The following is a 57671-nucleotide window of genomic DNA, read 5'->3' as shown; positions in this document are numbered from 1 at the left end:
AAACAGTTCTTTTTCAGAGTGGAAGATTAATTCAGGCGAAATTAAAAGTGGTAATAACAAGGGGAAGCCGAATAAGCCAATCCGCTTGCACCAAAATAGCGCTGTCCTGTTAACAGCAATAGATTCCGTCATGCCTGAAAAAGACAGACGTATATTAGGTGTCTATATGGTGAATGAAGAATTTATCGGTAAGCTTTGTGAGGATGGAAATGTACCTGCTCATTCAAAGTATAGAATCCAGCTTACAGAACAGGAATCGGATCAGTTACTTTTTTGGAAATATTACGTAAATGAAAAATCACCCCAAAATGTAACTTGGAATACAGGTAAATACCGTTATTTTGATAATACATGGATGGCCCAAATTTTGCTTGATATCGTTTCATTGAAAAGTGACCCACAGGAACGAGAGCTAGCACAACAATTTTTTAAACATTTTTGTAAAATGAATCAGATAACAGCTCAAGAATTACCAAAGCCTAATGGCGCATTAATGCGTATTTAGACGGTAGCTCGAAAATTACAAGGATGACAAGGGACTAATACAGCTTTTTTCCTTTAAACTTGTATAAATAAGTGGTTTGTGCAGTTATATTTCTTAGGATTTTGGGTGTATGTATAAACCAAGGGTATATTTTATAGCCCCTAACAACATCTACTTTAATTTTGGTAACAACAGCTATTTTCTTTTTAACAGTATGTTTGATTGGGGTTAGTTAATTGTAACTGATAGGATTGTTCATGTCATAGCAAATCCAGTTTGGAATAAAAATAATAATTGAAACCCTTGAAAATGGCTTATTATAGGCATTTTCAAGGGTTGTTTTTATTTTTAAAAATAGAAAATAAGTGAAATTTCCAATGGACCAAATTCACTAATATGATTCTACCTTAAGTCTCTCCATTACTGTTGAAATTCTAAGAAACCACCCAAAGAAACCGACACTAAACCCGATTAAATAGTGGCATTAAGAGCATTGTTAAATTATCTCCTTTAATAAGTATATACATCCATAAATTAACACGACGATTTCCAATTTAATGTATACTATATGTATCCTGTTTAACAAATAGGAAAGTATTTTTTCTAGGAGATTTACGATGAAATTAGATTGCTTAATTGTTGATGATGAAATTGCTTTAGCTGAAACAACTTGTGAATATTTTAATCTATTTGAAGTCAAAACGGCATTTGTGACAAGTGCGGAGGAGTGCGAACGTTACTTGGAGAAAAATGAACCATCATTGATTCTTCTCGACATCAATCTCGGGGATGATTCAGGGTTTGATTTGTGTAAAAAATTACGTAAAATAACGCAAATTCCGATTTTATTTATAAGTGCTCGTTCCAGCGACGACGATGTTTTAATTGCGCTTAACATAGGTGGCGATGATTACATACAAAAGCCCTATACATTAAGTATTTTATTAGCAAAAGTAAAGGCGGTACTTAAAAGGTATAGCGGTGGTTCTAGCAACCAACAAGAAATTTTAGGGTTTGGACAGATCCAAATTGATACGCAGCTTCATCGTATTCGAGTAAATGGTACTGATATTCAACTAAAAACGATGGAATTTAAACTTCTGCATTATTTGGTAAAAAATAAAAATCGTATCATTACAAAAGATGAATTATTTCAAAATGTATGGAAAGATAACTTTGTAGGGGATGGGACCCTTAATGTACATATTCGGCATTTACGTGAAAAAATTGAACGTAATCCAAAGGACCCGCAATTTATAAAAACAGTGTGGGGAACAGGGTATGTTTTAGAGGATACCAACCAATGAGAATAAAACTGGTAATTGTCTTGATCTTGGCTGTTTTTACTGCAGGAATTACTTTCTCAATACTCATTATTAACAATAAAAATATTTCAGAAGTGGATCTAGTAGCCATAAATGATGTCGTTAAAACGGTCGAGAAAAATTGGGGACAAGTAAGTGAAGAAACTTTTCACAACAGCGACATAAAACAATCATTTTCTATTATAGATCACTTGGGAAACGTAATTTACGAAACACCAGGTAATCATATTAACAATATATACGATGGTATAAAAAATAGAGATACTTTTATAGACCTGAAGCATAATAACATGCTTGTAGGAAAAATAATTATCCGTAATAACGAACAAGAAATAGTGGAACAAATGAAAAGCGAACTGGTCACATTCATAAGTTTGACTTTTGGGCTATTAATGATTATTAGTACTCTTTATATAATCTATATTTACAGAACGTTATTGAAGCCATTTCAGCAACTTCAAAATTTTGCAGTGAATGTGGCAAGAGGCAATCTAGATGTACCGTTAAATATGGACAAGAATAATTACTTTGGTGCATTCACGGAAAGTTTTGATATATTACGTGAAGAACTGAATGCTGCTCGTCAAAGAGAGTATGAAACCAACCGCAGTAAGAAAGAGCTCGTAGCTACATTAAGTCATGATATTAAGACGCCCGTCGCTTCAATCAAAGCGGTTAGTGAGTTGATGCTTATGCAAACAAAGGATGAAAAAGTTATGAAGCAAGTAAATATAATCTATTCGAAAGCAGAGCAAATTAACTTACTTGTGACAGATATGTTTCACGCCACTTTAGAAGAACTGCAACAGTTAAAGTTAATAGTAACCGAAAATTCGAGCGAAATACTTGCTGATATGATTGAAAATGTTAATTATGATCATCAAATTGTCTATGAATCAATTCCACAATGTATTATTTTAACGGACCCCGTACGTATGCAACAGGTAATAGACAATATTATTAGTAATTCCTATAAATATGCAGGAACAAAGATTACGATTAAGTCTCAAATCAATCAAGGTTATCTGGAACTCCACATTATAGACTTCGGATGTGGAATTAGTGAGGACGAATTACCGCTACTGTTCAATAAATATTATCGCGGAAAAAATGTCGGCGGCAAGAATGGCTCAGGTCTTGGTCTATTCATATCGAAGTACTTTATGGAAAATATGAGTGGCCAAATTAGCTGTTACATCCGAAATGATGGTTTTACAATCGTCTTGAAAATAAAGCTTGCATAATATTTAAGAATTAGTTAAGAATTGCACAAAGATTTAATAAGAATTCATTTTGTATGATAAGACTGTAATCTTCATTACGGTCTTTTTTCTTTGGGATGAAAATACAAACATGAGCTTTATAAAGGGAGAGTGCTGAAAAACATGACAAAGACAATTATTAAAACGGAGAAGCTATGTAAAACTTTTTCGAGCGGTGGAGTTCAACAGCATGTTTTAAAAAATTTAGATATTAGTTTTGTAGAAGGGGAATTTACAGTCATAATGGGCAGTTCAGGATCTGGGAAGTCCACGCTACTTTATGCCATTAGTGGAATGGATAAACCAACACTAGGTGAAATCGATTTTGCTGGGGAAAATTTAGCTAAATTAAACAACGATCAACTAGCGATATTTAGAAGACATAATTGCGGCTTTGTTTTTCAACAAATTTATTTGTTAGACAATATGAGTGTACTTGATAATGTACTGGCGAGTGGTCTTTTAGTAAATAAAAATAAGCGTGAACTCGTACAAAAAGCGAAAGAAATATTAATACAAGTAGGGATCAATGAAAGCGCATGGTCTAAATTTCCGACACAACTTTCTGGTGGTGAGGCGCAACGAGTTGGGATTGTTCGTGCATTGATTAACAGTCCGAGAATCCTTTTTGCAGATGAGCCAACTGGTGCACTAAACTCTGCATCAAGTGATAGTGTATTAGATATTTTAACAAATGAAAATCGAAACGGGCAAAGTATTGTTATGGTTACTCATGATATGAAAACAGCATTGCGCGGAAATCGAATTTTATATTTGCGAGATGGCGTAATTTACGGTGACCTGCAGTTAGGCTCTTACAGTGAGAAAGAGAACTCCCTGCGTCATGCAAAGCTTGGGGATTTCCTTGCAGAAATGGGGTGGTAAGATGAAAATCATGAATTTAGCCCTAGCGAATATTAGAAAAAGTAAATCGGCAACGGGTTCTTTATTTATATTTATTTTAGTTGCTGCGCTACTTCTGAATATAGGTTTAATGGTTATTACTCAAATAAATGTTTTTTTTGATAGTAAAGCTGAACAATTAAAAGATCCTCATGCAGTATTCATGATGGATTCTGTAAGTTATAATCCAAATTATGGGGAATTCATAACGAACTATTCTGGGGTAACAGAGACAGAAACTGAAGAGATTATCATTATGGAGAGTGCTAAATTTAATTTTGGCAATAGTGAATTAACTAGTTTTACCGCTATTTTTAATGCAGATGATCAGCGTAATATTGGGACTTTAAAGTTGGTTGAAAAGCTAAATACTTCAAGTGCCAATGATATTTTTATTCCTTACATTTTTAAAACAAATGGTAAATATGAATTAGGTGGTGACTTTACTTTTCACTATCAAAACAAGGACTATAACTATCGAATTGCTGGATTTTTCGAAACAACAATGATGGGTACGACCAACATTGGAAATATGAAATTCTTGTTACCAGAAGCTTCTTATCAAACATTAGCAGATGATTTAGATAAACGAACAGAGGGACTGATCATATCTGCAGTAATGGAAGATAAAGCACAATCTACAAAGTTACTAAATGATTTTACTAAGGAGTTTCCTCAATCCACAGTAAGTGAAACGACTTCATATATTTGGGCATTAGACATTGAAATGGTGAAAAATGTGAGCACGTTGACCATTAATATCATTGCTATGATTTTAGTTGCTTTTGCAGCCATTATCGTGCTTGTTTCACTAATTGTCATTAAGTTTCGTGTATCAAATAGCATTGAAGACGGGATGACGAATATAGGAGTACTGAAAGCAATTGGTCATACAAGTAAGCAAATTTTATCGTCAATTATTTTACAGTTTGTTTTAATTGCTCTTAGTTCAAGTGTGGTAGGGGTTGCATTGTCATATTGTCTTATGCCTTTCATAGGAAGCATTATCTCATCTTTATCTGGACTAATATGGTATCAAAAATTCGATATGTTTATTAATTTAGCAAACATTTTCATTGTTGTTTTTTGTGTTGTAATTGTTACTTTTATTTCAGCCTTCCGTGTTCGAAAAATACTACCTATTATGGCGCTTCGTGGCGGTATTCAAACGCACAGTTTTAGAAAAAATTATTTTCCATTGGAGAATACAAGAGGCGGGCTTCATTTTTTACTTGCTATTAAATCGATGCTGTCAAATGTAAAACAGAACATTATGATCCTGTTAATTATTATCTCATTAACATTCGCCTCTGTTTTTTCAGTGGTACTTTATTATAATGTTGCTTCAGACAAAACTGCATTCGTTAACTTATTTGGCGCAGAACCGGCAAATGTGATGATATTTGTTAAGCCGGATACAGATACAAAAGAACTTTTGAGTCACATTAATCAAATGGACCAAGTAAGGAAGGTGAATATATTCGATCTTATTACAACAAAAATTGATGATCAAACCGTATATACGAATGTTACCGATAATTATGACCAATTAGAAAATAATATTGTCTACGAAGGTCGTCAGCCAAAATATGAAAATGAAATAGCCATCTCCTGGGTTGTATCAAATCAAATTAATAAAGGAGTTGGGGATACGGTTGAAGTAGAATATGGGACTGAAGCCGTTAGTTATCTAGTAACAGGGCTCAGCCAATCAATTGGTAATTTAGGACAAATCGCCGCATTAACGATGGATGGAATTCAGCAATTAAGTTCAGATTATAAAGGCACGACCCTTTATGTATATTTAGATGAACTATCAAACAAAGGCTTTATCGAAAATGTCCAAGAACAGTACGGAGATTATATAGTAGAAACATTAGATATAGATGAAAACATCGAGAGCCAAACAGGTATGTATACAACGGCAGTGTTTGCAGTTATGGTGATGGTTCTGACAATTACCGTTCTAGTTGTTGTAATGATTCTATATTTGATTATTAAAACGATGATTATTAAGCGTAAAAAAGAGTTTGGTGTAATGAAAGCAATAGGCTACTCAACAATTCAACTGATGCATCAAATTTCCATCAGCTTTTTACCGGTAATTATTACAGGAGTGACCATTGGTGGAGTTCTGGGGTATTTTTATACAAATCCTATGCTTTCCATATTACTTTCAAGTGCAGGGGTTAAAAGTTTGGATTTTACCGTTCATTTCCCGACTATTCTAATACTTTGCGTAGGTATTTTTATATTAGCCTACATTGTCTCGATGTTTGTATCTATAAAAATCAAGAAAATTTCTGCTTACAGTTTAATTACAGAATAATCATGTGTAGTTTCCACTTTAACAAGGAACGTACGTATTCTATTTTAAGTGGGATTTTTAACGTATGCCTAATTAGGGTATATCTTTGGAATAACTAATTTAATATTCGGTAAAACATAAAAAGCAGACGGTTTAGATGAGTATCCACTTCTAAACTGTCTGCTTTTACTGTAAATAATCTATGATTGTTAAGGTTAATTCTGTGACCGATTTTTAGTGTGTGAATAAGTTCACCGAAATTTTCAATAGCATTAATTCCTCGTGGTTTAACGTTTTCAGTTTTTTGGTAATTGTTAAATTAGAGGGATTAGATTCGTAACGAGTGTCCTTCTTTTGCATCTTGACCGATTTTGGAATACGGATTGGATATTTAATAGCAAATTGAACTTATTAAACCTTTTTTCATAGTAAAGTTAAATTATATAAATAAGAATAAAGGATTATCTAAACGATTAGTTATTAAGATAAAAAACCTATAAATTTTTCGTATATTATAAATTTTCCGTAAAATCTGTCGATATTTGTATTGTACACATCAATTCAATTTGGAGGTTATGAAATGGATATTGAAAAATTAGGAAAACAATTTATAGGTGGGGAATGGAGAGAAGGACAAAGTAGTAGTTTTTTACATGACATAAATCCCTATAATAATGAAGTAATAACAGAATTTAAATTAGCAAATGTTTCTGATATTGATCATGCATATCAAGCTGCCTGGCAAGCAAAGCAAGAATGGGACAAAGTAAATCCTTATAAAAAACGAGATATTCTTGAGAATGCAGTGAAATATATTGAAGAAAACGAAGAGGCCATTACATCGATTATTATAGATGAATTAGGTGGAACAAGATTAAAGGCTGCTTTTGAAATTGGTCTTGTTAAAAATATTATTAGAGAGGCTGCAACATTTCCAATTCGTATGGAAGGGAAGATTTTACCTTCAACAATCGATGATGTAGAAAACCGACTGTATCGTATTCCAGCAGGCGTTGTGGGTGTGATCAGTCCATTTAACTTCCCATTCTTTTTATCAATGAAATCTGTAGCACCTGCATTAGGCGCTGGAAATGGTGTTGTGTTAAAGCCGCATGAAGATACACCTATTACAGGCGGAACATTAATTGGTAAGATTTTTGAAGAAGCTGGTGTACCAAAAGGATTAATGAATGTTGTTGTAACGGATATTAAAGAAATCGGTGATGCATTTGTTGAACATCCGATTCCAAGAATTATTTCCTTCACAGGTTCAACAAAGGTAGGAAGTTACATTGGTCAAGTAGCGATTAAAAACTTCAAAAAACCATTATTAGAGTTAGGTGGCAATAGTGCCTTTATCGTATTAGAGGATGCAGATATGGATTATGCTGTTGATGCTGCGACATTTAGTCGATTCGCACACCAAGGGCAAATTTGTATGTCAGCAAACCGCATTTTAGTGCAAAAATCGATTTATAACGAGTTCCTTGATAAGTTTGTTGCGAAAGTTGCTTCACTTAAAGTGGGTGATCCAAGAGATCCTGAAACAATCATTGGTCCAGTAATTAATGACCGCCAAGCAGCTAACCTAGAAGCTATGATTGAAAATGGTATTGCGGAAGGTGCTAAAGCCGTTATTAAAGGTAATATTAAAGGCAGAATGGTAGAGCCAACTATTTTAGTAGATGTAACAACAGACATGAGTGTGGCACAAGAAGAGCTATTTGGCCCAGTTGTTTGTATTATTCCATTCGAAACGGAAGAAGAAGCCATTCAAATCGCAAATGATACTCGTTTTGGATTAAGTGGTGCAATTCATACTGCCAACCTTGAACGTGGTGTAGAAATGGCGAAGAAAGTACATACAGGTATGATTCATGTAAATGATTTAACAATCAATGATGAACCAACTGTTGCATTTGGTGGTGAAAAGCAATCAGGTATTGGTCGCTTAAATGGTGCATGGAGTCTTGAAGAGTTTACAACGATAAAATGGATTTCTGTAAACTATAGTAAAAGAAATTTACCTTATTAAAGATATAGGAGTGGGGAAATGCAAGAAACAGATGTAATTAGCGCGTTTATTAAAGTAGCTCCTTTGTTAAATGGGCTTATTCAAGACGATATTACGTTGGGTATTTACGATACTGAGAAATTAATCATTAATATTCCAGCGAAGACATTCGCTTTAAACGTTAAGCCAGGGGACCCACTTGTTGAAGGCGATGTAATCACAAATGCGATTAAAGCGAATAAATCTTTATCAGCAGTTGTACCGAAAGAATTATTCGGCTTCCCACTTATTGCAAGAGCTATCCCGCTTCATGATAGTACTGGGAAAGTAATTGGTGGGGTTGGCATCGGAACAAGCTTGGAAAAAGCGCATAAATTATTTGAAATGGCTGAAAGTTTCTCTGCGATTGTAGAGCAAACGGCTGCTTCTATTGAAGAAATTAGTGGCTCAGTGGGCAATTTATCCGACCGCGTGAAAAATATGACATCTTCAATGAAAGATGTGAGTTCAAGTGCGGAGGAAATTGGTCAAATATCTTCTGTAGTAAAAGGAATTTCAGATCAAAGTAATTTATTAGGTTTAAATGCTGCAATTGAGGCTGCACGTGCAGGCGAACATGGTAAAGGATTTGCGGTCGTTGCTGGTGAAGTTCGTAAGCTTGCTACAAATTCGAAGCAAAATGCAGATCAAATTAATAATATTACGTTAAATATTCAACAGCTTTTAAAAACGTTAAATCAATCATTCGCCGAAGTCAACACATTAACAGATACACAATCTGGTTCAATCCATGAGTTTTCTACAACGATTCAGGAAATAAGCTTAAAAGCTCAACAATTAGCACAATTTGCTGAAGAGATTTTATACGACAAGGGAAAAAAATAGTGAAAAATTTTTAAAGATTAAAGACGAGCTCAACGTAATAGAGCTCGTCTTTAATCTTTTTTTCATAATCCTAGATGATGCTACTCTTTTTGTTGATATACACAGTATTTGAAAAATTAAATTAATGACTTTTAGTATGCATGAGAGAATATTTGTATTATCCTAGTTAGAATATACTAGGAAAAAAGAGGTTGGTTATGAAAGTTGAATTTGAAAATAAAACAATAGATTTTAACGTTCAGTATGGAAATAGAGAGAAGTTATCGATTCATATAGATTCTTTTGGTTATATTACTGTTAAAGCGCCCAAAAGTACGAGTAAAGAAGCGATTATGAGTGCAATAGAAAGTAATGGGACATGGATACTAGAGAAAATTCATGAAATTGAAGTAGCTCGGGAAATTCCTAAAGCAAGAGGATTCCATGTAGAAGGGAAGTTTTTACATCTTGGTAAAGAGTGTTTCCTACATGAATTAATAGACACAAGTGAATTGGATGAAGAGACACTTAAAAAAAATCTCAAAAGGTTCTATATTAATAGTTGCAAGAAAACTGTAGGAGAACGAATAAAAATATATCAACAACAACTAAAAGTAAAACCTAAAGTTATTGAAATTGTAGAGTCTAAAACAAAGTGGGGTAGCTGTAGCTCAGAGAGAAAGCTTACGTTTAATTATCGATTAGCTATGGCCCCAATCGAAGTCATTGATTATGTGGTAATCCATGAACTATGTCATTTAAGTCATATGAATCATGATCGTTCATTTTGGAGACGTGTTGGAAGTATAATGCCAGATTATAAAGAAAAAGAAGCATATTTAGCAAGGCACGGGCGTTCCATGTCATTTTAAATAAAACGGCTACATTTTAAGGGAAATGTAGCCGTTTTTTCAAGCATTTATTGGTGTTACCAGAAGAAAAAGAGGTCCCTAGAGGAGAGATTGGAGAATTATTAGTAAAAGGACCAAATATGATGCTAGGCTACAACTAGTTGCAGCGTTGATTACTTACGTGATTCTAAGATGGTTATACACACAAGGTAAGAAACAACCTAACTGTAAACAGCTATCTTTTGCGAGATTTTTAAGCGTGCTTCTTTGTAATACCCTGCAAATTGAATGGAAACGAGCCCTCCAGGAAATTACGTGGAATAGGCTGATTATCTATGAAATAGTCGGATGAATTTGGTTAATCAACCCGTTTGACAATATATAACTCACTACAAAAAATCCACGCAAGATATTTTGATAAACAAGAAGTCGCACTCCAAGGTGTAGGCTTCTTATTTTGTGAGTACATTTTCCTGTTTCACCATATAAATAACACACCCCCACAAAAAAACTATTCCAATTTTCCGACTATTTGGTATTATTAAAGAAAAACAAAAACAAACAAAGGAGAAACAAGAATGCTCAAACATATTCCAAAATGTCTTTCGCCAGATTTATTAAAAATTTTAATGGAAATGGGGCATGGGGACGAAATTGTCATCGCTGATGGAAACTTTCCAGCCGCATCGCATGCACAAAACTTAATCCGGCTAGATGGCTTAAACATACCAGAAATACTAGAGGCAATACTCACACTAATGCCGCTTGATCCATACGCAGACGAGGCTATATTTTACATGATGCATGGCCCAGAAGTAGCCACACCACCAATTTGGTCCGAATACGAAACCATTCTCACAAAAACAGAAAACAGCAGCTTCACACCAACCAAACTTGAACGATTCCAATTTTACGATCTGGCGAAACAAGCATATGCAATAATCGCCACAAGTGATCAAGCGTTATACGCAAACGTCATTCTAAAAAAAGGTGTCATCATTTAAAGAAAGGGGCAATCCAACATGTTAGTTCCAGAACGACATAAAAAAATCATCAGCATCGTCAATGCCAATAAAACAGCACGCGTTTCCGAACTGAGCAAAAACCTGAAAGTGACAGAGGAAACAATTCGACGAGATCTAGAAAAACTTGAAACTGAAGGCAAGCTTGCGCGTACGCATGGTGGTGCGGTTTCGACAGAAGAAGAAGAGGGAGATATCCCATATTTTCAACGTGAAGTGATGAATAAAGAAGAGAAATTAGCGGTCGCAAAAGAAGCCGTCAAACTTATACAAGAGGATGATATTATTTTCCTAGATGCAAGTACAACTGCGCTATACCTTGCCCGCCTAATGCCAAATCAAAGAATGACGGTACTTACGAACTCAATCCGCGTCGGAGTTGAGCTTGCGAACCATTCGAACATACAAGTGGTCGTTGTTGGTGGCAATCTGTCCCCGTCATCTCTTTCGTTAGTTGGTCCGCTAACTGTAAGCGCGCTCGAACGTTACCATGTTAATAAAGTCTTTTTTTCCTGCAAAGGTTTGCATAAACAATGGGGGATTAGTGATTCCAATGAACAACAAGCAATCATCAAGCGAAAAATGATTGAAATGGCGGATGAAAAAATACTCCTACTTGACCATACAAAATTGGAGAAAAAAGCATTCGCTTATATAGCAAAAGAAGATGTAATCAACACGATTATTATAGATAACCAAGCAAATAAAACATATTTAAACAATTTTGAAGAAAAAAAAATATCAATTTTATATGCGCAAATGGGTTGAAGCACATTTGCGTATCATACATTAAAGTTAATATTCAGAAAAATATGAAAATTGTATTGATTTTTAAAAATACTTGTTTTATAATCAACAAAAATACAGAAAACCAAAAGTAAAACAACAAAGGTGGGGAGAAAAGTGGAACCTTTATTAAAAATGGAACATATATCTAAGTCTTTCCCAGGAGTTAAAGCGCTTTCAGACGTTCAAGTAGATTTACAATCTGGCGAAGTGCTTGCACTAGTAGGTGAAAATGGAGCTGGAAAATCCACCCTTATGAAAATATTAACCGGCATTTATCAAAAAGATGAAGGAACGATTACACTCGAAGGCAAGGAAATTAACGTCACATCACCAAAACATGCCCAAGAATTAGGAATTTCAATTATTCACCAAGAACTCAACTTGATGAAAGACCTTACCGTTGCCGAAAATATTTTCATAGGCAGGGAACCAAAAGGAGCACTTAACCTTCTAGTAGACGACAAAAAACTAAACAACCAAGCAAAAGAACTTTTCGAAAAACTCAACATAGATTTAGACCCCAAGACAAAAGTGCAAAACTTAACCGTAGCAAAGCAGCAAATGGTCGAAATAGCAAAAGCACTTTCCTTCAATTCCAAAATACTTATCATGGACGAACCTACGACAGCCCTAACCGAAATAGAAATCGAAGCTCTCTTTGAAATTATTAGTAGCCTTAGAGAAAAAGGAGTCGGGATCATCTACATTTCTCACAGAATGGATGAACTCAAAAGAATTACCGATCGAATTACCATTATGCGAGACGGGACATACATTGACACACTGACAACTGCTGAAACAGAAATGAGCAAGGTAATCCAGCTTATGGTCGGCAGACATGTGTACATAGAATCGAAGCCGAACATCGCAGAGGGCGAAAAAGAAACGGTACTTCAGATGAAAAACATTTCGACAAAAGCATTATTAAAAGATGTTTCATTCGAATTAAAAAAAGGAGAAATACTTGGATTTGCTGGCTTAATGGGAGCGGGGCGCACAGAAGTTGCAAGAGTATTATTTGGGGCAGATCCAGCAACAACTGGAACAATCAATCTCCATGGCAATGAAGTCAAAATAACCTCTCCAGCAGCGGCAGTAAAACATGGAATCGGGTACTTATCAGAAGACCGAAAGCAGTTTGGGCTACTCGTGAATATGGATGTCAAATCAAATATTGCACTTGCAACGATTAAAGACTATCAATCAAAAGGAATGTTTGTAAGCGATTCCAAAATCAAAAAAATAGCAGTCAAGTACGTTGCCCAACTAAAAATCAAAACACCATCTGTTGATCAACAGATTAGACTTCTCTCTGGAGGGAACCAGCAAAAAGTAGTTATCGCAAAATGGCTGCAACGAGATTGCGACATCCTCATATTCGATGAACCAACGAGAGGGATTGACGTAGGAGCAAAAGGGGAAATTTACAAACTGCTCGACGAACTTGCAGCAAGTGGAAAATCAATCATTATGATTTCATCAGAACTACCTGAAATACTACGAATGAGCCACCGAATTGTTGTCATGGCAGAAGGGAAAATTACCGGAGTACTTTCATCCGAGGAAGCAACACAAGAAAAAATAATGGAGTATGCAACGCAGCTCCACTAATAATAGGGGTGAGGTAAGTGAATATCGAATCAGTAGTTGAAAAAGAACCAGTGAAAAAAAAGGTAATACCACCAGGAGCAATTCAACAAACACTTGCTTTCGGAAGTTTAATTGCTTTAGTTATATTTTTCTCCTTTGCATCGAGTAGCTTTCTGCAATGGAGCAACATAATTGGTATTTTATTATCCACAGCAGTGATTGGTATTTTAGCACTGGGCGCAACATTTGTTATTATCACGAGCGGAATCGATTTATCCGTAGGTACAGTTATGACACTGTCGTCAGTAATTACTGGGGTCGTGATCGTAAATGCGGGACTTCCGATTTTTATTGGTATATTTGCAGGTATTGCGACTGGGTCGTTTTGTGGATTCCTTTGTGGACTCGCAATAACGAAGCTGAAAATACCGCCTTTCATTGCAACGCTGGCAATGATGATGATTGCAAAAGGATTAGCACTTGTTATTTCAGGAGCGGCTCCAATTTATTTCACGGATCATAAAATTTTCACGAAAATCGCACTTGGATCGATTATTCCAGGCGTTAACATTCCAAATGCGGTTCTTATATTTTTTATCGCTGCCATTATTGGGGCAATCATTCTTTCGAAGACGATTTTAGGACGCTATAATTTCGCAATCGGAAGCAATGAAGAAGCGACAAAACTATCAGGAGTAAACGTCGACTTTTGGAAAGTGTCGATTTATTCATTAGCTGGAGCTTTTACAGGAATTGCCGGAGTTATTATGGCGTCACGCTTGAACTCGGCACAACCGGCACTCGGTCAAGGGTATGAATTAGAAGCGATTGCTGCAGTAGTAATCGGTGGTACTTCCCTAAGTGGTGGTAAAGGAACAATTGTTGGAACAGTAATTGGCGCATTAATCATGAGTGTTCTAACTAACGGGCTACGCATCATGTCAATCCCGCAAGAATGGCAAACGGTTGTTGTCGGCTTAGTTATCATTCTCGCAGTATATATGGATATTCTTAGAAGACGTAAGGAATAATTTGATTCAGCTGGGGATTTAAACCCCAGCTGAATCAAATTATGCCCCGGCGGATGTCACATATTTTTAAGAGGAACTTTTAAAGAGGATGTCAGCCTTAAGACGTCACATCGTGTGACAACGGCTGACTGACCCACGTCTTGTTGGGCCCTCGAAAAAATCTGGACGCAATTACGCCTCGGCGTAATTGATTAATGGTTTTTAGTCCAAGTGACTTCAAATATAAAATAATGGGAATGGGGAGAAATAAATGAAGAAAAGATCTTGGTTTTTAGGAAGTATGCTAGCTGTATCGATGATTTTAGGTGCATGTAACTCAGATGATGCAGGAACTGAAAGTAACAGTTCAGACGGCGGAGAAAAACAACCTTATGTAGCCATTGTTTCGAAAGGATTCCAACATCAATTCTGGCAAGCGGTTAAGCAAGGGGCAGAACAAGCAGCAGATGAATTTGATGTAAAAATTACATTTGAAGGACCTGAAACAGAATCACAAGTTGATAAACAAATAGAAATGCTTCGCGCGGCACTCGACAAAAAACCAGATGCGATCGGCTTTGCGGCTCTTGATTCGCAAGCAGCAACGCCATTGTTAGAAGAAATGAAAGAAAAGGATATTCCAGTCATTGCATTTGACTCAGGTGTAGACAGTGAAATTCCACTAGCAACTGCATCTACAGATAACAAAGCGGCAGCAGCACTTGCAGCAGACAAAATGGCTGAGTTCATCGGTAGCGAAGGAAAAATTGCCATGATCGTGCATGACCAAACTTCTGTAACTGGGGTACAACGTCGTGACGGTTTCAAAGAGCAAATTGAATCGAAATATCCAAATATTAAAATTGTTGATATCCAATACGGCGGTGGAGATCACTTAAAATCGACTGACTTGGCAAAAGCAATCATGTCTGCTCACAGTGACCTTAAAGGAATTTTCGGTTCAAATGAAGGATCAGCAATCGGTGTAGTAAACGCAGTACAAGAACTAAACAAATCAGGGGACCTAGTAGTTGTAGGGTTTGACTCTGGTAAACAACAAATTGACGCGATTAAAGACGGCTTAATGGCTGGAGCAGTAACACAAAATCCAGTAGGTATCGGCTATGAAACAGTGAAAGCTGCTGTAGACGCGATGAACGGCAAAGAAGTAGAAAAAACAATCGACACTGGCTTCTACTGGTACGACAAAGACAATATGGAAGAAGCAGACATTAAAGCAGCATTATACGAATAAAAAAATGGGAGCTGGCTATGGTCGGCTCCTAAACTTTAATATCGACTGACGCGAAAGCTCCAAACATCATCTGCTTGAAATGAAATCTTTAAAACTAGGGGGCTTACTTTTAATGAAAAAACTGCGATGGGGTATTATCGGTGCAGCTAATATTGCCAAAAAACAAGTCATTCCAGCAATCCAACAGGCAAACGAAGCAGAAATCATAGCAATTGCAAGTCGAAGCAGGGAAAGAGTTCAGCAATTCGCAAGCAACTTCAATATCCCAAACATATACAACACGTACGAAGAGCTAATCGAATCACCAGAAGTAGATGCAGTGTACATAGCACTTCCGAACACGCATCACAAAAAGTGGGCACTTGCAGCAATCCAAGCAAAAAAACATGTGCTTTGCGAAAAGCCAATTGTTCTACAGGCAAGTGATCTTCAAGAGCTGCAAAGTGAAAGCCGCAAACATGGTGTCATCCTAATGGAAGCATTCATGTACCGTTTTCATCCGCAAATGGCAAAAGCAAAAGAACTTCTAAAGCAAGGAGTAATTGGTGACGTACTAACAATCCGTTCCAGGTTTCATTTCACAATGGAAGACTGGGACAATGATATCCGTATGAATCCAAATCTTGGCGGAGGGGCATTCAATGATATCGGCTGTTATCCGTTAAATGCAATTCACTATTTAATAGAGGAAAGTCCGATAAATGTCCAAGCATTAGCCGGTAAATCTGATAAACAAGTCGATACACATGTTGCAGTTCAGCTTAATTATCCATCCGGAATTCTTGCTCAAATCGACGCTAGTTTTTACGCTCCGATGACACATGCGATTGATATTATTGGCACAAAAGGTACGATGCAGTTACCATTTGCATTCCGTTCTGACTTAAATAATCACGAAGGAATCATTCAATACGAATCAAATAACGAATCGTATATCATTACCGAATCTGCAAATGCATACGTGGAACAAATAAAAGCATTTCAATTAGCTATCCAAAATAATGAATTACCTTTAAATTACACAGCGGCGCAAATGCTGCAACAAGCGATTGAACTTGAAAAAATTAATCAATTACTGCATTAGAAAGGGAGTGTCCAAATGTCCAAAGTCATTGAAGAACTAACGAAATATGCGCATAAACTTGTAGATCAAGGACTAGTTGTAGGAGCAGGCGGAAATTTAAGCATGCGAGATGGAGACGATATGTATATTTCTCCAAGTGGCTTTGACTTGAAGGAAATCGAACCGCATCAATGGGTCAAAGTGAATATTACAACTGGAGAAGTGGCAGGAGATTTACGCCCATCATCAGAAGTTTTGATGCATTTGGAATGTTTCCGAAAAAGTGAGGAAATTCAAGCAGTGCTTCATGCACACCCTACTTATTCAGTGGGGGTTTCTTCTGCTGGAAAAGACATTCCGGCTTTATTCCCAGACTTTCCAGCGATGGTGAAAAGTGTTGGGTACATCGACTATGTCATACCAACGACAAATCTTCTTGCGGAAAAAGTGGCGGAACTTGTTGGTAAACACGAAGTAATGATTATGCGTAATCACGGCGTTTTGACACTAGGAAAAACGATGAAAGAAGCATATTTCTTCATGCAACTAACGGAAGAATCTGCAAAAGTGTATACGATTAGCAGCATTTTCGGAGGCCCAAGAATTTTAACGGACGAAGAATGTGTGGAACTACGAAACCTTTCAGCGGAAAGATATCGTTCTAAATTGCTTAAAGAGTAGGAGGGTAATTTTATGAAAACAGTTCTTGCCTATGATTTAGGTGCATCCAGTGGTCGGCTCGTTGCCCAAGGGTTCGATGGTGAAAAGCTTGAAATGACTGAAATTCATCGTTTCACAAACAAGCCAGTTTACGAAAATGGGCACTATTACTGGGATTATGATCACTTGATTCGCGAACTGAACGCTGGCATAAACAAAGTCAATTTCCAAGCAGAATCATTAGGTATCGATACGTGGGGCGTAGATTTCGGGTTGCTCGGGCAAAATGGCGCACTCGTTTCCAAACCCTTTTCGTACCGAGATACGTATACCGAGCCTTATGTACATCAAGCAACAAATAGCATTCCGGCTTATGAATTATTTCAACAAACGGGCAATGAAATATCCGCGATTAATACATTGTTTCAGCTAATGGCAATTCAAAGTCATTACCCGCATTACTTAGAAAAAACAGCACAAATATTAATGACGCCAAACTTACTTATGCATGCATTATCAGGTGTTGCAATGAACGAATTTACGATTTCATCCACATCACAGCTCGTAAACGCAAACAAGCAATGGGACGAAAAAATTCAAAACACTTTTTTCAATAAAACATTACCATTTGCACCAATCGAAATGCCGCACCAAATCGTCGGCAACTTAATCGCGAACAAAAACATCAAAATGGCACTCGTACCAGGACATGACACAGCATGCGCATTATATGCACTCCCGATTCAAAAAGCCAACGCTATTTTCATGAGCATTGGCACATGGGGACTTATCGGAAAAGAAATGGATGCTCCAATAACAAAAATAGAAGCGTTCCAAGAAGGTTTTACAAATGAAGGAACGAGTGAAGGACATTACCGATTCCAAAAAAACGCAATGGGATTTTGGATTTTACAAAAGTTGAGAGAAGAGTGGAAGCAACAAGGCCTTCACTTCACATATGAACAAGAAATGCACGAAATGACAAAAGCAAAAGCGTTTCAAACATTCTTCGACCCGGATGACGCAGCTTTTTTCAACCCAACGTCGATGACTGAAGCGATAAAAGACTATTGCAGCAAAACAAATCAACAAGCACCTGAAACAGCTGGCGCGCAAATTCGCTGTTTCATTGAAAGCTTAGCGTTAAAATTTGCATACTCGCTTAAACAAATAGAAATAATCACTCAATCCGCTACATCGGAAATTTACATCGGTGGTGGAGGAACGCAAAATGCAAAACTATGCCAATTTATCGCAAATGCAACACAAAAAACAGTTTTCACTGGACCGGCAGAAGTGAGCTCTATTGGCAATGGACTATCTCAGCTCCGTGCACTTGGAGAAATTCATACGATTGAAGAAGGCCGCCAACTTGTCGCGAACTCCTTCAACATGATGGAATATGAACCACAACAAATAAGCGAATGGAAAGCAGCAACAGAAAAATTTCAACGATTATTACATAACTAATGGAGGGGACAAACATGACAAAAGAAAGATATATTGGAACACTACCGAAAATAGGAATTCGCCCAACGATAGATGGTCGCCGCAATGGAGTTCGTGAATCACTAGAAGATACAACGATGAATATGGCAAAAAACGTGGCACAGTTTCTATCTGAAAACCTTAAATATTACAACGGCGAACCAGTAGAATGTGTGATTGCCGACACATGTATTGGTGGAGTGAGGGAAGCCGCACAAGCCGCAGAAAAGTTCAAAAAAGAAGGCGTTGGCGTTTCCATTACCGTTACTCCTTGCTGGTGCTACGGAAGCGAAACAATGGATATGGATCCACATTTACCAAGAGCAGTATGGGGCTTCAATGGAACAGAGCGTCCAGGTGCAGTTTATCTAGCGGCTGTATTAGCAGGCTATAACCAAAAAGGGCTTCCTGCTTTCGGAATTTACGGGCATGATGTGCAAGATGCTGGAGATCCAAACATTCCAAGCGACATTCAAGAAAAACTTCTGCGCTTTGCGAAAGCAGGACTCGCTGCTGCAATGCTAAAAGGAAAATCCTATCTTTCAATTGGCTCCGTTTCAATGGGGATTGCAGGAAGTATCGTCAAGGATGATTTTTTCCAAGAGTACCTTGGAATGCGCAATGAATACATTGATTCGAGCGAATTGATTCGTCGTATGGAGCTTGAAATTTACGATACAGAAGAATACGAGATAGCGCTTCAATGGGCGAACGAAAATTTAACTCGCGGAGAAGACAATAACAAAGAAGAATTCAAACGTACCCATGAAGAAAAACAAAGTGACTGGGAACGTTCTATTAAAATGGCCCTCATTTCAAGAGACTTAATGATTGGCAATGAAAAGCTAAAAGAAAAAGGCTATGAAGAAGAAGCAAACGGGCGTAACGCAATAATTGCTGGATTTCAAGGGCAGCGTCAATGGACAGACTACTTCCCAAATGGTGACTTTATGGAAACGATTCTTAATTCATCATTTGACTGGAATGGCAAACGTGCACCGTATTTACTTGCAACGGAAAACGATAGCTTGAACGGTGTCACAATGGCAATGGGTCACTTGCTAACAAACACTGCACAAATTTTCGCAGACGTGCGCACATACTGGAGTCCAGAAGCGGTAGAACGAGTAACAGGAAAAAAACTAACTGGCAGAGCGGAGAATGGCTTTATTCATCTAATTAATTCTGGCTCTGCTGCACTGGACGGAGCAGGTCGCCAAAAGATAGATGGTAAACCAGCGATTAAACCATTCTGGGAAATTACAGATGAAGAAGTGAAAGAAACACTTGAAAATGTTCAGTGGCGTCCGGCGTCGACTGAGTACTTTAGAGGTGGTGGCTACTCGACAGACTTTACAACTAAAGGAGATATGTCTGTCACAATCGCGCGTCTCAATTACGTAAAAGGCTTAGGACCGGTGCTGCAAATTGCGGAAGGTCATACAATCGAACTTGAAGATGATATGCATGACACACTTGATCTTCGTACAGATCCAACATGGCCAACAACTTGGTTTGTACCGAACTTAACGGGAGAAGGTGCATTTACAGATGTCTATTCTGTTATGAACAACTGGGGTGCGAACCACTGCGTCGCGAGCTACGGACATATCGGTGCAGACTTAATCGCACTTGCTTCCATCTTGCGCATTCCTGTCAACATGCATAACGTCGAAGCATCGAGTATTTTCAGACCAAGTGCTTGGAACATGTTTGGCACAGATCAAAGTGAAGCAGCAGACTTCCGTGCATGTCAAAACTTTGGCCCTCTTTATAAATAAGGAGGTAACTTTCATGAAATACGCAATCGGTATCGATTATGGAACCGAATCAGGTCGTGTTATTTTAGTAAACATCACAAATGGCGATATCGTCGCAACGAGCGTGACGCCATACCCCCATGGCGTCATTACTGGGAAAAAAGGAAAAGAATCCGTACTTCAAGTGCCGCAAGATTACTTAGATGTACTTGCAAAATCGATTCCAGAAGTACTAATAAACATCGAACCATCTGACGTAATCGGCATCGGCTTAGATTTTACATCCTGTACAATGTTACCGGTGAATGAAAAGCTACAACCGCTATGCGAATTACAACAGCATAAAGACAATCCACATGCCTACGTCAAATTGTGGAAGCATCATGAAGCAGAAGACGAAGCGAAACAACTAACGACAATCGTACAAAACGAAAAATGGATTCAACGATATGGGGGCATCATTTCATCTGAATGGATGCTTCCTAAAATAATGGAAATCGCAAACGACGATCCAGCACTTTTCGAAGAAGCTACATTTTTCCTAGAAGCGGGGGATTGGGTCGTTTCCAAACTAACGAACACGCTCACACGCAATAGCTGTTCCGCGGGCTACAAAGGAACATGGCATAAAGAAACAGGCTATATTGCAAATGAAACATTACAAAAAATCCATCCTGCACTCGACAATATATACAATACGAAGCTTGCAGGAGAAGTGAAATCAACAGGTACAAAAGCAGGAATCTTGTCTAAAGAAATGAGCGAACTTACAGGGTTATGCGAAGGGACACCAGTAGCAGTCGGAATTATTGACGCACACGCCGCATTGCCCGGAGCAGGAGTAAGTGAACCCGGAACACTTGTAATTGTAATGGGTACTTCTTCTTGCCATTTACTATTAAGTGACAACGAAGTACTCGTCCCTGGTATTAGTGGCGTAGTAGAAGATGGCATCTTACCAGGTTATTACGCGTATGAAGCAGGGCAAGCAGCAGTCGGTGATTTATTTTCACACTTCATTAAAAAACATAACGCAAACTTTCAAACGTTAACAGAGCAAGCGCGGCTACTTAAACCAGGGGAAAGCGGCTTACTCGCACTCGATTGGCATAACGGCTGTAGAACGCCTTATGTTGACTCAACTCTTTCTGGACTATTGATTGGGGAAAAACTTTCTACACAACCGTATGAAATTTACCGGGCTTTATTGGAAGCAACTGCCTTTGGAACGCGTGTCATTATCGAGCTATTTGAAAACAATAATATCCCGATAAACAAAGTAGTTGCAACGGGAGGAATCCCAAAGAAAAACACGTTACTTATGGAAATTTATGCAGACATTTTGCAAAAAGAAATTACCGTCATAGAGAACGATCAAGCACCGGCACTTGGAGCAGCAATACTTGGGGCGGTTGCAGCAAATGCCTACAACTCATTCCCAGAAGCAATCAACCAAATGGCATCCAAGCAATCCATCACATATAAACCAAACAAAGAAAACGAACAAACTTACAACGAACTATTCGGTATGTATGAAAAATTAAGTACGTACTTTGTACAACAATCATCCATTATGTACGACCTGCACAAATTGAAAGGGGAGAAACAACAATGATTGAAAATCTATGGGAAACGTCCACTAAAACAGTCGAAGAAAACACACTAGAGGAACTAACATTCCGCTCGAACCTAATTGGTACAGATCGCCGTGTCTGCAACTGGGGGGGCGGCAACACGTCTTTCAAAACAACGGCACTCGATTTTCGTGGGCAAGAAGTAGATATTATGTGGGTAAAAGGAAGTGGCTCCGACCTTGCAACGATGAAAGAGTCGAACTTCACTGCACTCCAACTCGAACATATTCTTCCACTTCAAGAACGTGAAGACATGACGGACGAAGAAATGGTCAATTTTCTAGGTCATTGCATGATCGACAAATCGCATCCTCGTGCGTCCATCGAGACACTTTTACATGCGTTCCTTCCATATAAACATGTGGATCATACACATCCAGACAGTATCATCAGCATTTGCTGCGCACCAAACGGCAAAGAAATCGCCAAAGAAATATTCGGCGACCGATTTGTATGGGTTCCGTACATACGTCCAGGATTCCTACTTTCTAAAATGATTGCAGACGGCGTAAAAAACAACCCAAATGCAGAACTAGTCTTAATGGAAAAACACGGTCTAGTTGTATGGGGAGAAACAGCACGCGAAAGCTACGATAAAACAATCCAAATCATTAACGAAGCAAAAGAATATATTGATGGAAAATTAGAGACTACACCTGCATTCGGTGGTCAAACAGCAGAAGCGATATCACCAGAAAAACGACTAGAAGTATTAAACGAAATTCTTCCAATCATTCGTGGGCAAGTATCGAAAAATAAAGGAATGATTGTCTCTTACGACGATGCAGATGATGTACTCGAATTCGTCAACAGTGCACGCGCAAGTGAACTATCGCAAGTTGGAGCAGCATGTCCAGACCATTTAGTGCATACAAAACGTGTCCCACTATTCGTCGACGATATCGAAACACTTAAAACGAGCATCGAAAATTACCAAAGCGACTACAAAACATATTTTGAAGCATACGCATTAGAAAACGACGAAATGTTCGACCCATCTCCACGCGTTATTCTAATAAAAGGCATCGGTATGATTAATACAGGTAAAGACAAAGCATCCGCATTAGTAAGTGGCGCACTTTACCATCGAGCAATTTCCGTTATGAAAGGCTCTGACGCTCTAGGCGGATTTACATCCCTATCTGCTGAAGAATCATTCGCCATCGAATATTGGCCACTTGAATTATATAAATTATCACTTGCACCAAAAGAAGCCGAATTCTCCAGAAAAGTAGCATTTGTCACAGGAGGAGCAGGCGGAATTGGAAGTGAGACTTGTCGACTACTCGCATCCCAAGGCGCACATGTAGTACTTGCTGATCTAAACCTAGAAGGTGCAGAAAAAATCGCGAGCGACATAAACGCAACATACGGAGCAGGTCGTGCAATCGCAGTGCAAATGGACGTGACGAATGAAGAACAAATTATCGCATCGTTCCAGCAAGTCATCCGCACATATGGCGGCATCGACATATTAGTCAACAACGCAGGACTCGCAACATCTAGTCCATTCGAAGAAACAACATTAAAAGAATGGAACTTGAATATGAATGTACTAGGTACAGGCTACTTCCTCGTATCGCGAGAAGCATTTAAAATAATGAAAACACAACAAACGGGAGGCAGCATGATATTCATTGGCTCGAAAAATTCGATCTACGCTGGCAAAAATGCATCTGCCTATAGTGCAGTAAAAGCACTCGAAGTCCATCTCGCGCGATGCATCGCTGCAGAAGGTGGAGACCTCGGCATCCGTGCCAACTCTGTTCTACCAGACGCAGTACTACAAGGTTCCGCAATTTGGGGCTCAAAATGGCGTGAAGAAAGAGCAGCAGCATACGGCATCGAGCCAGACGAACTAGAAAATCACTACAAAGAACGCACAGTACTAAAAGAAAACATCTACCCAAGAGACATCGCCGAAGCAATCGCCTTCTTTGCATCAAGCAAATCAGCCAAAACAACAGGCTGCATGCTAACAGTAGACGGCGGCGTGGCGGCAGCGTTTACGAGATAAAACTTAAAGTAGGTAGCTTTTTACTCGCGAAAAGTAATCTAAATGGAAAGAAAGAGGCTATTCTAAAAGGGATATTTGATCTTGAAATATACAAAATAAAAAATGCCGAAACGTTGATTTAACAGCGTTTCGGCATTTTAAAATTCAAGTGTTTTTTTAATACAGGGACTTATAAGACAGCCCTTTTTTACCTCTAGTCAAAGATAAACAAATAGCATAGGTTGTTCACGAATGAAGGGAACGATAGCTAAAGAATATCCTAACCCACCAACTCAGTCATTATTACTTGGGAACGCAAATGTTGACACAGATTCACTATCTGCTTCAAACCACTTTTCTGAAATGGTTTTTGTTTTTGTGAAGAAGCGAACTTGGTCTGGTCCAAACATATGTCCTTCACCGAATCTAGAACGTTTCCAACCAGCAAAGTTATGGTAGCCAACAGGAATCGGAATTGGCACGTTCACACCGACCATGCCGACTTCGATTTCAGATGTAAACTTGCGAGCAGCAGCGCCATTATTTGTGAAAATCGTGACACCATTGCCTAGCTCATGCGCATTGATTAAGTCAATGGCTTCTTCTAATGTATCCACACGGACCACGTTACGAGCTGGGCCAAATACTTCTTGTTCATAAATTTCCATGCCAGGTTTTATGTGATCGAGTAGTGTAGGTCCTAAATAGAAGCCATTTGAGCTTTTCGCGATGTCTGGGTTACGGCCATCACATACGATTGTAGCGCCTTCTTTTAGGCTTCGGTCGATAAAACCAATGACGGTATCCTTTGATTGTTGGGTAATAACCGGACCAAAATCAACATCTGGATCTGTGTATGGACCTACTTTTAATTTTGCGATTTTATCAGCTAATACTTTTACAAGATTATTCGCTGTTTCTTCGCCAACGGGAATGATTGTTGAAATGGCCATACAGCGTTGAGATGCGGCCCCATATGCAGCGCCTAAAAATGCGTTTGACACTTGTTCTAAATCAGCATCGGGCATGACAATCATATTGTTTTTCCCGCCGCCTAATGCAGTAACGCGTTTGCCATGCCTCGAACCGGTTGCAAAAATGTAATCGGCCACTGGTGTTGAACCAACAAATGATATTGCTTCAATAGTAGGGTTTTCTAATAATTCATTTACTGTATCTTTGTCACCATTAATGACCGTCCAAACGCCATCTGGTAAACCGGCTTCCTTCCACAGTTCTGATAGAAATAGTGCAGAGCAAGGAACGCGTTCAGACGGTTTCAAAATAACCGAATTGCCGACCGCCACCGCCATACTCGTAATGGCAAGCGGCACCATCACTGGGAAATTGAAAGGGGAAATAGCTGCAACAACGCCGAGTGGTGCTTTTGTTGAGTATGCATTGATATTCCCGCCAACATTGACAGAATACTCGCCTTTTAATAGGTGAGGGGCATTGATGGCTAAGTCAACAGACTCTAAACCACGTGTAATTTCACCCTTTGCATCTTCCTTTGTTTTTCCGCTTTCCGTACAAATTAATTCGATTAATTCATCCGCACGCTCTGTCATTAATTGACGGAACTTCAGAACGATTTCAGTACGTTTTCCAACAGATAGGGCCCGCCATGCTGGAAATGCTGCTTTCGCTGTTGCAATTGCCTGTTGCGTTTCTTCTTTAGAAGCAATCGGAACACGTGCAATGACAGTACCTAAGCTTGGATTGTAAACATCTGAGAACTGCCCACTTTTACCTGGAACGATTGTGCCGTTAATAAAATGTCCCAATTCTTTTACTTCTGTATTGGTTACCATAAATTAATTTCCCCCTTAGTTTCAATTTAACTTGCTTCAGCAGAAATCTCCTACTTCTAAAAGTGGAGGATGAATGCGAAATATTCAATTCTATACAGTTGTGGTTCAAACCTGGCTGAATCAAGTTAAGCCCCGGCGGATGTCACAGATTTTTAAGAGGAAATTTTCGAGAAAGCTCGAAAAAATCTGAACGCAATTACGCCAAGGCGTAATTGATTTTATGACTGTTGCAAAAGCGTGTTTAAAGCATCTGTAAATGTTTTTACAATCAAATCTTTTTCTTCTAACGAGATGATCAGTGGCGGTGAAAGTGCGAGAACATTGTTAAAGCCTGCAACCGTTACGCCATTTTTCCCAATGATGACACCTTGTTCTTTACATATAGCAATGACCTTATTAACATCGGCTACGTTGAGTGGCGCTTTACTAATTTTGTCGCTCACAAGCTCAACTCCGATTAGTAAGCCTTTGCCACGAATATCCCCAACATTTGGGTGATCTTTTAAGCGCACTTGTAATTCGGCATGTATAATCGCACCCATTTCTTCTGAACGTGCAAATAAATTTTCATTTTCCATTATTTCTATATTTTTGAGGGCAACGGCACAAGCCGCTGGAGAGCCACCAAATGTATTGACATGGCGGAAAAAGTCGTACTCATCGCTACCCGCAAATGCCTCATAAATTTCACGGCGAACTGCTGTAGCCGAAAGTGGCATGTAAGCGCTCGTTAAACCTTTAGCCATCGTCACAATATCCGGCTGAATGCCATAGTTTTGGAAACCAAATGCTTTGCCTGTACGTCCAAAGCCACAAATTACTTCGTCCACGATAAGAAGGGCGCCGTGTTTTTCACATACAGCTTTTACCCCGCGTAAATAATCTTCATGTGGCATAATGACGCCGCCGCCAGTAATAATCGGCTCCATTATTACGCCAGCAATCGTCTCAGGCAACTCCCATGTCATAACATTTTCGATAGCCTGAACAGATGGGAGAGCAGCGGGATCTGTAATATGGTCTTCGTTAGCGCGGTAAGCATCAGGTGGTGCTACATGGAGGAATCCTGCTGCTAAAGGTTCGTATTTATATTTTCGCTGTGCTTGGCCAGTCGCGGCTAATGCGCCCATCGTGTTGCCGTGATAGGCACGATAACGGGAAATAAATTTAGTACGTCCTGTTTGCCCTTTTTGCTGATGATATTGACGAGCGATTTTAAATGCTGTTTCGTTTGCCTCGGAACCACTATTCGAGAAAAAGACAACATAATCATCACCTAATAACTCACTAATTTTTTCGCTCAATTGGATGGCAGGGGTATGACCTACAGATAGGGGCGTATAGGAATTTTCAAGTAATTGCTCGTAAGCTACTTTCGCTATTTCCTCTCGCCCATAACCAACGTTTACACACCATAATCCAGCCATCGCATCTAAGTAACGCTTCCCATCGATATCAGTAACCCATGCACCTTTTGATTTTTGGACAATCATCGTTGCATCTGGATTATACGGTTTCATAGAATGCCAAACGTATTGTTGATCCTTTACTTGCCAATTTTGATTTGTTAAATTCGTCATTGGAAATCACCACTCCCTCATTCGCTATAAATCTATTATTCAGCTTTTGAGGGAAATAAGCATTATACAAAATGTAAAATAAATGAAGGATCACTTTTCACATATAGGCAATTCTTTATTGTTGTAGGTGTACAACGGGTGTCCGTTCATTTGCGGCAAGCATCATTTCTAGTGCTAATCGTTTTTCTGGCTGCATAAAATCATGACCAAGTAGTTGTTCGATTTTATCCAAGCGATGATACAACGTTTGTCTGACGATAAAGAGGCGCTCGGACGTTTCTTTTTTTAGACCATTCGTTTGCAAATAAACTTTTAACGTTTCGACTAAATTACTGTTATGTTTTAGGTCGTATTCTATGAGGGGGGATATATTTTCAGTGACCATATCCATAATGGTTGGATTTTTTTGTAGTTGTAAAATTAAATGGTGGAGATGTAAATCCTCATAGAAATACGAAAGCCCTTGTGATTTCCAGCGAATTTCTAATGTGTCTTTGGCTGTTGTATAGCTATTTTTGACGGCTTGTAGATGGGTGACGTATTTGCCCACTGCAAGCAAAATATTTATATCGGCATATTTATATTTGCTGTTATTATCTTGAATTTGTGTAAGTGCTTGTTCAATACGTAGCTTATAAGATTCTTGCTCACGTAAATTCGCTAAAATAAAAATGAGTTGGTGATTCTTTTCTAAAATAAGCGGATAAAAGCCGAACTTCTCAAGCACATTGCGCGCAAACAACTTATAGTACGTGACATCACTGCTATTACTTTTTTGAATTTGATGAATCATGACAATCCAATGATTCGCAGCACTAGTTGCATGATGGTCCTTCACAAAATGCGCCAACTGTTCGATAGTGGCTTGACCATTCAACCAGTTCTCTAAAATTTCACGATCCTCCATCCCTTTCTTCTCTTCAATATATAATTCTCGCAACAAATATTGTGATAAGGCAATAACTGTACGATCTAAAATAAGTGCATCGTATTCATTAATCACTCGCTTCGGAGAGAATAAACAAACTTCCCCGTAGTATTGGTTGAAAATATTGACATCACATTGTATGAAGTGTTTTTTAGCAACATCTGGATTTGCTCGTTGCATCGTCTCGTACTGTTCCTGATGAATATTTGGAATGAAAATCGGTTTTTGCCCGTTGAACGTAAAGATTACTTGCAAGCCAAGATGTTTATATAAATGCATTAAAATTTGCTCGTAGTTGTTGACTGTCAGTGTGTATTTATTCAGTTGTTGCGCATAGTCTTCCAGGTTTTTAATCATTTCGTATTGCTGATTAATTAACATGCTGTGAATGTCTTGTGTGATTTCTACAAATGCGATTTCCTCTTGAAAAATAATCAGTGGAAATTGAAAGTCTGTAGCTAGCTGCTGAATGAAATGAGGAATCTTTTGAATGGAACTCCCTAGTTCAATGCACAGCCCGGCAGCTTTTGATGCAATTAATTGGTGAATAAACTGTTTAAAACATTCTTCATTGTCTTTTAAATGAATACCTGTCGTCAAAATTAATTCATTCCCTTTTAGTAACTTGGCAGCATCCATACTTTCGACAATATGGACCCATTTGATGACATTGAGCCGTCCTTTTGCACCGGCAATTAACTGAGCGCTACTAAATAATTTCTTCGTCATCACATCTGATACAGTAAGTGAAAAATCATTCATACCTTCCGCCTCCTAGAACGAGCAGCATGTCTATACCAACTTCATATTATAGAGTAATTTACCATATATAAAATACATATGCACATAATTTTTAAGTCTTATAGATATATATAGTAAAGGCTTTCTATTTTAGAATTTACCTAAATACATCTTAACTAATATGAAAGAGGGGACTAGCATATGTATAAATGTAACAGTAGTCGATTGCAAGAGTCACTTGAACAATTTAGTCAATTTGGAGCAACTGTAAATGGTGGCGTAACTCGTTTAACTCTATCGAAAGAGGACGTATTAGCGAGAGATTATTTTTGCGAATGCTGTAAAGCGTTAGGTATGGAAATTAAGGTAGACGATATGGCGAATATTTATGCGATTTTACCTGGGAAAAAGGATTTACCGCCAATTGTGATGGGTTCGCATTTAGATTCGGTGGAAAAAGGGGGCAAGTTTGATGGTGTGTTAGGCGTTTTGACCGCATTAGAGGTGATTAGAACGCTAAAAGAAAACGACATTGAACTAGATATTCCATTAATGATTGTGAATTTTACGAATGAAGAAGGGGCGCGCTTTGATCCGGCGATGATGAGTTCTGGTGTGATTTCTTCAAAGTTTAACAAAGACGAAATGTTGCAATCGGTTGATAAAAATGGAATTACCTTTAAAGATGCGCTCCTAGGTAGTGGGTATATGGGAGAAAAAGAAAACCTATTAACGGAAGCGCTTGCATATATTGAACTGCATATAGAGCAAGGCCCCGTATTAGAAGCGAAGCAACTGGAGATTGGTGTGGTTGAAGGTGTTTTAGGGATGGTTTGTTATGAGATGACGGTTACAGGGGAGTCCAATCATGCGGGAACGACACCGATGTCGATGCGTAAAGACCCAATGCGTGTAGCTGCCGATATTATTACAACGTTACATGACCAACTTAGCAAAATCGACGAACAGCTCGTATACACATTTGGTCGTATGAACGTATCTCCAAACATTCATACAGTAATTCCAAATAAAGTGACATTTACAATGGATTCGCGGCATCAAGATCCAGAAGTGATGCGCAAAGTAGAAGAAATCTTAAAAGGTTTACCTACTGAGCAAAATGGCTGTAGCATCCAACCAGCTAAACTATGGGGAAGAGATACTGTATTTTTTGACGCTGCTATTTGTAATGAAGTGGAAGAGTCATGTGAGGATTTTGGCTATTCTTATCATCGAATGTTTAGTGGCGCGGGTCATGATGCGCAGTATATCGCAAGCTTTATTCCATCGGCAATGATTTTTGTACCAAGCATTAATGGAAAAAGTCATTGTGAAGAGGAGAAAACGACATTTGCAGACTGTGCAAAAGGTGCGGATGTGTTACTACAAACCGTTTTGACGCTACAAGCAAAGTTCAGCATTGGCGAGATACACATTACAAATTAATGAAATGAAGGGTGAGGGTATCGTGAAAAAATTGATTACAGGTGGATTAATTACAACGGCAACAGATGTATATGAGGCAGATCTATTAATAGAAAACGGAAAAATTGTTCAAATCGGCAAAAATTTATTAGCAGAAGGTGCAGAAATCATTGATGCAGCTGGCAAATACGTCATGCCAGGGGGAATTGATCCACATACGCACTTGGATATGCCGTTTAATAACACGGTAACAGATGATGATTGGAAATCTGGTACGATTGCCGCTGCTTTCGGTGGTACGACAACGATTTTAGATTTTTGTTTAACGGCAGGTGAAGAGAAACTAGGCCCAGCTGTAGAAAAGTGGCATGAAAAAGCAAAAGGGAACTCAGTCATTGATTATGGCTTCCATTTAATGATTGGTGAATTAACGCCTGAGACAGAAGCAGAGTTACCAGTATTACTAGAGCAAGAAGGAATCACATCTGTGAAGGTGTTTATGGCTTACGCAAAAGAATTCCAAGCTTCAGACCGCACACTTTTTAAAGCATTTAAAATTGCAAAAGAAGTGGGCGCTGTCGTAATGGTGCATTGTGAAAATGGCTCCGTTATCGATGAACTCGTAGAAGAAGCAAAGCAAGCGGGCCATACAGCACCAATTTATCATGCACTGACTCGTCCCGCGGAATTAGAAGGGGAAGCGACAAAACGAGCAATTGAACTGGCGCATATTGCAGGGGCTAAGCTTTACGTTGTACATGTAACTTGTAAAGAGGCAGTAGATGAAATTATTGCAGCGCGTGAAAAAGGATATGACGTGTACGGGGAAACATGTCCGCCATATTTAACGTTAGATCAATCGGCTTTAGCACAGCCAGGTTTTGAAGGAGCGAAATACGTGTGGTCACCGCCGCTGCGTCCGAAATCTCATCAAACCCATTTATGGAACGCTTTAAAGGCGAAGCAACTGCAAACAATTGGCTCGGATCAATGTTCATTTAGCTTTAATGGGAAGAAACAATTAGGTTTGAATGATTTCTCTAAAATTCCAAACGGAGGGCCATTTATTGAAGATCGCTGTGCCATTTTATATTCAGAAGGTGTAGCGAAAGGGAAAATTTCAATCAATGAATTCGTCGATATGACTTCGACGAGTGCAGCAAAGATTTTCGGTTTATACCCACAAAAAGGAACAATTGCAATTGGTTCTGATGCAGATATCGTGCTTTTTGATCCGACGGTAAAACGTGAGATTTCAGCGAACACACATCATATGAATGTGGATTACAACCCGTATGAAGGGTGGGAAGTAACAGGTGAGCCGGTCAGTGTACTTGTGCGCGGCGAGTACGTAATTAAGAATAAAGAATTCGTAGGAGTATTGGGTAGTGGGCAATATATTAAACGCCAATTAACTCCTACTACTGTAGAAGTAATAAACATCTAACTGCATAGCACACTCGTTAATTGAAGTGAAGGCTGGGCGTGCTCCTGTCGCACGGCCTAGCTAGAACGGGAATGAACGCTAATAAACTATGAAAAAGAATTCATGAGGGGGATGTGGAAATGGTTCCGATTCAAGAAAATGCAATGACTGCACAACTGAAGCGAAATTTTGTTGAAATGAATAGCAGGATGACGAAAAATGAAGCAATAGAAGAGGCGAATCGTTGTCTTTACTGCTATGACGCACCTTGTATTACAGCTTGTCCGACAAGTATTCCAATTCCAAATTTCATTAAAAAAATTGCATCAAGTAATATGAAAGGTTCGGCGATGACGATTATGGATGCCAATCCGATTGGTGCCAGTTGTGCGAGGGTTTGTCCGACAGAGGAGTTATGTGAGGGGGCATGTGTTTTAAATGCATCTACAAAACCAATCAAAATCGGTCACTTGCAACGTTACGCAACAGATTGGGCGATAGAATCGGGCGTGGAACTATTTAAAAAAGGTCAAACAAACGGACAAAAGGTGGCGATCGTAGGCTCTGGTCCTGCCGGTTTATCCGCAGCACGCGAACTAAGTCGTTTTGGCTATGATGTCACAATTTTTGAAGCAGAAGCAAAAGCAGGCGGTTTAGGAAGCTACGGGATCGTATCATTCCGTTTACCAAATGAGGTCGTGGACTGGGAAGTGGAACAAATTGTGAAGCTTGGTGTGGACATTAAAACGAATACAACAGTTGGCGTCGATATTTCAGCGGATGAAATTTTAGCGCAATATGATCGTGTTATTTTAGCAATTGGCATGGGGGCTGTGCCTAATCTTGGTATCGAAGGTGAAGAACTAAACGGCGTGCATGATGCCATTGAATTTGTCAAAAACACAAAAATCGGCACACTGACAGAAGATTTAGTTGGTAAACGTGTTGTAGTCATCGGTGCTGGAAATACAGCGATTGATGGTGCGACTTGTGCGAAGCGATTGGGTGCTGAACAAGTAGATATTCTTTATCGTAGAACAGAAAAAGAAATGACAGCCTACCAATTTGAATATGAATTTGCCAAGCAAGATGGTGTTGCATTTAAGTGGCTGACAGCGCCAACGAAAATTATCGGTGACGAAGCAGGAAAAGTAGTTGCACTTGAATGCATCAAAATGAAGCTAGGGGAAGCAGGTGCAGATGGTCGCCAAAGACCTGAAGTAGTTGAAGGATCTGAATTTGTTATGGAAGTGGATGCAATCATTAAAGCAATTGGGCAAACACGATTTGTTTCGCTTATTGAAGCATTTGGTTTACAGCATACAAACGGTGTAGTAGATATTGATGAGACGACAATGCAAACATCGAATGAGAAAGTATTTGCCTGTGGAGATGTTGTGTTCGGAAACGGTCAAGGGGAAGCGATGGTTGTAACAGCTGCGCAGCAAGGTAAAGATGCTGCATACATCATTCATGAGCAATTAAAAAAAACTAGTGAAATTGCATAAGGGGGACGTGGCATGGCAGACTTACGAATTGACTTAGCGGGAATTAAATCACCGAATCCATTTTGGCTAGCATCAGCACCACCGACGAATTCAGGTTATCAAGTTCAACGCGCATTTGAGGCAGGCTGGGGTGGCGCAGTTTGGAAAACATTGGGTGAACCAATATTAAATGTTTCTTCACGTTTTGCGGCTGTCAATTTTAACGGTCAAAGAGTAGCCGGTTTTAATAATATTGAACTCATTACAGATCGTCCGTTAGAGGTTAATTTACAAGAAATTTATGAGACGAAAAAAAGGTTTCCGAATCATGCCATTATTGTTTCGTTAATGGTAGAGCCGAAGCAAGAAAAATGGCATGAGATTGTCAAAAAAGTAGAAGCTGTAGGGGTCGATGGGCTTGAGCTTAACTTTGGATGTCCACACGGGATGGCTGAACGTGGAATGGGTGCTGCCTCTGGTCAAGTACCGGACTTGGTTGAAAAGCAAACATTTTGGGTGAAAGAGGTGGCACAAACACCAGTCATTGTTAAGCTAACACCGAACATTACAGATATTACGATGACAGCAGAAGCGGCAGCACGTGGCGGAGCTGATGCCATCAGTATGATTAATACGATTAACAGCTTAGCGGGTGTTGATTTAGATTCATGGAATACGGTGCCACATGTCGGTGGAAAAGGGGCGCACGGTGGCTATTGCGGTCCTGCTGTAAAACCAATTGCACTGAATATGGTCGCAGAGTGTGCCCGTAATCCATTATTCAATGTGCCAATATCAGGAATCGGAGGCATTTCAAACTGGCAAGATGCTGCGGAATTCATACTGATGGGGGCAACAGGCGTTCAAGTTTGTACAGCGGCGATGCACCATGGATTTAGTATTGTAGAAGATATGATCGATGGGCTCAATAACTACCTAGATGATAAAGGGATTGCTTCGGTCATGGATTTAGTCGGTCGATCGGTATCACGTTATTCCGACTGGGGTGACTTAGATTTAAACTATAAAGTGGTCGCTGAAATTAATAATGATGTATGTATTAACTGCAATAAATGCCATATCGCTTGTGAAGATACGTCGCATCAATGTATTGATCTATACACAGAAAGCGGTCGTCCGATGCTAAAAGTTCGCGAGCAAGATTGTGTCGGATGTAATTTATGCTCGATTGTGTGCCCGGTAGATGGTGCGATTTCGATGGTTGAAAGAAAATCAAGTATCGCACCAATGACGTGGAATGAACGTCAATCACTAATTAGTAATTTCGCAAAATAAAAAGGTCGTCTGTTTGTTCGTGAACTGGAAATCTAAAATAAAGGGGAGAAATGTATGGCAAGTGGTGGGAATTATTTAAAATCACCAGATTTACTTCCAGTGACACATCAACAAAGGAATATCGGGACGTTTGGTTTTGCAGTGATTTGGGTAGGAATGGCCATTGTGTTAGCCGCTTTTGCAATTGGTGGAGCAGGTATTATTAGTTTGCCGTTGCCAATGGTTATTTTAGCGACAATAATAGGCTCGGTTTTAATCGGTGTGTTTATGACATTAATCGGTGATATTGGCATCGAGCATGGCCTATCTTTCCCTGTGTATATGCGTGCCCCATTCGGTACGATTGGCACGCATATACCATCGCTTGTTCGTGGTGTTACTGCTGCGTGTTGGTTTGGGATTAACACCTATTTTGGTGCGCTTGCAATCAATGGGATTTTGAACTTATTATTTGGCTTTGATAATTGGTTTTTATGTTTCTTAGTTTTTGCTGCGTTGCAATTATTTAATACATCTCTTGGCATTAAATCCATTGAGCGTTTCGCAGATTTAGCAGCACCAATTATTATTTTAATTTCGTGCTGGATGTACATCACACTAGCAGATCATGCAACGATGCAAGGGAAAAATGTTTGGTCATGGGTAGAATCCCCAACAACAGGAATGGCCGCATTTACAGCTTTCATGGTCGTGATTATGGCGAACATGGGCTTCTGGGCAACATTAGCGGCTGATATGCCATCACTTTCACGTTTCTTTAAAGCGCCAAAAAATGAACGCAATTGGTTCAAACGCAATAAAACACAATTAGTCGGTTCGTTAATCGTGATGCCGATCACGAATACATTTATCGTAACAATTGGAGCAGTTTGTTATATGGCAGTGGCATCAGCTGATCCTGTCAATGCATTGCAACAAAGTGCGAGCGGCTTCATTTTAGGGGTTTTATTACTGATGATTGTGTTAGCGCAATGGTCGACGAATACGTCAGCAAACGTGATTCCTGCGGCAACAATTTTCTCCAACATTGGCGGACCAAAAGTACCATTCTGGGTTGGTGTTGTCGTAGCAGGGATTATTGGGATGTTAGCGCAGCCTTGGAGCTTATTTGATGTTTTGGTTAATGCACTATTAATCATTGGTGGTATTTTAACAGCCATTGTAGGTATTTTATTTGCCGATTATTATTTAATCCGTAAACGCCGCGTCAATGTAAAGCAACTTTACGAGTTAGACGGTCAATTTAAGTATATGAATGGCTTTAACTTAGCGGGGTTAATCGCTTGGGTGATCGGTGGTATTTTAGCGAATATATTCCCAACATATTCTTCATTAGTAGGTTTCTTCGCAGGGGCGATCATTTATTATGTGTTGGCGAAATATTGGTGGTTCAAAAAGTACCCACAAGCTGAACTAGATGATCCGAGTGATGAAAAGTATCTAGGGATTACAGTGGGGCATGATTGGGATGATATTCTTACGCAAGAAACGGAACTGAATAAATAAGCGAGGTGTGTGTATGTCGGATTATTTATTAAGCTTAGATGAAATGAAGCAAGTAGATGACTATTTAGAAAAGGGCTATAAAATTCACAATGTGTATGAAAATTTAAGTGGGATGTTTGTTGAGTTTGAGCGGCAGCAAATCGTAAGTTTACCGATTTTAACCGCAGATGCGCGTAAGTATTTTGCAGCAAAACTTCTAGAGAAAACGTTGGTGTAGGTAGAGATTTTAAACTAATATGTAGTAGTAAAAACTCTATTCTACGGTACTTTAGAATAGAGTTTTTTCATCAATTTATAGATTTATATAATTTGCCGTAGGTGTTGAACAAGAGATTTGGTGAGTCATAAAATAGGGCAAAGCTTTTTAATGGGATTGACAATTTTAGGATATTCATATAGATTTATTACTAATTTCAATTCTTAATGGTAACATGTCACATCAAATGAAAGAGGCTTTTTCAAGTGAAATCCATCTACAATTATTTTCATCCACTCGTTTGGATTATTTTAAGCGGGACAATTTTTGTTCGAACGGCTAGTTTCATGGCCATTCCTTTTATTGCTTTATACTTACATAATCAACTACAAGCGTCACCTTTACTTATCGGTTTAACGATTGGGATTGCGCCTCTATTTGGAACGTTTGGTGGTCTGATAGGTGGGTACTTAACCGATCGTTTTGGTCGTAAAATTGTTATTATTAGTACGGTATTCGTGTGGAGCTGTACATTTTTCGGATTTGCTGTTGCACCATCTGCCATTTATTTTGTGCTATTAAATGCATTAAACGGGCTATGTCGTTCATTTTTTGAGCCAGGAACACAAGCGCTAATGATTGATTTTACGGAAGATGCAAAAAAACGCAGGCTTTTTTCTGTCAGGTACACCGCGATTAATATTGCGGCGGTAATGGGTCCGTTATTAGGTGTTTGGATTGCAAGCATGTCGAGCGCGGCCGTGCCATTTATGATTACAGGCATCATGTATGCGATTTATGGGATATTTTTATTCATTGTGTTAAACCGTTATGAAATGAAGCAACAAAAGTTAGCAGCGAATCACCGAGTGAGTGCGATTTTTGATGCTGTTCGAAAAGACCAAAAATTGCTTTATTTTATCGCAGGTGGAATTTTGATTACGTTTGGTTATGCGCAATTTGATTCGACATTGCCACAATTGATTGATATGCGAGTAGAGGACGGGATCAAGCTGTTTTCCTACGTCATTATAGCAAACTCGATTACCGTATTAACATTACAACTACCATTAACGATAATGATTGAGAAAATGCCCATTTATACTTCTTTAAAAATCGGCATTGTCATTTTTTCAGTTGGCTTATTATTGCTTGGACTTTCTGAAAATGCGTGGATGTTTATTGGCAGTATGGCGATTTTTTCAATTGGAGAAATTTTCTGTTTCCCGATGATGAATGCGGTTATTGAAGAAATTGCACCGATTGATCAAAAGGGCATTTACTTAGGGGCTGGGCAACTTAAAAATATAGGTGGTTTTATCGGTCCCGTTGTAGGTGGGTGGTTGTTAGTTGTAACCGTTGATTGGATGTATGTCATTATTTCGTTGGTCATGTTGAGTAGTATATTCATATATCGTAAAGCGCTTCATGTGCACAAAACAGCATAGTTCCATCCTCAAACAAAAAAAGTGATGAACATTTGCAGAAATTCTGCAAATGTTCATCACTTTTGTTTTAAAATAGTGCAATAATTTTATCAAGTATGCCTGTAATATCAAGGAATACGATAAAAATGACTGAAGGAATAATATATTTCATAATGAAGAACCAAATGTTAAAGGCAGTTGCCCCTAAACGAGAATGCTGCAATAGTTCCTCTCGCAATGTGCTTTTCTGAATTTTCCTTGGTACGAAAATAGCGATTAAAAATACGCCAAGTGGCATTAAAATATTACTTACTAAATAATCAGCTGAGTCAAAAATGTTTTTTGAGAAGAATGTTATATCTGAGAAAACACTATAAGATAATGCAGAAGGAACACCTACTGCGAAAATTAAAACGCCAATAATATAGGCATATTTTGTGCGCTGTTGTTCTTTACCTTTAACAAGTGAAGCGACAATAATTTCTAACATTGAAAAGGCTGAAGTTAAAGTGGCAAACAAAAATAATGCTAAAAATCCTAATAAGAATGCTTCACCAAAAATGATTTGATCAAACACAGCAGGTAATACGACAAACAGTAAACCAGGCCCTTGAGCTGGTTCTAAACCAAGTGAGAATACAGCTGGGAAAATTGCTAAACCTGCTAATAAAGCGATGAATAAATTCATGGAAACGATTGAAATCGCTGGCTGAATTAAGCTTTCTTTTTTCGATAAATAAGAACTGTACGTGACCATTACTGAAACACCGATACTTAATGAGAAGAAAGCTTGCCCCATCGCAAACAGAATACTTTGTGATGTAATGCTTGAAAAATCCGGTGCAAGGAAGAACTTTACACCCTCCATCGCATTATCAAGTGTCAATGAGCGAATGATTAATACGAAAAATAAAATAAATAAAGCTGGCATCAAAATTTTACTCGCTTTTTCAATCCCATTTTGAATGCCTTTTGCAACAACTAGTACAGTAAACGCTAAAAAGGCAAATTGTGCGCCGATAACTAATAAGGGATTGGCAATCGTTTCGTCAAAGACTGCGGCGTAATTTGCACTGTCACTAATGATGCCGCCAAATAAACCTTTAGTAAAATAAATAACAATCCATCCACCAATGACACTATAGAACGATAATAATAGGAAACAAGTAAATACCCCGAGCTTACCAATCCAATGCCACTGTGTATTAGGCGCTAAACTTCGATAAGCACTAACCGCTTCTTTTTGTGTGCTTCTCCCAATAATAAACTCTGCTAATAATAACGGAAAACCAATAATTAATGAGAATAAAATAAATAGAAGGAAGAATGCCCCTCCTCCACTAACGCCAGTAACATAGGGCAGCTTCCAAATGGCGCCTACTCCTATAGCTGATCCAGCAGCAGATAAAATAAAACCAATCTTTGATGACCATTGCTGTGATGTTTGAATGCTAATCAATCCAATCTATAATTATTATTTCAGATAGAAAAAAATAAACAGCCACGTCTCTATCTATAACGATAGGGACGTGGCTGTTCACGCGGTACCACCCTAATTGGAAACAAAATTCGTTTCCCACTTGATTAAGTAACGGTTTAATCCGTTTTCATACCACGTAATATCAACTATGCATCAGCATATTTGCGTTCAAGTTTTTTTCGATCCTGCTTGAAAAAAATAGATGTAGTATAAAAAAAGCTCGAAGAATGAAATTCACACAGACCTTTGTATCAGTTTCCACCAACCACTGACTCTCTGCCAACAGGGAAATCTGGCTTAATATGTTCTCGTCATCGCTCATTTAATATTTAGAATAATAAACGAAATTATAGTATGATAACACATTTTGGTCAAGTCTTTTTTCAAAAAAGTGAAATCTGAGCCTCAAATAATATTTCCAAAACGCCCCAAGTTTTAGTGAGTAGCTGTTACCTCAACTGTATCTGAATGCTAAGTGGTCCATTTTTACTGATAACATGCCTTTTTTTTGCAGTTGACTTTGCTATAATTTTTTTAGGAGGTGCGGAATGTGAAAGTAGAAGTGCTAATTGCGCCAGAGTATTCGGAACCAGTTGCAGAAATTAAAACAAATCAATTAACGTCAACAATCGAAAAAGCAGTTGTATTATTAGAGCAAGAAGATTTCGGTGAGAAATTGTCCATTTATCAGGGAAAGGAGATTATCCTAATCGAAAAATCGTCCATTCAACTTGTGCGAACAGAAGTTGGGAAAGTCATTGTTTATGATGCGGAAGGGAAATGGTATGAAACGAAGACAACTTTAGTGGATTTTGAAAATTTACTAGGAGAAAACTTTATCCGAATTTCAAAAAGCACTATTGTTAATTTAACAGCGGTTCAATCGGTAAAAGCATCCTTTAGTGGAACATTAGATATTCTGTTAGAAAACGGGCAAGAAGATGTCATTAGTCGAAAGTACAAAGCAGATTTCAAGAAAAAATTGGGGGTGTAGTATGATGCAAAAGGTAATTTCAATGACAATCGAAGCATTTGCAGTGGGATGTATGATTTTTATGTTATCGCTCTGTATATCGTATTGGGAAATGGGAGAGGAAATATTTAATCAAATTCAGACTAGATATGACTTGATTGTTCTCGGAATTTTTATAGTTTCCCTTATTAGTGGAGGTTTTGGCCAAGTCATTTATCAGTTTAACATAAAGTATAAAGTACAAGTTTTCCTGCATTATGCATCAACAATGATTGCGATTTTAGTCGTATCCATATGGCTAGAGCTAGTACCAATAACTTATATAAATCTTTTCGTGTATTTAATTACTACAAGTGTTATTTTCTTTATCATTTGGTACGTATATTATGTGAAATTGAAAAGAGAGGCAGACTTAATTAATGCAGCAATTATAAATTCGAAAAAGAAAAGTGAATTTTCTTAAAATATAATCTCGTTTGGTATATAATTGAAGTAATAACATGGATTAGGGGGCGTACTATGTTTAAAAATACTTCACCACGCTTAATTTTTTCAATGGCAGCCATTACAATGCTTATCATTTCACCGTTTTTTGCAATCCTTATGCCAATTATACTGATTGAAACATTTTTTAAGTATGATGATACGAAGCTCTATATTTATCCTTTTACGACAAGCGCTAAAGTTATTGTTTTTGCCTTTATCTTATTTGCTGGGGCATGTTTGCTATTGTTTTGGAAACGAAAAAAAGTAACATTTTTACTAAGCACGCTTATTGTAATAGGTGGGATTTTTACTCTTTATAGTACAACACAAATGTATACCGCCATTGACGCAAATCAAATTGTTGTGAAAAACGTATGGTCAGAGAAATCGATTAAATGGGCAGATATCAATGGAGTGACTTTTGAATATATTGTAGACGATTTGGGGGATTATGTATTTCAAATGGCGGACGGACAAGATTTTATCTTGAAAGAAAATAAATCACATGTAACGAGTTATATTTACAATATAGCAAACGCAAAAAGTATTCCATTCGTTGAAAAGGCGAAGGAATAAAGGAAGAGCTAGGGACAAAAAAATCATCTCTGGCTCTATTATTATTTAAAAATCTCTACTAAAGCGCGCCCGTCAACATTTTTGAAAGGGAGCTTTAACATATGTGCAATCGTTGGTCCAATATCGACAACACACACTTCACCGATATCAAAACCAGCTTTAACCCCGTTGCCTGAAATAATCAAATTACTCGTATAATCGGGCTTTTCAGGGGAGTAGCCATGTGTGGCATATGTTTGACCAATCGCGTGTAAATCAACAATGACTTCATTTGTATAGTCATCTTCAAAACAATAGCCTTCTTTTGCTTCAATCATGTATTCGAATTGCTCATCTACATGGAACTTATCGAGTTCTTTTCTAGAATAAATCGCTTCAATCCCGTATTCTGCTTTTTTCGCTAAACCTTCTAGCAAAGATAATGCCGTAGCTTTTGCATCTTCATCTCCGTGTTGAATATGCAAATACGCTGCACCGCCTGCACCTTGAACATAGGCACGCCATTTCATTTCACCGTTTTCCTCATAAATGAGGTCATGATCAAAAAATAAACGATTCAAATAAATTTTATAGCGCACGTCGAGCTGTCCGTGATCCCCAACAATTAAGAAGGTTGTTTCATCGCGAATACCTGCATCTTCAACTACTTGCATAAGTTCGCCAATGCGACGGTCCATGCGTTCTAGTACAGCTTCAATATGCGGACCTTGTGTGCCATGCAAATGCTTTGAATCATCGAGATCAATTAAATGCATGAGCAACAAATTCGGCTTTTTGTTTAAAATCGTATCTACCGCGCACTTTGTAATGAAATCATCTAAATAAGGCTGGGCAATCCCTCGGCGTACTTTCCCATATTTCCATTCCATCGAAAGGGTAAAGAGCTTACTGCCATTTTTGATAATTTTCAACGCTTGATTTTCATTTTTAACGGCTTTTATTTCAGGAATATTATAATGGATTGCCGCTTTTCCCGTTACGGGCCATAAAATCCCAGCAGTAGTTAAGCCTTTACTGCGAGCTATTTCATAAACAGTTGGCATTCTCAAATCATTTCGATACCAGTGCCAATCTTGCTCTTTTTCAGGGACAAAAGGTTGAAACGGGTTATTGTGAAATACCCCATGCTTATTCGGATAAACCCCCGTTACATACGAGCTGTGAATGACATAAGTAAGTGTTGGATAGACGCTCTTTACTTGATTTGTCGCTGCACCATTTGCAATTAACTGCGCTAAATTCGGCTTACTTTTCGCTCTGTCCCAATTGTCTTTCGAGAAGGCATCATAGGAAATGACGATGACAAATTTTTCTTTTTCATGCATAAAAATCACCTCACTGCTTCAACATTTGCTGCAGGATCTTTCGGGAGTAGTAAAAACACCACTAAACCAATAATAAATAGCGGGATAATGGATAAAATACTATATTTCGCCTCACCCGTCATCGTTGTTGTGAATGCCATTAAAAAAGGTCCGATAATTGCCGCGAATTTCCCGAAAATATTATAAAAGCCAAAAAATTCATTTGAACGCTCTTTCGGAATAATTTTGCCAAAATAAGAGCGGCTTAATGCTTGAATCCCGCCTTGTGCAGAACCAATCATCGCACCAAGAACGAATATATGCCACATTTCAGAAATAAAGAAAGCGGCAATACAAGCCACGATATACGTTAAAATCCCGACAATAATCATCGAACGTGTGGAATATTTTTTTGCCAGTGACCCGTACAATAAGGCGCATGGAAACGCAATAATTTGAATGACTAATAAAATGGCGAGCAGCATAAACGTATTGAATGAATCCGAGCCTAAAACACTTGTTGCATAAGGCACGACCATTTTTATAATCGTATCGACGCCATCAATGTAGCAGAAGTAAGCAATTAAGAAAATGAACACGATTTTGTAATTTTTAATTTGTAAAAAGGTCGTTCCTAATCGTTTAAAGCTATTGCCGACTAAATTCGGCTCCGGTTCGATATAATGACGTTGCCTTACATCTTTAATCATTGGAATCGTAAATAATCCCCACCACAACGCCGTAATAAAAAATCCGATTTGATAGCCAATTGCTAAATCCATGCCCATAAAGAAAATGACAGCAAGACTAATGCCGAATGGAATTACACTTGAAATATAACCGAAAGCAAAGCCACTTGTTGATACTTTATCCATACGTTCATCCGTTGTAACATCGACTAAAAAGGAATCATAAAAAATATTCGCCGCGGAAAATCCGATTATAGAAAGCACATAAACAACAATTAATAATTGCCACTGACCACTAACTGGAGAAATGAATGCAAAGGAAAAGGTCGCGATGATTCCGAGTAAAGCAAAGAACATAAAGAACCGTTTTTTCTTATCTTTATAATCGGCAAGTGCACCTAAAATGGGGCTTAGCAAAGCGACTAAAATACTAGCGAGCGAATTAAAATACCCAAGATCCATATTATTCACACCATCAAACATGCCAAAGACAATAGGGAAGAGGGCGGTCGTTATGGCCATTGAGTACGCAGAGTTCCCACAATCATAGAGTATCCAAGATTTTTCTTCTCTCGTTAACTTCAAAAAAACCCTCCTTATATACAGAATATTCTATAATTATAATCGTTTGCTGGAATTTGTAGTGTTAATGATTTGTTTATATTTGCACCTTACTCTCTATATATTTATGAAGAATTGTAAATAGCACTTTATTATCAATAAAAAAAGAGCCTAGAATGTACTAGGCCCTTGCGATTTACATTTTTGCTTTTCTAAAACCGTTAAAAATATCTATAACTGAAATAATAATGAAGAGCACGACGAACGCCCAAACCGTATTATTCCACCAATTCAGAAGTGCCGTATCACTTGCCACATTAAATACTTCCCCTGTATAGCGGATAAATTCAACATTAAATAAACCGGTTTGTTTGACGAATAGAATCGTTACAATTATAAGCGCAATATGGTAAATCATATTCCAAACAGCAATTTTATACGTCCATTTGCCAATAACCCACTTATATAAAATGAGCCCAATTTCAAATAAAATGAGAGCTCCTACGACTGGCCATAAAGTGAGTAATACATCCCGGTTGAATAGGGGCGCTATAAATTGAAGTTTGTCATGAGTGGCTTTTTCGTAAATGCCAATCAAATCGGATGCTTTGAAATAAAAAGTAGCCCAAATGATTACCCAAAATAGTGCAAAAAATACTTCGGATTTGGCAATGCGCTTCTTTTTTTCTACTGGTACAATATGCTTTAAATCGTTTGGAGTCCAAGGTTTTGACTGCATCGACTTTTTTGCGCCATCATCCGTCACGCGTTCGATAATCACGAAGATAATCGTCACCCAAAGAAATACTTGAGATAGTACTTCCACACTTCCACCAATTAAATTTATGACTAATTCAATTCCGTTCTCGATAAAATACGTATTTGCGGGGAACAGTGTGATTTGTTGAATAGTAAGTACGATAACATGCACGAGAATGGCAATGGATACAGCCATTTTTAAAATGGTCATATACGAATCAAATAACAGTGGACCAATTAAATAATTAGGTTGCTCGCGGTACTGATCTGCCAATTTAGCTGGATTGCCCAATTTTGTGAGCGCGGCATCAACATCACTTGCCGTATAGTCATCTGGCATCATATCCAAAATGGTGGATTGCAATTCCATTTCAATGTCTGTACGTAATTTCTCAGGCAACCTCCTTGTCACTTCATGAATATACAAGTTAATTTGTTCCATCTTTTTCAGCTCCTTTAAGTAATAAAGCTAACTCACTAGATGTTTTTTCCCACTCGGCTTTCAACGCATCAAAAACCGTTTTTCCATAATCGCTTAGTACATAATACTTTCTTGGGCGGCTTTCTGTGGTGTCCCAACTACTTGTTAATAATTCTTGCTTTTCTAAACGGCGGAGTAGGGGATACAGCGTACTTTGGTCGATCGTAATCCCAGACATCTCTAACAATTGGACTAAAGAATATCCGTATTGAGGCTCGTGTAACTGGCTTAATACGGCAAGTGTCAATGTGCCTCTTCGCAATTCAGTCGTTAGTGAATTTAATAAATCATTCACATAATCACCCCGTTTTCTTTATAGTGTATATCGTACACTATTAGAAAAATGAAAACAATGGGCAGGTAGATGTATTTTTTAGCAATCATTCTATGTAAAGCAAATTTCAGGTATGTGAGGTAAAAAAGAAGGGGCTATTGTAAGCCCATAATCAAATTACGCATATATTCAAGAAACATAGTAAAATAACCAACTATCCAAGAAACTTTGGATAATTGGCTATTTGTAGTGCGTACCGAAAAGTGCGTCTTTGTATATTACAGGTTTACCAAGTAGCTGTATTTATCGTTAAATCGCTAAGAGTGAAAGGCACCTGTTTCTGACCAGCTAGCCGAAACTAAGGTATGCGGAGAGCAAATCTTACTTAAATTAGGTCGGTGTATAGTTTCTTTATTATAATCCCGTAGCCTACCTTGAAACACCAGTTCAAAATTTGCTGCATCATACAAATCACAGGGTTTTACAAGTGAAGGTGGCGTATTAAATTCTATGCCCTCACCTTGTTTTAACACAGATGCAACGAACTCCGAGCAAAAAAAGGCATTTTTTCTATTCAATTGTTTATTGAATAGAATAGAAAATAATCCCATTAAGTTATATTGGTAATGCTCCTTTTGAGCTTCTATTGTATCTATATATTGCTTCATTTTGTAATAGTCTGCCTTTTTAATCGTTAGACTATAAACTGCACAAGTAGCATTTAAAAATAAACCTTCATTTATATTTTCTTTAACAAATCCCCCGATGAATGGATTTGTTGGATATTTTCTTCCAAAGCTATACAATTGTGTAAGATTTCCGTCAAAGGAAATGGATGCATGATTATATGGCTCACTTGTGTATAATTTTATTGTTTTGGCAAATATTGAACCTGTATCTGTTAGAAGTATATATACTTTCTTATTAGACATTAAAAATCTCTCCTTATTGATCGTAAAAACTGCTCTCCCGCTTTGATAATAAAAACAGTTAATTTTATTTGCAACATAAGAAAAGCACCTCCTTAAAACCTATACGTTTAAAGTACTTGGAAGTGCTAATCATATAGATGCGTTATTTAATAACGGGCTTACAGGCTAGCCAATTTTAGCGGATGCCTCTTTGGTATGTTTATTTTAAAGATAGCTCAAGATCACCTTGAGTGACCTTAACTTCAAGCTGATTTTCTCCATCGTGCAGTTGAGAATTTTTCGTTCCATAATCTTCATTGTTTACTGTGAGGTCACCAAAACTTGTGCTCAGGTCGTATCCAATGTCACTTTTCGTGTTACTTAACTGAAGATCTACATCTCCAAAGCTAGAATTAATCGTCGTTTTCCCGTTTAATTCACCAGCGACGTCAATATCGCCATACTCGCTATTAACGATTAAACGCTCACTTGAAAATTGGTGAAACGATTTATCTCCAAAGGCGCTAGTGATTTCTGTTTGGCCTGCATCAATTTTTTTGAAAGAAATATCTCCGTAACTCACATCCAGTTGGAACTGTTCATACTTTATACTTTGCAAGTTTACATCCCCGAAGCTAGAATCTATTGTAATGTTCGATAGCACTGTATCTTGAGGGACATAAATTTTAATCGATGGCGATTTAAATGGTCCAAAACCGATTGTCATAGCATTGTCTTTATTGTTGTTGGACTTCACTGTTAACGTATCGCCTTTCACATCATACGTTACATCTGTTGGTTCAAAAGCGGTTACTTCCATAGAAAAGGAATCGGATGGCAGTATGTCAATATCCGCATGTTCATTTGAAATGTTTATATTTTTAAATGTCCCAAGTTCGTATGATTTGGGCACAAGTGTTTGATTGTTTGGTACGTAAAAACCGGAATTGTCTTTTAAAATATACCAGTGTCCACCAGAGGCAAAACCAATAATGGTAAATAAAATACCGATTACAATTATACTACTTGCAATTATTTTATAACGATTGGTCATTAGAAATTCTCCTTTCGTTTCCGTGTAATCTTCTGAAATAATTTAGCTAAACTTTCTACACATACAACACCCGTTCTTTTAATAAGACGGATTGTGGCAGGTGAAATCAAGGCGCCAATGCCAGAAGTAATCAATCCAAAACCAATAAATAATAGTGCGGTCGGCCAATGATTTGTCATAATAAATAAACCTGAAATGAGCGTGAAAATCCCACTAAGTAAAACTCCACCAACAATAGCTATAATTGCAACTACAAAGCTAAAAACGACTGCACCAACTGATATGATGAGCGCCATTGCTACAGCAAGAAGTGGTAATGAAAGTGGTGCTGAAAGTATTGCAAGGATGATAAGCCAAATCGCCGACATATTCTTTTTCGTAGAAGGTGGTGTCGTATCTAAATCTTTAATTGTAAAGTCGGCTACTATTTGTGCAGCCACTTGCGAAGGCGGACCTAGCTGCTCAATGACTTGCTGCTCGTTTTCTTCTCCTGCTTCATCAAAATATTCTTCATAATAAATAAGCGCAGCATCAATTTCTTGCGCTGGCAGTCGGTGTAATTTACTTCGTAGACTTTTTAAATAGCCCGCTTTATCCATCTAAATTCCCTCCTAATAGTACACTGTCTACTTTTTCTTTATAAATTTTCCATTCGGTTAGAAGTTCCAATAAGCGTAGGCGCCCTAGTCCCGTAATTTGATAGTAGCGTCTGTTTCTTCCTTGAAACGGCTGATCGTACGTAATTAAAAAATCAGCTTTTTGCAAGCGTCGCAATACAGGATATAGTGTCGACTCCGAAATATCCATAACGGATTGGACTTCCTGCGTCAGAGAATATCCGTAAGCATCTTCCTTTTCTAATATAGAAAGTACACAGGCATCCAGTAAAGCTGAACCTAGTTGAAACGTCATCTTATCCACCTCACAATCCTATCCTTATATAAGGTTTTATATTATACGTTGTATAGTATATAGATATTATATGGCGTATAGTATTGTTTTGTCAATTATTTTCTAAATTTTTACAAGGGGGAATAATTATAAAGGTTAATATATATGTAACCTCGAATAAATAAAGAATGACGTATTTAATAAAATTTGAAAGGGGACAATTGAAATGAATCAGCGTTTTATAAAGGGCATTGAAACAATTCAACAATATGTCACAGAAGAAGAGGCTACACGTATGGTAGAGCATGATGCTTTGGCAGATATTGCACCAGATTTACGCAAAATGATTATCGAGTTTGCTTATGGGGAAGTGTATTCGCGACCGGGATTGGATGCTAAAAGTCGTGCACTTGTTGTCATTACGGCGGTAATCACACAAGGTGCAGAACCGCAAACGAAAACGCATATTACGCGCGGTTTGCATGCAGGTTTAACACCTACAGAAATTGTCGAGGCCCTATTACAATTAGTCCCGTACATAGGTTTTCCACGGGTGCAAAATGCGTTAATCATTGCACAACAAGTGTTTCAGGAGAAGCAGTTGACTGTGCCGAAATAGCATGAAAAAAATTTAACATGATTCAGCATTCATCCCCGGCGGATGTCACAGGTTTTTTAGGGAGGCCTGCGTGATGCAGGTCAGTTAGCCGTTGTCGCATGGACGCGACGAACTTAGGCAAACTTCCCTAAAAGAGCGGGTTCGAAAAAGTTTGGACGCAATTACGCCGAGGCATAATTGATAATACATGTATCGATTGTTTGAAAGCTGCACATACTTATTTATGTAACACTTATTCATCTAATTTGATGAGGAGGATGCATCATGAGTAATTCGAAGCCAGTGGACCAAGAATCTCAGGACAGTCCGCCACAACTGAACAATGAGTAAGCTTCATTTATATTACAGGCATGGTTAAACAGAGATACCTCTGACTAGTTATTGCTTGATATTTGAAGCTGAAACGAACAGTTGTAAGCAGTAAGTGTACTCGGACCCAGAATTATTCTGGGTCTATTTTTTGTTTTGTTAAAGAATTTTGAGAATCTAAAGGGAGAGGAACATGAATGTTTTTTCCTTTTTTTATTTAATTGTATAATTCCTATTGATTTTGTAAGATTTAATATATATACTAACATTAGTAAAAATTGGAATCCGTTTTAGAGACAGAGCATTAATTAGATGGAGAAAATTTTTTTACTTATTAATCCTAGTAACTTTATAGGGTAAGTAATGTTTGTAAGAACGATTTCACAGAGAGAAGGGGATTATTTTATGAGTTTGAAAAAATTAGTACAAATTTTAGGGGTTGTTGGTGTTTCTGCACTTTTAGTTGCATGTAATGGAGCAACAGATTCTAATGGAGGATCGAATAGTGATGATGATTCAGTTGAACAAACAGAAAATAGTCAAGGGAATATTTTCGAAGACACAGTAATTAAAGCTGAGGATCCTGCTGCTTCACCAGATACTGCTGTAAAACGTGGTGATACAGTGGTTGTAGGTTTACAAGAACCAGGAGGAGTATTCACACCTTATTTCAATTCAAGTGGTTACGATGGGAATGTACAATCCGTAATGTTTGAGCCGGTAATAGACATTAATGAAAAAGGGGAGACAGTGCCAGGTTTAGCTGAGAAATGGAATATTTCAGAGGATGGCTTTGTCTATACTTTCACTTTACGAGACGGTTTAAAGTTTGATGATGGAACGCCGTTAACAGCAGCGGATATTGAGTTTACTTTAACGCTTTTACATGATCCAAGTTATGCAGGGGGGACGGATATTACTGAAGCGAGCATTGTTGGTGGCTTAGATTATAAAAGTGGCGAGGCTACTAGCATTTCAGGGATAAAAGTAATTGATGAACAGACGATTGAAATTACAACTGATAAAGTAAATGCACGTACTTTACATTTACTAGGTGGATCAGTTTTGAAGAAAGACTATTATGGTAACGGTTATATAAAAGGTAATTTAGAATACTTAAATGAGTTACATCAAAAACCAATTGGAGCGGGGCCTTATCGCTTTGTAGCTTACTTACCGGGACAAGAAATTCGCTATGAGGCAAATGAACATTATTACGGTGGTGCCCCTAAGGCAAAACAATTTATATATAAAACAACAGTTGGTGATGCACAGCAATTTTTCCAAACAGGTGAATTGGATTACAGTGCATTAACAGCCAACCAAGATAATTTTGAGTTTTTACAAACATTAGGTTTTGCAGACATTAATATTTATACTTCATCGGCTTATGGATACATGGTGTTTAACCATAAGAAAGATATTTTTAAAGATCCAAAAGTGCGTCAAGCTTTCTCTATAGGACTTGACCGCCAAACGATTATTACAACACATTATCAAGGCTTTGCTCAAGTAGCGAACATTCCAGTTTCTCCAAGTTCTTGGGCATATACAGATGAAATTGGAACAACTACGTATGATCCAGAGAAAGCAAAAGCCCTATTAGAACAAGCAGGTTGGACTATCGGAGCAGATGGTATTCGTGAAAAAGACGGCAAAAAATTAACAGTGTATTACTTCACAACTTCGGGCGGTTTAGGGGATACATTAATTCCGATTGCTAAAGAGAATTACAAAGCGATCGGCATTGATTTACAAATTGAGCAAATGGACTTTAATGCATTACTAGCCCGTGTTGAAAAGGGAGACCATGACTTAGCTTCATTCTCAACGACAATGTTAACGGACCCATACAATGGTATTGAGAGCTTCCATACGCAAAGTAACTCGACAATTATTAAAGGTTATGGGAATAAAGAAATCGACGCTTTAATTGAAGCAACGGTTGCAACAAATGATATTGCAGAGCGCACGGCAAAATTCTATGAATTATACAAAGCATTAGAGGAAAATCCACCTGTCATTTATATGTCATATACGAAAGTGTTAAGTGGCGCAAATGCCCGTATTGATGGCTTTACGCCAAATGGTTATCGTGGCATTGCTACAAGCTTACGTAATTTAAAATTAGCGGAGTAATGGAATTTAGATTGATGAAGACGTATCCGTATTAAATTGTGATACGTCTCTCTTTTTTATTTTGAAAGAAGGGGATGAGTGGATGAAGGGATATATATTAAAAAGACTTTTTTATATGATTCCAACGTTATTTGGTGCTTCTATTTTAATATTCTTTTTATATTCATTAGTTCCAGGAAACTTTATTGATGCGGATCCCAATTTAACTGCTGAAAGAAAAGCGGAATTATATGAACTACATGGTTATAATGAACCCGTTTTTATTCGTTACTTTATTTGGTTAGGCAATTTACTGAAAGGCGATTTAGGTTATTCACTCCAATTTCAGTTACCGGTTGGTGAAGTCATTGGGAATTACATATGGAGCTCTTTTATAGTTGCTTTAGCATCTTTAATTCTAACGTGGGTCATTGCAATTTTAATCGGTATTATGTCGGCGGTTAGACAATACTCCCTATTTGATACATTGATTACAGTCGTTGTATTTGCTGCGATGGCAACACCATCATTCTTTTTAGGCCTTATTGTTATTAAAATATTTGCAGTTGATTTAGGATGGCTGCCAGCGGGTGGAATGATTGCTACTGGTAGTAATCTTACTGGTTGGGAATATATAAAAGATGTAGCGGAGCATATGGTTTTACCGGTTCTCGTTTTAACGATGTTAGGAATTGGAGGACTTACACGCTATTTCCGCACAAATATGCTCGAAGTGATTAAGCAAGACTTTATACGGACAGCTCGTGCGAAAGGTTTAAAGGAGCGAGTTGTCATTTTTAAACATGGTCTAAGAAACGCATTATTACCCGCAATAACACTCTTTAGTTTTGAATTACCTGCACTGTTTGGGGGAGCTATTATTACAGAGCAAATTTTTAATTGGCCAGGAATAGGTGCAGTTTATATGCAAGCTTTCTCGATTCGTGACTATCCTCTATTAATGGGCTTCACAATATTTATTGCATTAATAACTGTAATGAGTAATTTATTAGCGGATATTTTCTATGGTATTGCAGATCCGCGTGTAAGAGTACGAAAATAAAGGGGATAAAGGCTAGGAGTTGAGCAAATGGAAAACAGTGCGATAATTATAAAAAAAATTAAAAAGCCTACAAAGACCTCGCTATGGGGTCAAGTAATTAGGCGTTTGCTAAAGATGAAAATGCCGCTACTAGGTTTAGCATTTTTATTGTTTATTTTCATGTTTTCATTTATTGGTCCATTTTTTTCACCATATATAAATTTAGGTGTTAATCCGACGAATATTAATCAACCACCAAGCCTCGAGCATTGGTTAGGGACCGACAAATTAGGACGTGATGTGTTAACGCGTTTAATGTTAGCAGGACGGATTTCGCTTTTAGTTGGGCTGGGGGCCATGATTATGTCGGTTACTATCGGTGGTTTGCTCGGAATTATTTCAGGCTTTTACCGAGGGATTGTCGACCAAATATTTATGAGAATAGCTGATGTATTAATGACATTACCAGGATTGCCTTTGTTATTTATTATGGCAGCCATTTTGTCGGAATGGAAAGTGCCTACAGAATACCGAATTTATATTGTTATGCTAATGCTTAGTATCGTTGGATGGCCAGGCTTAGCGCGTTTAGTCCGAAGTCAAATTTTAAGTTTAAGTGAGCGACAATTTATGCAAGCAACAGAGGCGCTAGGTTTGCGAGATGTGCGCAAATTATTTAAACATTTGCTACCGAATATTATTCCACTTTTAATCGTGTCAGGTACATTAAGTGTGGGGGGAGCGATATTAAGCGAATCAACACTAAGCTTCTTCGGATTAGGTGTTGTTCCACCAGATGCATCATGGGGAAATATGATCACCTCGGCTAACTCATTAATAGACTTTCAAAAAAGGCCTTGGCTATGGATTCCTCCAGGTTTAGCAATATTCTTTACTGTTATTAGTATTAACTTATTAGGAGACGGACTGCGGGACGCTATTGATCCGAACATGAAAAGGAGGTAGATGCTGTAATGACAACTACAGTTTTAGAGGTCAAAAACCTTTTAACACAATATCATACTGGCGATGGTGTAATTAGTGCGGTAAATGAAGTAAGTTTTTCGATCCCGAAAGGCCAAACGGTGTGTTTAGTAGGCGAATCAGGCTGTGGCAAAAGCGCAGTAGCTATGTCTATTATGGGATTAATTGATCCAGGAGCTGGTGCAGTAAAAAATGGCGAGATTTTTTTTAATCGTGTAGATTTATTGAATATAAAAAAGCATGAGTTACGTCAACTTCGTGGAAATGACATTTCGATGATTTTCCAAGAGCCGATGACTTCGCTAAATCCTGTGCTCACAATAGGTAGTCAAATTATGGAGCCTATAATGGAACACGAAATTATTTCTAAAAAAGAAGCTAAAAGAAGAGCGCTAGAATTAATAAAACTAGTAGGAATTGGACGGTCAGAAGAAATTTTCGATTCTTTCCCGCATCAATTAAGCGGAGGCATGCTACAACGCATTATGATTGCGATTGCACTTTCATGTTCACCAGAATTACTGATTGCAGACGAACCAACTACAGCTTTAGATGTGACAATTCAAGCGCAAATATTAGATTTGTTGCGCTCATTAAAAGAGCAAAGAGAAATGTCTATGTTATTGATTACACATGATTTAGGTGTTGTAGCTGAAGTTGCAGACTATGTCATTGTTATGTATGCAGGGAAAGTGATTGAAGAAGGCCCCGTAGTAGAGTTATTCGAAAATCCCAAACATCCGTACACGCAAGGCTTATTAAAGGCAAAACCAGTAATTGGTCAACGTCAAGAAGAATTGTATACGATTCCAGGCCAAGTACCGAACTTAGCAACTTTAAAACCTTCATGTTTTTTCAGTGAGCGCTGCGAGCATTGCATGTCCATTTGTAAGGAAGAAACACCAAGTATACAGACGTTTGACAATGAACAGCAAGTCGCTTGCTGGCTATATAAAGAGGTGTCCATTGTATGAAAGGTCAAACACCATTAATTGAAGTGAAAAATTTGAAAAAATATTTTGGGGAATCGGATCGTTTCTTTAAGCGTAATGCAAGTATTGTAAAAGCGGTAGACAATGTTAGTTTTTCTATTAATCGAGGTGAAACATTTGGTCTAGTAGGCGAGTCAGGAAGTGGAAAAAGTACTATTGGAAAAAGTATTTTACGTTTGCAGTCAATAACTGATGGAGAAGTACTATTTGACGGAAAAAACTTGCATCAAATGTCTAAAAAAGAATTACGCGATTTACGCCCTAAAATCCAATTTATTTTTCAAGACCCATACAGTTCCTTAAATCCTCGTCTTCGTGTTGGCGATGCAATAGGTGAAGCGTTGTTGGATCATGAATTATGTGAAAAACATGTGGTTGAAGAAAAAGTGAAGGAAGTTATGGAAATTTGCGGATTATCTAAGGATCAAATGAATCGCTATCCGCATGAATTTAGTGGTGGACAACGCCAGCGTATCGGTATAGCAAGAGCTATTATCCTACAGCCAGATTTTATCGTTGCAGATGAACCAGTTTCAGCTTTAGATGTCTCTATTCAAGCCCAAATAATAAATTTATTTAGCAAATTACAACGTCAAAAAAATATAACTTTTCTCTTTATATCGCATGATTTAAGTGTTGTAGAGCATTTATGTTCCCATATTGGCGTTTTATATTTAGGGACAATGATGGAGTTAGGGAGCCGAGATCAACTGTATAGTAATCCATTGCACCCTTACACAAAAGCACTAATATCGGCCGTGCCTATTCCAAATCCTACTTTAAAACGTGAAAGAATTATTTTAAAAGGAGATATTCCAAATCCCTCCAAACCGCCAAGTGGATGTAAATTTCATACTAGATGTCCGTATGCAATTGACAGTTGCAAAATAGAAGTACCAGAATTTAAAGAGGTAGAAAAGGGGCACTTTGTCGCATGTCATTTAGTTTAATTAGTCGAAGGAGGAGCAGTATTACAATTAGTCCCGGACATAGGTTTTCCACGGTGTAAAATGCATTAATTATTCCGAAATAATAATGAATTTGAGTAATCAGTGGTCGTGTTCAATTAAAGTTTACATCATTTTGAAAAAAATTTTAATACATGTATTGATTGTGTGAAAACTCCACATACTTAATTTTGTACCGCTTATTCATCTAATTTGATGAGGAGGATGCATCATGAGTAATTCAAAGCCAGTGGACCAAGAATCTCAGGACAGTCCGCCACAACTGAACAATGAGTAAGCTTCTTTTATATTACAGGCATGGTTAAACAGAGGTTTCTCTGACTAGTTATTGCTTGATATTTGAAGCTGAAAAGAACCAGTTATAGTCAATTGTAGGCAGTAAGTGTACTTAGACCCAGAATTATTCTGGGTCTATTTTTTTGAATCAATTTTGGTCGGTATGTTCAACTTGAATCGGAAAAATACGATATGGAGATATTCACTTAACTTTGACTTAGTAAGTTACATTGAAGTATTACAAGCCACATTATGTCATAAGCAATAAATTTAAAAACCAAAAAGCACCCCCAATTGTCGGAATTTAAATAACAATTGGGGGTGCAGTTCAGTGTATACGGTTCTTTAAAAAAAGCGGGTGTTTTAGTGAGATTAGGCTGTCCTCACCATTTTTAAAAGCATATGTGCAAGTGTATGCTGCTCTTCTTTTGTTCCGGATTTCCAAAGCTCCATTAAAAGATTTTCTTCCCGATTTCGAGGTTCTTCGTGCTTAGCAAGATAATTAGCTACTAACTCGGTCGTTTTCGCAAGCTTTTCTTCACTTAAGCCCAAATTTTCGCCTAGCTCGACTTTTTCTGATAGATATTGTTTGAATCGATTGAAATTCTCTAAAATCTGATCTTTCTCTTCACCATCAATTTTCGACAGTTCTTTTTGTACTTTATCCTTCATATCCATAAAAAATAACACCCCTTTTTTTGTTGTACGCATATATATTGCGCTTATTTAAATTAAATAAACATGGTAAAATTTAAATTGGTAAAAAAAGGTATATCGTGTTTGGATTGTGATATAGAAAGGAACTTCATTTACAAGTTTCCTTAATGACCCTAAACGGTGATCAATACTTATGTGTTGAACAAGGTCGAGGTATTGTTCGAATAGTAACGTGATAAAACATAGAAGGTTTCATGGAAATTTACATAAAGCATGCATAACAATTTTAGAAAAAGCCATATTAATATGGATTTCACTTAAGGAATCTAATTTGATGAGGAGGATGCGACATGAGTAGGCCTAATGAGTTAGACCCAAAATCTCGAAAGATCCGCCGTAACTGGACAAGGATGAAGCATGCAAAATCTCAAGTAAATGGTGAAACAGAAATTTCTCTGCATAACCGTCTCTTGAGAAGTGAAGCGAAAGCCCGACAGTTTTAGTCAGCTAGAAGCAATAAGTGTGGTCGAGCCCAGAATTTATTTCTGGGCTTTTTGTATTTCTTTTAAGTTTTCCACTAAATAAATGAGGGGCATAATGCATTAATTCGAACGAGAATAAACGAAAAAGAGCCAAAAACTACTCAAATTTAAGCCGTTTTATTCCATTGAATACGTTTCAAAATAAAATAGATAGGACAAAAGATATGTTGGTTTTTGAATTAAACAGGCTAAAAACTGCTCGATTTCCTTGAAAAGGATGCATATTTTCTTCCTTTTTTTCCTTTGCTCAAATCAATTGAAAGAATCTGAATGTGCTCATGCTCCTCTAAAAAGAACTTTGATTTATTTGCTGCTTCCATCAATTACCCTTTGTTTTTCAAGTTTTTAACACTTTAAAAATAAATTGATTTTATTTTCGTTGTACATCGAAAACTTTCATCTGAACTAAAAATAGGGCATATATGCAACTTGTCGATTTTGATATACTACATATTTTTAAATAAGTGTTATTTTAGGACTTTAGTATTTGTTTGTCACATATTTATATTTAAGTCGTATATCAATTGGTTCTTACGCAAAATCGGTGAATGTTTTTGTTCTTTACTATTTGGGTATAGTTATGAAAAAGAAAAAGGATGTGTGTAAAATGAACCCCTTCGA

Annotated in this window: 49 protein-coding genes and 1 other annotated feature (1 of these 50 running past the window's edge); of the genes, 36 read left to right on the top strand and 13 right to left on the bottom strand. The window is 37.9% G+C overall.

Annotated features, from left to right (window positions below):
* From ACQKIH_RS13480 to ACQKIH_RS13390, 19 genes are all read left to right on the top strand, one after another.
* On the top strand, positions 1 to 505 hold the 3' portion of the coding sequence (locus ACQKIH_RS13480; protein WP_427766795.1) for a malate synthase. It extends 350 nt beyond the left edge of the window; only the last 505 of its 855 coding nucleotides appear in the window; its start codon lies off the left edge, out of view; the stop codon is at positions 503 to 505.
* Between the two features lie 596 nt (positions 506 to 1101).
* A complete protein-coding gene (locus ACQKIH_RS13475; RefSeq protein ID WP_057982689.1) occupies positions 1102 to 1791 on the top strand; it encodes a response regulator transcription factor in 690 nt (229 codons plus the stop codon).
* A complete protein-coding gene (locus ACQKIH_RS13470; RefSeq protein ID WP_427766793.1) occupies positions 1788 to 3053 on the top strand; it encodes a HAMP domain-containing sensor histidine kinase in 1266 nt (421 codons plus the stop codon). Before ACQKIH_RS13475 ends, ACQKIH_RS13470 begins: the two co-directional genes overlap by 4 nt.
* 141 nt (positions 3054 to 3194) lie before the next feature.
* Positions 3195 to 3956, top strand: a complete 762-nt coding sequence (locus tag ACQKIH_RS13465; protein ID WP_427766792.1) for an ABC transporter ATP-binding protein — start codon at positions 3195 to 3197, stop codon at positions 3954 to 3956.
* Position 3957: 1 nt separating this feature from the next.
* Positions 3958 to 6303, top strand: a complete 2346-nt coding sequence (locus ACQKIH_RS13460; protein ID WP_427766789.1) for an ABC transporter permease — start codon at positions 3958 to 3960, stop codon at positions 6301 to 6303.
* Positions 6304 to 6862: 559 nt separating this feature from the next.
* Complete coding sequence (gene yfmT / locus ACQKIH_RS13455; RefSeq protein WP_427766787.1) at positions 6863 to 8317, top strand: benzaldehyde dehydrogenase; 1455 nt, start codon at positions 6863 to 6865, stop codon at positions 8315 to 8317.
* Positions 8318 to 8335: 18 nt separating this feature from the next.
* Positions 8336 to 9181 carry a methyl-accepting chemotaxis protein gene (locus ACQKIH_RS13450; protein ID WP_057982699.1) on the top strand — a complete coding sequence of 282 codons (846 nt, stop codon included), beginning with the start codon at positions 8336 to 8338 and terminating at the stop codon, positions 9179 to 9181.
* Between the two features lie 197 nt (positions 9182 to 9378).
* Complete coding sequence (locus tag ACQKIH_RS13445; protein WP_057982700.1) at positions 9379 to 10032, top strand: M48 family metallopeptidase; 654 nt, start codon at positions 9379 to 9381, stop codon at positions 10030 to 10032.
* A 557-nt stretch (positions 10033 to 10589) separates the two neighbouring features.
* A complete protein-coding gene (locus ACQKIH_RS13440) occupies positions 10590 to 11015 on the top strand; it encodes an RbsD/FucU family protein (RefSeq protein ID WP_427766785.1) in 426 nt (141 codons plus the stop codon).
* Between the two features lie 18 nt (positions 11016 to 11033).
* Positions 11034 to 11801 (top strand): DeoR/GlpR family DNA-binding transcription regulator, encoded by a 768-nt coding sequence (locus tag ACQKIH_RS13435; protein ID WP_057982704.1) that lies wholly within the window; start codon positions 11034 to 11036, stop codon positions 11799 to 11801.
* A gap of 153 nt (positions 11802 to 11954) precedes the next feature.
* Positions 11955 to 13433 (top strand): sugar ABC transporter ATP-binding protein, encoded by a 1479-nt coding sequence (locus ACQKIH_RS13430; protein ID WP_427766912.1) that lies wholly within the window; start codon positions 11955 to 11957, stop codon positions 13431 to 13433.
* A 17-nt stretch (positions 13434 to 13450) separates the two neighbouring features.
* Complete coding sequence (locus ACQKIH_RS13425; protein WP_427766782.1) at positions 13451 to 14443, top strand: ABC transporter permease; 993 nt, start codon at positions 13451 to 13453, stop codon at positions 14441 to 14443.
* Positions 14444 to 14693: 250 nt separating this feature from the next.
* Positions 14694 to 15677 carry an ABC transporter substrate-binding protein gene (locus ACQKIH_RS13420; protein ID WP_057982708.1) on the top strand — a complete coding sequence of 328 codons (984 nt, stop codon included), beginning with the start codon at positions 14694 to 14696 and terminating at the stop codon, positions 15675 to 15677.
* A 112-nt stretch (positions 15678 to 15789) separates the two neighbouring features.
* Positions 15790 to 16761, top strand: a complete 972-nt coding sequence (locus ACQKIH_RS13415) for a Gfo/Idh/MocA family protein (RefSeq protein WP_427766778.1) — start codon at positions 15790 to 15792, stop codon at positions 16759 to 16761.
* A gap of 15 nt (positions 16762 to 16776) precedes the next feature.
* A complete protein-coding gene (locus ACQKIH_RS13410; RefSeq protein WP_057982712.1) occupies positions 16777 to 17421 on the top strand; it encodes a class II aldolase/adducin family protein in 645 nt (214 codons plus the stop codon).
* Between the two features lie 12 nt (positions 17422 to 17433).
* Positions 17434 to 18870 (top strand): rhamnulokinase, encoded by a 1437-nt coding sequence (locus ACQKIH_RS13405; protein WP_427766774.1) that lies wholly within the window; start codon positions 17434 to 17436, stop codon positions 18868 to 18870.
* Positions 18871 to 18884: 14 nt separating this feature from the next.
* Positions 18885 to 20669: an L-fucose isomerase gene (locus ACQKIH_RS13400; protein WP_427766771.1), complete on the top strand. Its 1785-nt coding sequence runs from the start codon at positions 18885 to 18887 to the stop codon at positions 20667 to 20669.
* Positions 20670 to 20682: 13 nt separating this feature from the next.
* Complete coding sequence (locus ACQKIH_RS13395; protein WP_427766768.1) at positions 20683 to 22263, top strand: ribulokinase; 1581 nt, start codon at positions 20683 to 20685, stop codon at positions 22261 to 22263.
* A complete protein-coding gene (locus tag ACQKIH_RS13390) occupies positions 22260 to 24299 on the top strand; it encodes a bifunctional aldolase/short-chain dehydrogenase (RefSeq protein WP_427766766.1) in 2040 nt (679 codons plus the stop codon). Before ACQKIH_RS13395 ends, ACQKIH_RS13390 begins: the two co-directional genes overlap by 4 nt.
* A gap of 272 nt (positions 24300 to 24571) precedes the next feature.
* Here ACQKIH_RS13390 and ACQKIH_RS13385 read toward each other — a convergent pair whose 3' ends face one another.
* From ACQKIH_RS13385 to ACQKIH_RS13375, 3 genes are all read right to left on the bottom strand, one after another.
* A complete protein-coding gene (locus ACQKIH_RS13385) occupies positions 24572 to 26092 on the bottom strand; it encodes a CoA-acylating methylmalonate-semialdehyde dehydrogenase (RefSeq protein ID WP_427766764.1) in 1521 nt (506 codons plus the stop codon).
* Positions 26093 to 26310: 218 nt separating this feature from the next.
* Entirely contained in the window at positions 26311 to 27672 is a 1362-nt protein-coding gene (locus ACQKIH_RS13380; RefSeq protein ID WP_427766762.1) for an aspartate aminotransferase family protein, read from the bottom strand.
* 115 nt (positions 27673 to 27787) lie between these two features.
* On the bottom strand, positions 27788 to 29362 hold the full coding sequence (locus ACQKIH_RS13375) for a PucR family transcriptional regulator (protein WP_427766760.1): 1575 nt from the start codon (positions 29360 to 29362) through the stop codon (positions 27788 to 27790).
* A gap of 180 nt (positions 29363 to 29542) precedes the next feature.
* Between ACQKIH_RS13375 and ACQKIH_RS13370 the strand changes: the two genes are divergently transcribed.
* The 7 genes from ACQKIH_RS13370 to ACQKIH_RS13340 all read left to right on the top strand — a co-directional run bounded on the left by ACQKIH_RS13370 (position 29543) and on the right by ACQKIH_RS13340 (position 38125).
* A complete protein-coding gene (locus ACQKIH_RS13370) occupies positions 29543 to 30787 on the top strand; it encodes a Zn-dependent hydrolase (RefSeq protein ID WP_427766758.1) in 1245 nt (414 codons plus the stop codon).
* Positions 30788 to 30809: 22 nt separating this feature from the next.
* Entirely contained in the window at positions 30810 to 32213 is a 1404-nt protein-coding gene (hydA, locus tag ACQKIH_RS13365; RefSeq protein WP_427766755.1) for a dihydropyrimidinase, read from the top strand.
* A gap of 119 nt (positions 32214 to 32332) precedes the next feature.
* The gene (locus ACQKIH_RS13360) at positions 32333 to 33700 is read left to right on the top strand and encodes an NAD(P)-dependent oxidoreductase (protein WP_427766752.1); all 1368 of its coding nucleotides are present in this window, start codon (positions 32333 to 32335) and stop codon (positions 33698 to 33700) included.
* A gap of 12 nt (positions 33701 to 33712) precedes the next feature.
* Positions 33713 to 34975: an NAD-dependent dihydropyrimidine dehydrogenase subunit PreA gene (preA, locus tag ACQKIH_RS13355; protein ID WP_057982732.1), complete on the top strand. Its 1263-nt coding sequence runs from the start codon at positions 33713 to 33715 to the stop codon at positions 34973 to 34975.
* Positions 34976 to 35029: 54 nt separating this feature from the next.
* Positions 35030 to 36481, top strand: a complete 1452-nt coding sequence (locus ACQKIH_RS13350; protein WP_427766749.1) for an NCS1 family transporter — start codon at positions 35030 to 35032, stop codon at positions 36479 to 36481.
* A 13-nt stretch (positions 36482 to 36494) separates the two neighbouring features.
* A complete protein-coding gene (locus ACQKIH_RS13345; protein WP_057982737.1) occupies positions 36495 to 36698 on the top strand; it encodes a hypothetical protein in 204 nt (67 codons plus the stop codon).
* 245 nt (positions 36699 to 36943) lie between these two features.
* Entirely contained in the window at positions 36944 to 38125 is a 1182-nt protein-coding gene (locus ACQKIH_RS13340; protein WP_427766746.1) for an MDR family MFS transporter, read from the top strand.
* A gap of 67 nt (positions 38126 to 38192) precedes the next feature.
* On the opposite strand, the gene ACQKIH_RS13335 is transcribed toward ACQKIH_RS13340, so the two are convergent.
* A complete protein-coding gene (locus ACQKIH_RS13335) occupies positions 38193 to 39554 on the bottom strand; it encodes a sodium-dependent transporter (protein WP_427766909.1) in 1362 nt (453 codons plus the stop codon).
* 70 nt (positions 39555 to 39624) lie between these two features.
* Positions 39625 to 39908, bottom strand: a binding site (T-box leader).
* A gap of 226 nt (positions 39909 to 40134) precedes the next feature.
* Here ACQKIH_RS13335 and ACQKIH_RS13330 point away from each other — a divergent pair.
* From ACQKIH_RS13330 to ACQKIH_RS13320, 3 genes are read left to right on the top strand one after another with little or no spacing between them, the layout of a single operon-like run.
* Positions 40135 to 40578 carry a LytTR family DNA-binding domain-containing protein gene (locus tag ACQKIH_RS13330; protein WP_427766744.1) on the top strand — a complete coding sequence of 148 codons (444 nt, stop codon included), beginning with the start codon at positions 40135 to 40137 and terminating at the stop codon, positions 40576 to 40578.
* Between the two features lie 4 nt (positions 40579 to 40582).
* On the top strand, positions 40583 to 41020 hold the full coding sequence (locus tag ACQKIH_RS13325) for a DUF3021 family protein (RefSeq protein ID WP_427766741.1): 438 nt from the start codon (positions 40583 to 40585) through the stop codon (positions 41018 to 41020).
* Between the two features lie 56 nt (positions 41021 to 41076).
* A complete protein-coding gene (locus ACQKIH_RS13320; RefSeq protein WP_057982747.1) occupies positions 41077 to 41619 on the top strand; it encodes a hypothetical protein in 543 nt (180 codons plus the stop codon).
* Between the two features lie 41 nt (positions 41620 to 41660).
* Here the strand turns inward: ACQKIH_RS13320 and ACQKIH_RS13315 are convergent, their stop codons facing one another.
* The 8 genes from ACQKIH_RS13315 to ACQKIH_RS13280 form a co-directional block, all read right to left on the bottom strand.
* Positions 41661 to 42944: an alkaline phosphatase family protein gene (locus tag ACQKIH_RS13315; RefSeq protein WP_427766738.1), complete on the bottom strand. Its 1284-nt coding sequence runs from the start codon at positions 42942 to 42944 to the stop codon at positions 41661 to 41663.
* 5 nt (positions 42945 to 42949) lie between these two features.
* Positions 42950 to 44134, bottom strand: a complete 1185-nt coding sequence (locus tag ACQKIH_RS13310; RefSeq protein ID WP_427766907.1) for an MFS transporter — start codon at positions 44132 to 44134, stop codon at positions 42950 to 42952.
* 235 nt (positions 44135 to 44369) lie between these two features.
* Positions 44370 to 45374 carry an HAAS signaling domain-containing protein gene (locus ACQKIH_RS13305; RefSeq protein ID WP_057982750.1) on the bottom strand — a complete coding sequence of 335 codons (1005 nt, stop codon included), beginning with the start codon at positions 45372 to 45374 and terminating at the stop codon, positions 44370 to 44372.
* Positions 45361 to 45708 (bottom strand): PadR family transcriptional regulator, encoded by a 348-nt coding sequence (locus tag ACQKIH_RS13300; protein ID WP_427766735.1) that lies wholly within the window; start codon positions 45706 to 45708, stop codon positions 45361 to 45363. The genes ACQKIH_RS13305 and ACQKIH_RS13300 overlap by 14 nt, the downstream gene beginning before the upstream one ends.
* Before the next feature lie 296 nt (positions 45709 to 46004).
* Positions 46005 to 46619: a hypothetical protein gene (locus ACQKIH_RS13295; RefSeq protein WP_427766732.1), complete on the bottom strand. Its 615-nt coding sequence runs from the start codon at positions 46617 to 46619 to the stop codon at positions 46005 to 46007.
* A 199-nt stretch (positions 46620 to 46818) separates the two neighbouring features.
* Positions 46819 to 47652 carry a DUF4097 family beta strand repeat-containing protein gene (locus ACQKIH_RS13290; protein ID WP_427766729.1) on the bottom strand — a complete coding sequence of 278 codons (834 nt, stop codon included), beginning with the start codon at positions 47650 to 47652 and terminating at the stop codon, positions 46819 to 46821.
* Positions 47652 to 48251, bottom strand: a complete 600-nt coding sequence (locus ACQKIH_RS13285) for a DUF1700 domain-containing protein (protein ID WP_427766727.1) — start codon at positions 48249 to 48251, stop codon at positions 47652 to 47654. Before ACQKIH_RS13285 ends, ACQKIH_RS13290 begins: the two co-directional genes overlap by 1 nt.
* Positions 48244 to 48564, bottom strand: a complete 321-nt coding sequence (locus ACQKIH_RS13280; protein WP_057982758.1) for a PadR family transcriptional regulator — start codon at positions 48562 to 48564, stop codon at positions 48244 to 48246. The genes ACQKIH_RS13285 and ACQKIH_RS13280 overlap by 8 nt, the downstream gene beginning before the upstream one ends.
* A gap of 205 nt (positions 48565 to 48769) precedes the next feature.
* Here ACQKIH_RS13280 and ACQKIH_RS13275 point away from each other — a divergent pair, with 205 nt between their 5' ends.
* The 6 genes from ACQKIH_RS13275 to ACQKIH_RS13250 all read left to right on the top strand — a co-directional run bounded on the left by ACQKIH_RS13275 (position 48770) and on the right by ACQKIH_RS13250 (position 55557).
* A complete protein-coding gene (locus ACQKIH_RS13275) occupies positions 48770 to 49162 on the top strand; it encodes a carboxymuconolactone decarboxylase family protein (RefSeq protein WP_427766723.1) in 393 nt (130 codons plus the stop codon).
* Positions 49163 to 49876: 714 nt separating this feature from the next.
* Positions 49877 to 51610 carry an ABC transporter substrate-binding protein gene (locus tag ACQKIH_RS13270; RefSeq protein ID WP_427766721.1) on the top strand — a complete coding sequence of 578 codons (1734 nt, stop codon included), beginning with the start codon at positions 49877 to 49879 and terminating at the stop codon, positions 51608 to 51610.
* Between the two features lie 82 nt (positions 51611 to 51692).
* Entirely contained in the window at positions 51693 to 52652 is a 960-nt protein-coding gene (locus tag ACQKIH_RS13265; RefSeq protein WP_057982764.1) for an ABC transporter permease, read from the top strand.
* A 27-nt stretch (positions 52653 to 52679) separates the two neighbouring features.
* A complete protein-coding gene (opp4C, locus tag ACQKIH_RS13260) occupies positions 52680 to 53597 on the top strand; it encodes an oligopeptide ABC transporter permease (protein WP_057982766.1) in 918 nt (305 codons plus the stop codon).
* Positions 53598 to 53605: 8 nt separating this feature from the next.
* A complete protein-coding gene (locus tag ACQKIH_RS13255) occupies positions 53606 to 54589 on the top strand; it encodes an ABC transporter ATP-binding protein (RefSeq protein ID WP_427766717.1) in 984 nt (327 codons plus the stop codon).
* Positions 54586 to 55557: an ABC transporter ATP-binding protein gene (locus ACQKIH_RS13250; RefSeq protein ID WP_427766715.1), complete on the top strand. Its 972-nt coding sequence runs from the start codon at positions 54586 to 54588 to the stop codon at positions 55555 to 55557. The genes ACQKIH_RS13255 and ACQKIH_RS13250 overlap by 4 nt, the downstream gene beginning before the upstream one ends.
* A 666-nt stretch (positions 55558 to 56223) precedes the next feature.
* Here the strand turns inward: ACQKIH_RS13250 and ACQKIH_RS13245 are convergent.
* Positions 56224 to 56529: a DUF3243 domain-containing protein gene (locus ACQKIH_RS13245; RefSeq protein WP_427766713.1), complete on the bottom strand. Its 306-nt coding sequence runs from the start codon at positions 56527 to 56529 to the stop codon at positions 56224 to 56226.
* A gap of 329 nt (positions 56530 to 56858) precedes the next feature.
* Here ACQKIH_RS13245 and ACQKIH_RS13240 point away from each other — a divergent pair, with 329 nt between their 5' ends.
* Complete coding sequence (locus ACQKIH_RS13240; protein WP_083493577.1) at positions 56859 to 57011, top strand: YpzG family protein; 153 nt, start codon at positions 56859 to 56861, stop codon at positions 57009 to 57011.
* Positions 57012 to 57671 lie beyond the last annotated feature (660 nt).

The organism is Solibacillus cecembensis, assembly GCF_050272495.1.
In the GTDB taxonomy this organism is placed as follows: domain Bacteria; phylum Bacillota; class Bacilli; order Bacillales_A; family Planococcaceae; genus Solibacillus; species Solibacillus cecembensis.
This window is presented reverse-complemented; position numbering and strand designations above follow the sequence as displayed.

Bases quoted from the DNA above. Each gene is read 5' to 3' on its own strand.
- ACQKIH_RS13475 (WP_057982689.1), top strand. From the start codon at position 1,102: ATGAAATTAGATTGCTTAATTGTTGATGATGAAATTGCTTTAGCTGAA.
- ACQKIH_RS13470 (WP_427766793.1), top strand. From the start codon at position 1,788: ATGAGAATAAAACTGGTAATTGTCTTGATCTTGGCTGTTTTTACTGCA.
- ACQKIH_RS13465 (WP_427766792.1), top strand. From the start codon at position 3,195: ATGACAAAGACAATTATTAAAACGGAGAAGCTATGTAAAACTTTTTCG.
- ACQKIH_RS13460 (WP_427766789.1), top strand. From the start codon at position 3,958: ATGAAAATCATGAATTTAGCCCTAGCGAATATTAGAAAAAGTAAATCG.
- yfmT (WP_427766787.1), top strand. From the start codon at position 6,863: ATGGATATTGAAAAATTAGGAAAACAATTTATAGGTGGGGAATGGAGA.
- ACQKIH_RS13450 (WP_057982699.1), top strand. From the start codon at position 8,336: ATGCAAGAAACAGATGTAATTAGCGCGTTTATTAAAGTAGCTCCTTTG.
- ACQKIH_RS13445 (WP_057982700.1), top strand. From the start codon at position 9,379: ATGAAAGTTGAATTTGAAAATAAAACAATAGATTTTAACGTTCAGTAT.
- ACQKIH_RS13440 (WP_427766785.1), top strand. From the start codon at position 10,590: ATGCTCAAACATATTCCAAAATGTCTTTCGCCAGATTTATTAAAAATT.
- ACQKIH_RS13435 (WP_057982704.1), top strand. From the start codon at position 11,034: ATGTTAGTTCCAGAACGACATAAAAAAATCATCAGCATCGTCAATGCC.
- ACQKIH_RS13430 (WP_427766912.1), top strand. From the start codon at position 11,955: ATGGAACATATATCTAAGTCTTTCCCAGGAGTTAAAGCGCTTTCAGAC.
- ACQKIH_RS13420 (WP_057982708.1), top strand. From the start codon at position 14,694: ATGAAGAAAAGATCTTGGTTTTTAGGAAGTATGCTAGCTGTATCGATG.
- ACQKIH_RS13415 (WP_427766778.1), top strand. From the start codon at position 15,790: ATGAAAAAACTGCGATGGGGTATTATCGGTGCAGCTAATATTGCCAAA.
- ACQKIH_RS13410 (WP_057982712.1), top strand. From the start codon at position 16,777: ATGTCCAAAGTCATTGAAGAACTAACGAAATATGCGCATAAACTTGTA.
- ACQKIH_RS13405 (WP_427766774.1), top strand. From the start codon at position 17,434: ATGAAAACAGTTCTTGCCTATGATTTAGGTGCATCCAGTGGTCGGCTC.
- ACQKIH_RS13400 (WP_427766771.1), top strand. From the start codon at position 18,885: ATGACAAAAGAAAGATATATTGGAACACTACCGAAAATAGGAATTCGC.
- ACQKIH_RS13395 (WP_427766768.1), top strand. From the start codon at position 20,683: ATGAAATACGCAATCGGTATCGATTATGGAACCGAATCAGGTCGTGTT.
- ACQKIH_RS13390 (WP_427766766.1), top strand. From the start codon at position 22,260: ATGATTGAAAATCTATGGGAAACGTCCACTAAAACAGTCGAAGAAAAC.
- ACQKIH_RS13385 (WP_427766764.1), bottom strand. From the start codon at position 26,092: ATGGTAACCAATACAGAAGTAAAAGAATTGGGACATTTTATTAACGGC.
- ACQKIH_RS13380 (WP_427766762.1), bottom strand. From the start codon at position 27,672: ATGACGAATTTAACAAATCAAAATTGGCAAGTAAAGGATCAACAATAC.
- ACQKIH_RS13375 (WP_427766760.1), bottom strand. From the start codon at position 29,362: ATGAATGATTTTTCACTTACTGTATCAGATGTGATGACGAAGAAATTA.
- ACQKIH_RS13370 (WP_427766758.1), top strand. From the start codon at position 29,543: ATGTATAAATGTAACAGTAGTCGATTGCAAGAGTCACTTGAACAATTT.
- ACQKIH_RS13360 (WP_427766752.1), top strand. From the start codon at position 32,333: ATGGTTCCGATTCAAGAAAATGCAATGACTGCACAACTGAAGCGAAAT.
- preA (WP_057982732.1), top strand. From the start codon at position 33,713: ATGGCAGACTTACGAATTGACTTAGCGGGAATTAAATCACCGAATCCA.
- ACQKIH_RS13350 (WP_427766749.1), top strand. From the start codon at position 35,030: ATGGCAAGTGGTGGGAATTATTTAAAATCACCAGATTTACTTCCAGTG.
- ACQKIH_RS13345 (WP_057982737.1), top strand. From the start codon at position 36,495: ATGTCGGATTATTTATTAAGCTTAGATGAAATGAAGCAAGTAGATGAC.
- ACQKIH_RS13325 (WP_427766741.1), top strand. From the start codon at position 40,583: ATGCAAAAGGTAATTTCAATGACAATCGAAGCATTTGCAGTGGGATGT.
- ACQKIH_RS13320 (WP_057982747.1), top strand. From the start codon at position 41,077: ATGTTTAAAAATACTTCACCACGCTTAATTTTTTCAATGGCAGCCATT.
- ACQKIH_RS13315 (WP_427766738.1), bottom strand. From the start codon at position 42,944: ATGCATGAAAAAGAAAAATTTGTCATCGTCATTTCCTATGATGCCTTC.
- ACQKIH_RS13310 (WP_427766907.1), bottom strand. From the start codon at position 44,134: ATGGCCATAACGACCGCCCTCTTCCCTATTGTCTTTGGCATGTTTGAT.
- ACQKIH_RS13305 (WP_057982750.1), bottom strand. From the start codon at position 45,374: ATGGAACAAATTAACTTGTATATTCATGAAGTGACAAGGAGGTTGCCT.
- ACQKIH_RS13295 (WP_427766732.1), bottom strand. From the start codon at position 46,619: ATGTCTAATAAGAAAGTATATATACTTCTAACAGATACAGGTTCAATA.
- ACQKIH_RS13290 (WP_427766729.1), bottom strand. From the start codon at position 47,652: ATGACCAATCGTTATAAAATAATTGCAAGTAGTATAATTGTAATCGGT.
- ACQKIH_RS13285 (WP_427766727.1), bottom strand. From the start codon at position 48,251: ATGGATAAAGCGGGCTATTTAAAAAGTCTACGAAGTAAATTACACCGA.
- ACQKIH_RS13280 (WP_057982758.1), bottom strand. From the start codon at position 48,564: ATGACGTTTCAACTAGGTTCAGCTTTACTGGATGCCTGTGTACTTTCT.
- ACQKIH_RS13275 (WP_427766723.1), top strand. From the start codon at position 48,770: ATGAATCAGCGTTTTATAAAGGGCATTGAAACAATTCAACAATATGTC.
- ACQKIH_RS13270 (WP_427766721.1), top strand. From the start codon at position 49,877: ATGAGTTTGAAAAAATTAGTACAAATTTTAGGGGTTGTTGGTGTTTCT.
- ACQKIH_RS13265 (WP_057982764.1), top strand. From the start codon at position 51,693: ATGAAGGGATATATATTAAAAAGACTTTTTTATATGATTCCAACGTTA.
- opp4C (WP_057982766.1), top strand. From the start codon at position 52,680: ATGGAAAACAGTGCGATAATTATAAAAAAAATTAAAAAGCCTACAAAG.
- ACQKIH_RS13255 (WP_427766717.1), top strand. From the start codon at position 53,606: ATGACAACTACAGTTTTAGAGGTCAAAAACCTTTTAACACAATATCAT.
- ACQKIH_RS13250 (WP_427766715.1), top strand. From the start codon at position 54,586: ATGAAAGGTCAAACACCATTAATTGAAGTGAAAAATTTGAAAAAATAT.
- ACQKIH_RS13245 (WP_427766713.1), bottom strand. From the start codon at position 56,529: ATGGATATGAAGGATAAAGTACAAAAAGAACTGTCGAAAATTGATGGT.
- ACQKIH_RS13240 (WP_083493577.1), top strand. From the start codon at position 56,859: ATGAGTAGGCCTAATGAGTTAGACCCAAAATCTCGAAAGATCCGCCGT.